Raw genomic sequence first — 41,465 nt, 5'->3', positions numbered from 1 at the left:
CGGGCGCCGTCGGCAGGGTAGCCGGCACACTCGGCAGCGACCTCGGTGCCTGGGCTGTACGAGGCTTGGCCGGCGCCAGTTCCGCCCTCAACCTCGTGCTGCTGGCATTCTGGCCACGGGATATCGGTGACTCAACGCTTTACACCCCGGAGCAGTTGGAGGGGATGCGTTTGGCCAGCACGCGAGTGCGTTTCCAGTTTCGCCAGGATGAGTCCGGTGAACTGCGTGTTTATGGCCTACATACCCAACCTGGCAGTGGCGCTGACCGTGTGCCGGTTGCACAAGCCCGGTGGAATGTGGACAAAAGCGCGATGGTGGCGGTGCTGGATGGCATCAGCATCACATGGACGCCGAACCATGGGCCGGTGGTCAACGCGCCGAGTCCGTATCCGGGTGCACAGGAACGTCTGGATAATTTGTTCGTTCATCCGATTGCAGTGGGGCAAGACTCGGCAATCAGCCACTACCCTGGCCGGGAAGCTAACGAAGTTACCTGGCAGGATACGATCATTTCGTTTCCTGCTGACTCGGGTATGCCGCCGTTGTATTTGGTGTTTGCCAAGCCAATGGTTCACCCACTGGAAGTTGGGCCATATGACGACTTGAGCAGTCGCAGCATCAAAGACGGCTATGACATCGATCATCTTTCGGCTCGTAAAGTGCTTGAAGCTGTTCTGCTAAAACTTGACGGAGAAATGGATCCACGGGAAATAAGGGATTACCTTCGGCGAGCCCCAAGCATCGCTATTCCTGCCCGAGTCCACCAAAAATATAGTGAGACCTACGGCGGGCGTAGTACCAAAGCAAAGCAGATGCAGGATGCCTCCGACCTGAGGGCCGCGGTGGACAGCAACTTCAATGCGATTAAACGCGGACTTCTGGAGGAAGGCTTCACCGAAGCAGACGTCGAAGTGGCTCGGGAGCAACTGCATAGGCTCAGTAAAGAACAGGGGTGGTATTGATGAGTGCGCAAACTATTAATGGCTGGATCAGAAATCTGGGCAAACGCTACGAAGATTTGATTACCGAAGGGCTGATACCGAACCAGCCATTACAAGAACTTTATGACGGGCGGGATCGCCTGCACTTAGAACCTGCATGGGGACTTTCCCTGAGTTTTTGGGCAGAAACCAAGCGATTGGAAGCGCTGTTCATCACTCTGATTAAAAGCACTCCGTCGACATTGGAATATAAGGGCGAGCTGCCCAAACCTCTCGCTTCTACGATGACGAAATCCGACATTCGGTCGCATTTCGGCGTCCCTGTAGAATCAGGTGTTCCTGTAAAAATGCCACAGCCCGGGGGTATGACTGGAGGGTGGGATGCCTATCATCTTGATCCAAGCACACATCCGAATACCAAGCTGGTTTGCAAGTACACCTCCACTTTTCAGGTAAAAGCGTTGGTGTTTACATTGATTGATAAGAACCACGACTGATCTGCGTTCTGTTCCCAACTGGTTCGCCCCGCGTGGGAACGAGCGTCAAAGACGTAGAGCGTTCAGATGCACCGCGTTGGATTCATCGCAGGCAAGCCAGCTCCCACAGTGACCGCGTTCCAACTTTGAAATACGGTCAACTGTGGGAGCTGGCTTGCCTGCGATAGCGGTGTAACAGGCAGCAGGTCTATCCCTGACTGAACTGCGAAGCCAATTCGCGCAACAGCACCTCGGCATCCAACACTTTACCCACCACATCCTCCGCCTTCTCGCGGCTCAAACCCAGGCGCTCAAGCAGTGCGTCCGGAATGGATTCATCCGGCCCGGAGCCAATCCCCCGGCTGCGCAACAGGCGCACCGCCAGGCACACCAGGTTCGGGTATTCGGCGTATTGCCCGTCATACGTGGGGTCGTGCTGGAAGCGCAGGGCGGTGCACAGTTCGTCCGGCATGTCCCAGTAACGCATCAACCAGGCGCCGATCTGTTCGCGGCTGATGCCCAGCAAGTGTTGCTCGACGTAGCTGTGGCACAGGTGCGGGTTGACCTCCAGGTGCCGGCAGATCAGCGAGAAGTGCGGCGGAAACACGTGGGCCAGCAGCAGGTAGCCGAAGTTGTGCAGCAAACCTGCCAGGTAGGTCAGGCCGGCCTCCGGGCGCTGGGCGCGGGGCATGGCGCGGGTCAGGCCCTCAATCACAGCGGCGGTGTAGATCGACTGGTGCCAGTACGGCGTGGACAGGTGCGGGCGGTCCTTGGGCAGGCTCAGGGTTTTGCCCAGGGCCAGGCCCAGGGCCAGGTTGATTACCAGATCAAAGCCCAATACGCGCACGATGGCGTCTTCGACTGAGCGGATCTTGCCCGGCGAGGCGTAGTAGGGCGACGCGGCCCAGCTGACGACCTGGGCGGCAAGGGCCGGGTCGGTTTCCACCACGCCAGTAATGTCGTCGATGGTGGCGTTGGGGTCGACACGCAGCTTGATGATCTTCTGTGCGGTGTCGGCCAGCGGCGGAATCTCGATGGTCGCTTCCAGGCGTTGCTGGATACGGCGCGCGGTGAAGGCTTGCATCGCCTGGGTGATTTCCTCGCGGTCATCATTGGGGCGGTCGAGGTTCGGGCGGATGTTGCTCAACGGTTCACCGAACTGCGCGGCGCTGGCCTTGGTGAGCAGGCTCTTGAAGGCGTCGGTGGGGATTTCCAGCAACAGCCCGGCTTCGCCCGAATGCACCAGCAGGCTCGGCTCATTGAGCATACGGCCTTCGTACAGGCATGGCGAACTGGTCAGTGGCGGCAAGCCTGGCAGCAGGCTCAGGTCATGCTTGCCCAGCATGCGCTCGACCCGCTCGGGGGCTACGGCCGTGAGGCGGCGACCGGTGAGTTCGGCGAGGCGGTTGAGGTCCAGCAACTGGCTTTGGGGGAACAGCACCATGAGCGCGCCAACCGCATCCTCAAGCAATACCGCCTGGACCTTTCGGGCAGGGTTCAGGCCAGGCTGTTCGAGGACTTCCGTGTAGGGGATGGCGAGCTTTGCGAGCAGCGCCCGAATGACCGGCGGGGCGGTCAGTGGGGCTGTGGCGAGGGCAACTTCTGACATGGCCTGATCCAATTTCTTACAGTCATTGGAGTATAACCAGCTTGATACGGGTGTTGGTCGGATAAGTGCGTCAGGCGTCACACTTGACCGTATTGCTGGCCGTGGCGCAGCCAGCGGTTGAGCAAGGGGCTGACGTGATCGGGCCAACGTTCGAGCAAGGCTTGCGCAGCATCGCGCACGGCGGGCAGCAGGTCGGCATCGCGCATCAGGTCGGCGACCTTGAATTGAAGCAGGCCGGTCTGGCGCGTGCCGAGCATTTCACCGGGGCCGCGCAGTTCGAGGTCTTTTTCGGCGATGACAAAACCGTCGTTGGTTTCGCGCATGATGCCCAGGCGCTGGCGACCGATCTGCGACAGTGGCGGGTGATAGAGCAACACGCAGTGGCTGGCGGCGCTGCCCCGGCCCACCCGCCCGCGCAGCTGGTGCAGTTGCGCCAGGCCCAGGCGCTCGGGGTTTTCGATGATCATCAGGCTGGCGTTGGGAACGTCCACGCCCACTTCAATCACGGTGGTGGCCACCAGTAATTGCAGGTTGCCGGCCTTGAACTCGGCCATCACCGCGGCTTTTTCCGCCGGCTTCATACGGCCATGGATCAACCCGACCTTGAGCTCACCCAAGGCGCTGGTGAGGTCTTCATAGGTAGTTTCGGCGGCCTGGCAGGTCAGTTCTTCGGACTCTTCGATCAGTGTGCACACCCAGTACGCCTGGCGGCCTTCGGCGCAGGCACCGCGCACGCGCTCGATCACTTCGACCCGCCGCGTGTCGGTGACCAGCACGGTGTTGACCGGCGTTCGCCCTGGCGGCAGTTCGTCGAGGATCGAGGTGTCGAGGTCGGCGTAGGCGCTCATGGCCAGGGTGCGTGGGATCGGCGTGGCGGTCATGATCAACTGGTGCGGGTTCATGCGCCCGCCCACGCCTTTCTGGCGCAGGGCCAGGCGCTGTTGCACGCCAAAGCGGTGCTGTTCGTCGATGATCACCAGCGCGAGGTTCTTGAACTGCACTTCGTCCTGGAACAGTGCATGGGTGCCCACCACCATCGGTGCGCCGGCGGCGATCTGTTCCAGGGCGGCCACGCGGTTCTTGCCTTTGAGCTTGCCAGCCAGCCACGCCACCTCCAGGCCCAGGGGTTCGAGCCAGCGCTTGAAGGTGATGAAGTGTTGTTCGGCGAGGATTTCCGTGGGTGCCATCAGCGCCACCTGATAGCCAGCTTCCAGGGCTTGCAGGGCGGCGAGGGCGGCCACCACGGTCTTGCCAGCGCCTACGTCACCCTGGATGAGCCGCAGCATCGGCTCTTGCTGGCTGAGGTCGTAGGCGATTTCATTGCCCACGCGCTGTTGCGCGCCGGTGGGTGCAAAGCCGAGGTTGGCCAGGTATTGCGCAGGCAGCCGCGTGGCCTTGGGCATCGCCGGGGCGCGCAGGGAACGCATGCTTTCGCGCAGGCGTTGCTGGGACAGCTGGTGCGTGAGCAGTTCTTCAAAGGCCAGGCGATGCTGGGCCCAATGATGGCCGAGGGCGAGTTCGTCCACATCGGCATCGGCGGGCGGGTGATGCAAATACCGAATCGCATCGGCCAGGGGCGCCAATTGATAGTCGCGGGCCAGCTCCAGGGGCAGCCAATCGGGCAGGCTTTGCGGGCCGAGCATGGTCAGGGTCTGCATGCACAACTGGCGCAGACGTTGCTGGGTCAGGCCCTCGGTCAGCGGGTAGATCGGCGTGAGCGTGGTGTCCACCGGTGGCGGCTCATCGCCGGTAATGGCGCGGTATTCCGGGTGGTAGATTTCCAGGCCAGAGGCGCCTGGGCGTGCCTCGCCGTAACAGCGCACGCGGGTGCCACGCTTGAGGCCTTCTTTCTGTGCGTTGCTGAAGTGGTAGAAGCGCAGGCTCAAGCCACCGGTACCATCCTGCAGACGCACCACCAGGCTGCGGCGCTTGCCCATCACCACGTCGGCGCCGCTTACGGTGCCTTCGATCACCGCGTCCTGCCCAGGGCGCAAATGACCGATGGGCACCACGCGGGTGCGGTCCTGGTAGCGCAGGGGCAGGTGGAAAAGCACGTCCTGAAGGTTCTCCAGGCCGACCTTGGCCAGCTTCTCGGCCATGGCCTCACCGACACCCTTGAGTGCCGTCACCGACACCTGCGACAGCTCAGTCATACCGTGGCTTAGCTCGCAACGGGCGGCTTGGCCACCGAACACAGGCGGATCGAGTCCGCGAGGATCTCAATCGCTTTGGGGCGCGGGAAGCTGGCGCGCCAGGCAATCGCCACGGTACGGAACGGCACGGGCGGCGTGAGTGGGCGCACTTCGATCACGCCCTGGGCGTAGTGATGGCTGTCTACCGCAGACAGCGGCAGGATCGAGATGCCCAGGCCGGACGCGACCATATGGCGAATGGTTTCCAGGGAGCTGGATTCCACCGTGGTGTGCTTGGCGCCGTCGTTGCCCTTGGTCAGGGTCGGGCAGGCTTCCAGCACCTGGTCGCGGAAGCAGTGACCTTCACCGAGCAGCAGCAGGCTCTTGTCATTGAGCAGGCCGGCGTCGATGGTGTCCTTCTTGGTCCACGGGTGGGAGGCCGGCATCAGCACGTAGAACGGCTCGTCGTAGAGCGGCAGGGTCAGCACGTCCGCCTCGTTGAAGGGCAGGGCGATGATGATCGCGTCCAGCTCGCCGTTGCGCAGTTTGTCGCGCAGCACGTGGGTGAAGTTTTCTTCGATATACAGCGGCATCTGCGGCGCGACGCGGTGCAGTTGCGGAATAAGGTGCGGGAACAGGTACGGGCCGACCGTGTAGATGGCGCCGACTTTGAGCGGTGCGGTCAGCTGGTTCTTGCCGGCCTGGGCCAGTTCGCGAATGCTTTGCGCCTGTTCCAGGACCTTCTGGGCCTGGGCAACGATGCCTTCGCCCACCGGGGTGAGACGCACGGCGCTCTTGCTGCGCTCGAAAATCAGCACACCGAGTTCGTCTTCAAGCTTTTTCACACCCACCGACAGCGTCGGCTGGCTGACGTGGCAACGTTCGGCTGCATGGCCGAAGTGCTGTTCTTGGGCGAGGGTCACGATGTAGCGTAATTCTGTAAGAGTCATAGCGGGCGTCCATGAGGTTGCGGGCCAAGCATACCGGCTGCAATCGATAGACGCACGTTATCAGAACTTTGCTGGGGATTGAGTGGGGAATGTCGGAATTTTGCTGAGGTAATAAAGCACATGCGGGAGGGAGCAAGTCCCTCCCACAGTACTCTGTCAGCGGCGACGCTTGTCGATGTTGTAAACGAACGGCGCGACCAGTTCGACGCTGCCGTTTTTCAACAGGTCCGCAGGCGGCTTGGGTAGCGGCTGAGCCTTGCGGATCATCTCAAGGGTTGCACGGTCCAGGTCGGCGTTGCCGGAGCGGCCTTCCAGTTCGTAAGACAGCACATTGCCTTCACCATCGACCACGAAGCGCAAGCGGTTCATACCTTCCTTGCCACTGCGTTGGGCGCCAGGCGGGTACTTCTTGTACTTCTGCAGATGCGCCAGCAATGTGCTTTGCCAGGAAGCCTGGGCGGCCAGCTGCTGTGCCGATGGGCCCGGCGTAGGCTGTGCGGACTTCTGCGCAGGTGCGTTGCTCGGCGGCGTTTCGCTCGGTGGCTCCTCGGAAGGTTTCTCCTTGGGCGGCTCGGGCTTCTTCTCCACCGGCTTTGGCGGTTGTGGCTTAGGCTTGGGCTTGACCGGCTTGGGCACCTGGATCGTTGGCTTGGGCGCCTCGGCCAGCTTCGGCAGGGGCAGCTCTTCGACCGGTGGTGGCGGCGGCGCAACGACCTTGGGCGGCGCTGGAGGCGGCGGCGGTGCTGGCAGCGGCGCCAGGTCGATGACCATGGCGGCGGGTGGCAGCTGGATCGCCTGCGGCGCGGACCATTGGAGCGCGATGATGATCGCGACGGCATGCACGCCCAGCACGACGGCGAGGCTGGTGCCATAACGCGTCAGTTTGTGGCGCGTCGTGATCATTTCTTGGCTGCCGTCTCAAGTCCGACCAGGCCTACCTTGAGGTAGCCGGCAGCCCGCAGGGCATCCATCACGCTCATCAGGTCGCCATAGTCCACGCCTTTGTCGGCCTGGAAGAAGATCGTCGTGTCTTTCTTGCCTTGGGTCTTGGCATCCAGCACCGGCCCCAGGGTTTCAGCCTTGACTTCTTCTTCGCCCAGGAACAGGCGTTGGTCCGCCTTGACGCTGAGGAAGATCGGTTTCTCTGGCCGCGGCGCCGGCTTGGCGCTGGACGCAGGCAGGTCCACCTTGATGTCCACGGTCGCCAGCGGAGCCGCCACCATGAAGATGATCAGCAGCACCAGCATCACGTCGATAAACGGCGTGACGTTGATTTCGTGGTTCTCGACGAGTTCGTCGTCGCCTTGATTCAAATGCAGGCCCATGGCCGATTACCCCACTTTCACCATGTGCGGTTGCGAGCTGCGCTCGGTAGGCAGGTGATCGAGGTCACGGCTGACCAGCAACAGGACTTCAGCCGATGCATCCGACACCTGGGCCTTGTAGCCGGCAATCGAACGGGCGAAGACGTTGTAGATGACCACCGCAGGAATCGCGGCAACCAGGCCCAGGGCGGTCGCCAGCAGGGCTTCGGCGATGCCGGGGGCAACGACGGCGAGGTTGGTGGTCTGGGTTTTGGCGATGCCGATGAAGCTGTTCATGATGCCCCACACGGTACCGAACAGGCCGACGAAGGGCGCGGTGGAACCGATGGTGGCGAGTACGCCGGTGCCGCTGCTCATGTTGCGGCCACAGGCGGCAACCAGGCGCTCCAGGCGGAAGCTGACGCGTTCCTTGATGCCTTCTTTTTCGCGAGTGTTGGCCGACAGGCGCATTTCTTCCAGCGCGTCGTGCACCAGCAGGTTGGCCAGGGTGCCCTTCTTGGTCGCGGTTTCGCTCGCTTCCTTGAGGGTGGTGGCTTTTTTCAGGTGGACGATTTCAGCACGCAGACGACGCTTGGCGCCCAACAGCTCGAAGCCTTTGGCAATCCAGATGGTCCAGGTGATGATCGAGGCGATGGCCAGGCCGATCATCACAGCCTTCACTACCACGTCGGCATTCTGGTACATGCCCCATGGCGACAGGTCGTGGGCCATGCCCAGGGTGTTGTCTTCTTCCAGCACCACGCCGGTTTCGTCGGCAGGTGCGGCAGCGCCGGCGGCCTGGGCCGGGTCGGTGGCCACTGGCGCGACGGCAGGCGCTGCCGGGGTCGCGGCATTTTGCTCGGCGGCTGCTGGAGCGGCGGGAGCGGTGGCGTCAGCGAATGCGGCGGTCGGTGCCAGCAGCACGCTGAACAGCATCGCAGCAATCGCACGCCAGGCGCGGGAGGGACTGTGAAGCTTGGTTGGCGAAGCGGGGTTTGTATGACGTGTCATGCTGGCCGGACCTGAGAGAAAAAATGGGTGATCGTCCTTCCAGACCATTTCGGGTCGAGGACAAATGGGCGGTTATTATTGCAAGTAATTCTTGTTAACTAAAGTGGCACTGTTACTTTATTTCGCTTTTTACTGGCCGTTGATCCACTCGCGCGGCTAATCTGCGCCTTTGAGAATGGAGTTTTGTGATGTCTGTGCCTTCTGTTGTGATTGCCGGTTGCGGTGATGTGGGTAGTCGGCTGGCTAGCCAATTGCTGGCCTCGGAATGGGAGGTTCACGGCCTGCGCCGCGATATTTCGCGCCTGCCCGACGGGGTGATCGGCATCGCCGGCGACCTGTTCAAAAAGGACTGCCCTGACACCTGGCCCATCGGCGGGGTGGATTACCTGGTGTACTGCGCCGCTGCCACTGACCACGACGAAGCCGGCTATCGCGCCGCCTACGTGCAAGGGTTGCTGCATGTGCTGGAGTGGCTGGAAGACTACGGCCAGACGCCCAAGCATTTGCTGTTTGTCTCCAGCAGCAGTGTGTATGGGCAGCAAAACGGCGAGTGGGTCGACGAAACGTCCGAGACGCAAGCGAAGGGCTATTCCGGGCAGGTGATGCTGGAGGCTGAACAGGTGGCGCTCAACAGCGGTATTCCAGCGACCATCGTGCGACTGACCGGGATTTACGGCCCGGGTCGTGAATGGCTGCTCACTCAGGTTCGCCAAGGCTATCGCGTAGCGGTTGACCCGCCGTTGTATGGCAACCGTATCCACGCCGATGACGCCGCGGGCCTGCTCGCCTTTTTGCTGCGGCATGTGGAAAAAGGCGGTTCGCTGGACAAGTTCTATATCGGCGTTGACGATGCGCCGGCACCACTGGCCGAGGTGGTGGCCTGGTTGCGCGAGTACCTGGGTGTGACCGAGTGGGCTGAAGATGCAAGTGTGCGCCGTGCTGGCAGCAAACAGTGCAGTAATGCGCGTATCAAGGCGCTTGGCTGGATGCCGACATACCCGACTTACCGGGAAGGCTATGCGGCGATTCTGAAAGGCTGAAGCGCGGCAAAAAATGTGGGAGCAGGCAAGCCAGCTCCCACATTTGGATTTGTGTGAGGCTTTTATTACTTTTCAAGCAGCCATTGGCGCGGGCCTGGCGTAAACGAAGGCACTTCATCGGCCTGCGCGGTATTGATCGCCTGGAAGATCTCCAGTTGCTCACCCTTGCGCGCGAAGATCCAAGGGTTGCCCTGGCCGTTCAGTTGCAGCCAGATGCTGTCATAGCCGCCGCTCATGGAGGCGCAGTCGCCTGCCAGGCAGAGTGAATAACGATCAACCCCCGGCAGGCCGGCGACCTTGCCGTCAGCCTGGAACTGCACCGTGGCGCCGCTGCCGGTGCCGTCGCTGATCTTCCAGTCGCCGCCCATGTAGGCCGCGTAAAGTGCGCGTTCGAAGTTGGCGCCCAGTGGCGCGCCTTCTGGGGCCGGGTCTTTGGCGCGGGCAAACAGCTGCTCGGGCTCATTGTCGTTGGCCACTTGCAGCAGTTGCTTGCCTTTGCGTTTGAGTTCGGTGGCAGAGCTGCCATAGAAGTCCACGTTCCACGCGCCGGGTTTTTCACCCGACAACTTGCCTTCCGCCACTTCAAAACCGTTGTAGTAGCGCGCCTGCAAGGCCTTGGTGTTGACCTCCCACTCAAGGTTGGGGCCATAGGATTGCAGGGCTTCACGCAAAGGGCCGCCCTTGGCTGCCGCGTCGATGGCGGCCTGGTTGATCCAGGTGCCGCTCACATCCAGGTCGGCGGGGTTGCTGGCGCAGCCGCCGAGCAACAGGGCGAGCAACGAGGAGGCTACAAGCGCTTTGCGCATTACGAAATCCTTCTGAAACGAAGTCGGCGCAGCCTGTTGGGGCTGCGCCGGGTGTTTTACTCGATGACCAGAATGGCGTCCATCTCAACCTGTGCGCCCTTTGGCAAGGCGGCAACGCCGATGGCGGCGCGGGCTGGGTAAGGTTGTTCGAAGTACTTGCCCATGATCTCGTTGACCTTGGCGAAGTGGCTGAGGTCAGTGAGGAAGATGTTCAGCTTGACGATGTCCTTGAACGAACCGCCGGCAGCTTCAGCCACGGACTTGAGGTTTTCAAAGACCTGTACGGTCTGGGCTTCGAAGCTTTCAACCAGTTCCATGGTCTTTGGGTCCAGCGGGATCTGGCCGGACATGTAGACGGTGTTGCCCGCCTTGATCGCCTGGGAATAAGTGCCGATGGCAGCTGGAGCTTTATCGCTGGTGATAACTGTCTTGGTCATGAATGACTCCTTGTAATGGATCGGTTATGCACGCATGCGGGTGATGCGGATCACACCGGTCAAGGCGCGCAACTTTTTGATCACGCGGGCCAGGTGCACGCGGTCGTGCACGCTGACCACCAGTTGGACCACGCTGATGCGACCATCGCGTTCGTCCATGCTGATTTTCTCGATATTACCGTCGGCGGCGTTGACGCTGCTGGCCAGCAGGGCGATCAGGCCGCGCTGGTGTTCCAGCTCCACCCGCAGCTCGACGTTGAATTCGCCGGTGACATCCTTGGCCCACGAGAGCTGGATGCATTTTTCCGGGTTGTGGCGGATTTCGGTGATGTTGCGGCAGTTGTCCAGGTGCACCACCATGCCTTTGCCTGCGGACAAGTGGCCGACAATCGGGTCGCCCGGGATCGGCGTGCAACATTTGGCGTAGCTGAGCACCAGGCCCTCGGTGCCGCGAATCGCCAGCGGGCCTTCCGGGCTCGGCAGCTGTTCGCCTTCGCCCAGCAGGCGGCGCGCAACCACGTAGGCCATGCGGTTGCCCAGGCCGATGTCTTCCAACAGGTCTTCGATGGTTTCCTGGCGGTACTCGTGGAGCATCGCTTGCACGCGCTCTTGCGGGATCTTGTCCAGGGCGCTGTCGAAGCCGTTGAGTACCTTGTTCAGCAGGCGTTCGCCCAGGCTGATGGACTCGGAGCGGCGCTGCAATTTCAGCGCGTGGCGAATATGCGTACGTGCCTTGCCGGTGACCACAAAGTTGAGCCAGGCCGGGTTCGGGCGAGCGCCCGGTGCGCTGACGATCTCCACCGTGGAACCGCTTTGCAGCGGTTCGGACAGCGGGGCCAGGCGCCGGTTGATGCGACAGGCGATGCAGCTGTTGCCGACATCGGTGTGCACTGCGTAGGCAAAGTCGACCGCCGTGGAGCCTTTAGGCAGCTCCATGATCCGACCTTTAGGCGTGAACACGTAGACCTCGTCCGGGAACAGGTCGATCTTCACGCTTTCGATAAATTCCAGGGAGTTGCCGGCACGTTGTTGCATTTCCAGCACGCCCTTGACCCATTGGCGCGCACGGGCATGGGTGCCTTTGGGCTGCTCGTCGCCGCTGGATTTGTACAGCCAATGGGCGGCGATGCCGTTGTTGGCCATCTCTTCCATTTCGCGGGTGCGGATCTGGATCTCGATCGGCACGCCGTGCATGCCAAACAGGGTGGTATGCAGCGACTGGTAGCCGTTGGCCTTGGGAATTGCGATGTAATCCTTGAAGCGGCCTGGCAGGGGCTTGTACAAATTGTGTACAGCGCCTAGTACGCGGTAGCAGGTATCGACCTTGTCGACGATGATCCGGAACGCATACACATCCATGATCTCGTTGAAGGCGCGACGCTTGCCGCGCATCTTCTTGTAGATGCCATAGATGTGCTTCTGCCGGCCGCTGACCTCGCCCTCGATCTCGTCGATCGCCAGGCAATGGCTCAGGGACTCTTCGATCTTGTTGACGATTTCCTTGCGGTTGCCCCGTGCGCGCTTGACCGCCTGGTAGATGCGCGCCGAGCGCATGGGGTGCATGGCTTTAAAGCCAAGGTCTTCGAATTCGATACGAATGGCGTGCATGCCCAGCCGGTTGGCGATGGGCGCATAGATTTCCAGGGTTTCCTTGGCGATGCGCCGGCGTTTTTCGCCGGACAGCACTTCCAGCGTGCGCATGTTGTGCAGCCGGTCGGCCAGCTTGACCAGGATCACCCGAATGTCTCGGGCCATGGCCATGGCCATTTTCTGGAAGTTTTCCGCCTGGGCTTCGGCCTTGGTCTCGAAGTTCATCTGGGTCAGCTTGCTGACCCCGTCGACCAGTTCGGCCACGGTTTCGCCAAATTGCGCACTGAGCGCTTCCTTGGCAATGCCGGTGTCTTCGATCACGTCATGCAGCATCGCGGCCATCAGGCTCTGATGATCCATGTGCATGTCGGCAAGAATATTGGCCACCGCAAGAGGATGGGTGACATACGCCTCGCCGCTACGGCGGCGTTGGCCGTCGTGGGCTTGTTCGGCGTAGAAATACGCTCGGCGAACCAGGTTGACCTGGTCGGCGCCGAGGTAGGCCGATAAGCGATCGGCGAGGGCGTCTATGCTCGGCAAAGTGTGAACTCCTGCCGATGGCTGTGACCCCGCGCCGTGCTACGTCGACCAGGCATAGGCTTAGACGTCCTCGTTGGACTCGCCTTCGAACGCTGCAAACAGCGGTTCGTCTTCAACGATTTCGGCGTTGGCGATGAACTCGTAGCTCATCAGGCCTTCAGCGATTTCACGCAGGGCTACAACGGTAGGCTTGTCGTTTTCCCACTGGACCAGGGGCTCTTTGCCGCCAGTGGCCAGTTGACGGGCACGCTTGGTAGAGAGCATGACCAGCTCAAAGCGGTTATCCACGTGTTCTAGGCAGTCTTCAACGGTTACGCGGGCCATGGTATTCCTCGGAGCGAATGCAAGATGCGCGCTGCCCGGTTGGGCGAGCGGACTGAGCAGTTTAAAAAATCACCAGCGTTTAGGGAAGCGCTGATTTTTGGCAGGCCTTCGCAAAACCGCTACAAGTGCCAATGTAAGGCCCTTGCAGCTGTTTTGGGAAGAGCCAATCAGCCGAGCAATTCGGCGAGTAATTTGCCGAAACGTTGCTGTTGGCGCTTTTGCTGCAGTTGGTTGGCGCGGAAAATCGCCTTCAAATCGTCCAGTGCGTGGGCAAAGTCATCATTGATGATCAGGTAGTCGTAGTCGACGTAGTGGCTCATTTCGCTGACGGCCTCACGCATGCGCCCCTCGATGATCTCGTCGCTGTCCTGGCCGCGGTTGGTCAGGCGCTGGTGCAGGGCTTGGAGCGAGGGCGGCAGGATGAAGATGGAGCGCGCCTTGGGCATCAGTTGGCGCACTTGTTCGGCGCCCTGCCAGTCGATTTCCAGGATCAGGTCGTGGCCTTCGTCCAGGGTCTGCTGCAGGTGGCTTTGCGAGGTGCCATAGAGATTGCCGAACACTTCGGCGCGCTCGAGAAAGTCACCGTGTTCGATCATCTTGACGAACTCGGTACGCTCGACGAAGTGATAGTGCACGCCGTCTACCTCGCCCGGGCGCATGGCGCGGGTGGTGTGGGAGACCGAAATGCGGATCTGCTCGTCGGCGTCGGTCAAGGCCTTGACCAGGCTGCTCTTGCCCGCGCCCGAAGGGGCGGAAATGATGTAAAGGGTGCCGGTGCTGTGGGTCATGGAGGGTGCCTTACTCAATATTCTGTACTTGTTCGCGCATTTGCTCGATCAACACTTTGAGGTTGACCGCCGCCGTGGTGCTGCGCGGGTCGAACGCCTTGGAGCCCAGTGTATTGGCTTCGCGGTTGAGTTCCTGCATCAGGAAGTCCAGGCGCCGACCGGCGGCACCGCCCGACTTGAGTACGCGGCGCACTTCAAGGATATGGGTGCTCAGGCGGTCGAGTTCTTCGGCCACGTCGCTCTTCTGCGCGAGCAGGACCATTTCCTGTTCCAGGCGCGTCGGGTCGAGGTCGGCTTTCATGTCGGTAAAGCGGTCGAGGACCTTCTGGCGCTGGGTGGCGAGCATCTGCGGTACCAGTTCGCGCAGGGTCACCACGTCGGCTTCGATCGACGTCAGCCGCTCGTTGATCAGGCGCGCCAGCTCGGCGCCTTCGCGCTCGCGGCCGGCCTTGAGTTCCTTCAGGCCCTGGTTGAACAGGGCGAGGGCTTCGGCATTCAGGGCCTGCGGGTCGGCCGCGTCGGCCACCAGCACGCCGGGCCAGGCCAATACTTCCAGAGGGTTCAATGCGGCCGGCTGCTTGATCAGTCCAGCGATGGTTTCGGCCGCGGCCACCAGTTGGGCGGCGCGGTCGCGGTCAACCTGCAGCGGCTTGCCGGTGGTTTCTTCGGTAAAGCGCAAGGTGCATTCCAGCTTGCCACGGGAGATCCCCTGGCGCAGCGCTTCACGCACCGCTCCTTCGAGGTCGCGGAACGACTCTGGCAGGCGCAGGTGCGGCTCCAGGTAACGGCTGTTGACCGAGCGCAGTTCCCAGCTGAGGGTGCCTTGGGCCCCGGCTTTTTCGACACGGGCGAAGGCGGTCATGCTGTGCACCATGGAGGTACCTCGCGTTGGATAAATAGAAATTGACCAGGCCGACCTGTAGGAGCGAGCTGGCTGGCGAAGAACGCAAGGGCACCGCGTTGAATCAGGAAGGCCCCGTAATCGTTGACGTTTTTCGCGAGCAAGCTCGCTCCTACCGTCTGGAGGCGCAGGATTGTAGCGCAGTGGGAGGGGGCACCCAAACACGGGCATTAGTAACCGGATTTTTTAGAAGTGCCTCGAACCGGCTTGCGGCTCTATAATGCTCGGCAGTTTTTCGTCCTCAGTACAGGTATCCCCTATGAAACGTCCAAGTGGTCGCGCTGCCGATCAGCTCCGCTCGATCCGCATCACCCGCAACTACACCAAACACGCCGAGGGATCTGTACTGGTCGAGTTTGGCGATACCAAGGTCATCTGCACTGTCAGCGTCGAAAACGGCGTGCCGCGCTTCCTCAAGGGCCAGGGCCAGGGTTGGTTGACCGCTGAATACGGCATGCTGCCGCGCGCCACTGGCGAGCGTAACCAGCGTGAAGCCAGCCGTGGCAAGCAAGGCGGGCGCACCCTGGAAATCCAGCGCTTGATCGGTCGTTCCCTGCGTGCCGCTTTGGATATGTCCAAGCTGGGTGACGTCACCCTCTATGTTGACTGCGACGTGATCCAGGCTGACGGCGGTACCCGCACGGCATCCATTACCGGCGCCATGGTGGCCCTGGTTGACGCTTTGAAAGTGATCAAGAAGCGTGGCGGCCTGAAAGCGGGTGACCCGCTCAAGCAGATGATCGCCGCTGTGTCGGTTGGCATGTACCAGGGCGAGCCTGTGCTGGACCTGGACTACCTGGAAGACTCGGCCGCCGAGACCGACCTCAACGTGGTCATGACCAGCACCGGTGGTTTCATTGAAGTGCAGGGCACTGCCGAAGGCGCGCCATTCCAGCCGGCTGAGCTGAACGCCATGCTGGCCTTGGCCCAGAAGGGCATGACCGAAATTTTTGAATTGCAGAACGCCGCGCTGGCTGACTGAGCCGGCCCCAAGGAGAAGCGCCATGAATGACAGCCAGTTGCCGGTTCCGGCACCGTCCAAGGAAGTACGCCAGTGGGCAATGTTGTGTCATTTCGCGGCATTCCTGGGGTTGGTATTCCCCTTCGGCAGCTTGCTGGGGCCGTTGATCCTGTGGCAGTTCAAGAAGGACATGGACCCGCTCGTCGATGACCAGGGCAAGGAGGCGCTGAATTTCCAGATCACCGTGGCGATCGCCTGGCTGGTGTGCCTGCTGCTGGGCTTCGTGGTGGTCGGCTTCTTGCTGATGACCGTGCTGGTGATCGGGGCGTTGATACTCACGATCATCGCCGGTATCAAGGCCAACAAAGGCATTGCCTACCGGTATCCGTGGACCTGGCGCCTGGTCAAGTAACCGAGCGGCCACAAAAAAACCGACATCACTGTCGGTTTTTTTGTGCCTGGAGAATGACCTCAGATGGTCAATGTCCAGTCGTAGTCCACGATCAGCGGCGCGTGCTGCGAGAAGCGCGGCTGGCGCGGCAGGCGTGCACTGCGCACGAACCGGCGCAGGCCCGGGGTCAGCAGCTGGTAGTCGAAACGCCAGCCCAGGTTGAGCATCTCAGCCTGTTCGTTATCCGGCCACCAGCTGTACTGGTCGCCTTCGCGGCTGACTTCGCGCAGGGCATCGACATAGCCCATGTTCCCGACAATCTCGTCCATCCAGGCGCGTTCCGGCGCCAGGAAACCTGGGGATTGCTGGCTGTCGCGCCAGTTCTTGATATCCAGCTTCTGTTGCGCCACGTACAGCGAGCCACAATAAATGTACTCGCGACGTTTGCGTCGCTGTTTATCCAAGTAACGGGCGAAATCGTCCATTAGCTTGAATTTCTGGTTCAAGTCTTCATCGCCGTTCTGCCCGGAAGGAAGCAGCAAGGTCGCGATGCTGACCTTGTCGAAATCGGCTTGCAGGTAACGCCCGTAGCGGTCGGCTGTCTCGAAGCCGAGGCCGCTGATGACCGCCTTGGGTTGCAACCGCGAGTACAAAGCCACGCCACCTTGGGTGGGCACTTCGGCATCGCAGGCATAAAGGAAGTAGCCATCCAGTTGGAAGGCTGGGTCGTCCAGTTCAAAGGCGGAGGCACGGGTGTCCTGCAGGCAGATGACGTCGGCATTCTGTGCTTGCAGCCAACTGAGCAAACCACGCTCGACTGCAGCCTGAATACCATTAACGTTCACACTGATGATCCGCATAAATGGCCCCAAAAATCGCGTGCGTGTATGATACACGCCGTCCACCCAATTAGCTAAATCCGTGGTATCTGAGGCTTTTTTCATGCAGGCGTATCAGCGCGATTTCATTCGTTTTGCCATCGATCGCGGCGTTTTACGCTTCGGTGAGTTCACCCTCAAGTCCGGGCGCACCAGCCCGTACTTCTTCAATGCGGGCCTGTTCAACTCAGGTTCGGCCCTGGCTCAGCTAGGCCGTTTCTATGCGGCAGCCATCGTTGAGAGCGGTATTTCCTTCGACGTACTCTTTGGCCCGGCCTACAAGGGTATTCCCCTGGCTGCGGCGACGGCGGTCGCCCTGGCGGAGCATCACGGGCAGGACTTGCCGTGGTGTTTCAACCGTAAGGAAGCCAAGGCCCATGGTGAAGGCGGGAGCCTGGTCGGCGCGCCATTGACCGGCGATGTGCTGATCATCGATGACGTGATCACCGCGGGCACTGCGATCCGTGAAGTGATGCAGATCATCGCATCCCAGGACGGCGCCAAGGCTGCTGGCGTGCTGATCGCCTTGAACCGCCAGGAGCGCGGCAACGGTGAATTGTCGGCGATCCAGGAAGTGGAGCGTGATTTCGGCATTCCGGTGGTGAGCATCGTGTCGTTGAACCAGGTGTTGCAGTTCCTGGAAGATGACCCGCAGCTCAAGCAGCATTTGCCAGCTGTGCGTGCATACCGCGAGCAGTTCGGCGTCTGACACTGACCCCTGTGAGAGCAGGCTTGCCCGCGATAGCGGTGTGTCAGGCGGTGCATTTTTGAATGTACTGCCGTCATCGCAGGCAAGCGAGCTCCCACATTTGAACTGTGTACAAACAAAAGGCCCCGCTCAATTCAATTGAGCGGGGCCTTTTGCTTTGCGGCGATTAAGAACGCTTGCGGTTACTGATCAGCGTGCCCATACCGGTATCCGTGAAGATTTCCAGCAGCACCGCATTCGGCACGCGGCCATCAATGATCAGCGAGCTGCCGACGCCGCCTTGCACCGCTTCCAGCGCGCAGCGGATCTTGGGCAGCATGCCGCCGTAGATGGTGCCGTCGGCAATCAGGTCGTCCACCTGTTGGGTGGTCAAGCCGGTCAGTACCTTGCCTTCCTTGTCCATCAGGCCGGCGATGTTGGTCAGCAGCATCAGCTTTTCAGCCTTCAACGCTTCTGCCACTTTGCCCGCCACCAGGTCGGCGTTGATGTTGTACGACTCGCCATTGGCGCCCACGCCGATCGGCGCGATCACCGGGATGAAGTCACCCTTGACCAGCAGGTTGAGCAGGTCGGTGTTCACGCCCACCACTTCACCCACCTGGCCGATGTCGATGATTTCCGGCTGGGTCATTTCAGGTGTCTTGCGGGTAACGGTGAGCTTTTTCGCACGGATCAGCTCCGCATCCTTGCCGGTCAGGCCGATGGCGCTGCCGCCGTGGCGGTTGATCAGGTTGACGATGTCTTTGTTGACCTGGCCGCCGAGGACCATTTCCACCACGTCCATGGTTTGCGCGTCAGTGACACGCATGCCATCGATGAAGTGACTCTCGATCGACAAGCGCTTGAGCAGGTCGCCGATTTGCGGGCCGCCGCCGTGAACGACCACCGGGTTGATCCCTACGGCCTTCATCAGCACGATGTCGCGAGCAAAGCCGGTTTTCAGCTCGTCGCTTTCCATGGCATTGCCGCCGTACTTGATCACCAGCGTCTTGCCGACGTAGCGTCGAATATAAGGCAACGCTTCGGACAGGACCTTGGCGGTGTTGGCAGCGGCTTCGCGTTCGAGGGTCATTCAGGGCTCCGGGCAAAAAATCAGAACGGTAATTGGAGATCAGGGGCAACACGTTTCAACTGGGCGTGGAACACGTCCTTGATGCGCTGCAACTCCGCTTCGGTATCCGCCTCGAAACGCAGGACCAGCACCGGTGTGGTGTTGGACGCGCGAACCAGGCCCCAGCCTTTGGCGTAATCGACTCGCACACCATCAATGGTGGTCAGGTTGGCGCCTTCACCCCATTGCGCATCGTGCAATGCGTCAATGATGCTGAATTTGCTCTCCTCGGTCACATGGATATTGATCTCAGGCGTAGAAATATCATTCGGGAAGGTCTGAAACAGCTCTTGCGCCGTGGATTTCTCCTTGCTGAGGATCTCCAGCAGACGAGCGGCGCTGTAAATACCATCGTCAAACCCGAACCAGCGCTCCTTGAAGAACACGTGGCCGCTCATTTCGCCGGCCAACAGCGCGCCGGTTTCCTTCATTTTCTTTTTGATCAACGAGTGACCGGTCTTCCACATTAGCGGGCGACCGCCGTATTCCTTGATCAATGGCGTGAGGCGGCGAGTGCATTTCACGTCGAAGATGATCTCGGCGTTGGGGTTGCGCGCCACTACGTCACGGGCAAACAGCATCAGCAGGCGGTCCGGAAACACGATCTCGCCGGTTTCGGTCACCACGCCTACACGGTCGCCGTCGCCATCGAAGGCCAGGCCGACGTCGGCGCCCACTTCCTTGACCTTGGCGATCAGGTCCACCAGGTTTTCCGGCTTGCCTGGGTCTGGGTGATGGTTGGGGAAGTTGCCGTCCACTTCGCAGAACAGTGGGATCACTTCGCAGTTCAGGGCTTCGAGCAGTTGCGGGGCAATCACGCCCGCTGCGCCGTTGCCGCAGTCCACCACGACTTTCAGGCGGCGGGCGAGCTTGACGTCGCGGGTGATTTCATCGGAGTAGCGCTGGAGGATATCGACCTTGGTGATGCTGCCGGTGCCGCTGGTCAAGTCGTTGGTCTTCAGGCGGGTGTGCAGGGCCTGGATCTGTTCATTGGCCAGGGTGTCGCCAGCGATGACGATCTTGAAGCCGTTGTAGTCCGACGGATTGTGGCTGCCGGTAAGCATGACCCCGGATTTGCCCGCCAGTACGTTGGCGGCGTAGTACAGCGCGGGGGTTGGTACCAGACCGACGTCGCTGACGTGGCAGCCGCTGTCAGCCAGGCCCTGGATCAGTTGCTCGACCAACTCCGGGCCGGACAAGCGGCCGTCACGGCCTACCGAAACGTTGGGTTCGCCTTGGGCCAGGCTCTGGGAGCCGATGGCGCGGCCGATCCAGTAGGCGGTTTCGGCGGTCAGGGTCTTGGGGACCACGCCACGGATGTCATAGGCGCGAAAAATGCTGTCGGGAAAGGTCGGGGCTACGCGGGCTGCGGTACTCATCGCGGGGGAAACTCCATCTGAAAGGGGGCAAGGCTGGCCTGATGTGGCTGGCCGGCAGGCTCAAACTGAAGGGTATGACGGCGTTTTCGGCAGAGAGTTCGTGGTGTAAAAATGCCATCGGCGCTCTGGCTTTAGCATTGTTTTTACGTAGTCCTTTGATTTCATTAGAGAAATCTCGATGATTATTTCCGCGCATTCTTCATCCTGAAAAGCCGGGCGGTGGCGCGGGGGCGGACGATGGCGTCCGGCCACGTTCAGCTTAGTCAGTGACTGCCGGAATGCCCAAAACCGCCTGCGCCGCGTTGGGTTTCGTCAAATTCCTGCACCAATTCAAAATGCGCCTGCACCACCGGCACCAGTACCAACTGGGCGATGCGCTCGCCGATGGCGATGTTGAAAGCAGTCTGGCCACGGTTCCAGCACGACACCATCAACTCGCCCTGGTAGTCCGAATCGATCAGGCCGACCAGGTTGCCGAGCACGATGCCATGTTTGTGACCCAGGCCGGAGCGCGGCAGGATCAGCGCCGCCAAGCCAGGATCGCCGACATAGATCGACAGGCCGGTGGGAATCAGGATGGTCTGGCCCGGCTCAAGGACGGTGTCCTCCTTGAGCATGGCGCGCAGGTCCAGGCCGGCGGAGCCCGGCGTGGCGTAGGCCGGCAGGGGGAACTCGTTGCCGAGGCGTGGATCGAGGATCTTGGCTTGCAAAGCGTGCATGGAGATTAAACCTGGTTCAGCCGTTGGGCGATAAAAGAGATCAGTTGGCGGGCAATCTTGCCCTTGCTGGTCTGGGCGAAAAGGGTGGCGTGCAGTTCGCGGTCGATCACGCTGCACGCATTTTCCTCGCTGTTGAAGCCGATGCTCGGGTTGGCGACATCATTGGCAACGATCAGGTCGAGGTTTTTGTCTTTCAGTTTGCGTGCGGCGTAGTCCAGCAGGTGCTCGGTCTCGGCAGCGAAGCCGACGCTGAACGGGCGGTCTGGACGGGTAGCGATGGTGGCCAGGATGTCTGGGTTACGCACCATTTGCAGGAGCAGGCCGTCGCCGCTCGTAGGGTCTTTCTTGAGCTTCTGCGGGGCGACGACCTCCGGGCGGTAATCCGCAACCGCTGCCGAGGCGATAAACAGGTCGCAGGGGATGGCGGCTTCGCAGGCCGCCAACATGTCCCGAGCGCTGACTACGTCGATTCGCGTGACGCGATCAGGGGTGGGCAGATGCACGGGACCGGTGATCAGTGTGACGCGTGCGCCTGCTTCGACCGCAGCTTCTGCCAACGCGAAGCCCATTTTTCCTGAGCTATGGTTGGTGATGTAGCGCACCGGGTCGATGTTTTCCTGGGTTGGGCCGGCGGTGATCAGCACGTGCTTGCCGGTCAGGGCCAGGTGCTGGAAGCACTCGGCGGCGCACTGCGCGAGGTCCGTGGCTTCGAGCATGCGGCCCAGGCCGACGTCGCCGCAGGCCTGGCTGCCGGACGCCGGGCCGAACACCTTGAGGCCACGGGTTTGCAGGAGTTGGGTATTGGCCTGGGTGGCCGGGTCGCGCCACATGGCCTGGTTCATGGCCGGTGCGATAGCGACGGTGGCGTCGGTGGCCAATACCAGGGTGGTGAGCAGGTCATCGGCAATGCCCTGGGCCAGACGGGCGATCAGGTCGGCGGTGGCCGGGGCGATCAGCACCAGGTCGGCCCATTTGGCCAGTTCGATATGGCCCATGGCGGCTTCTGCTGCCGGGTCCAGCAGGTCGAGGTGAACCGGGTGGCCGGACAGGGCCTGCATGGTCAGCGGGGTGATGAACTCGCTACCACCACGGGTCATGACCACGCGCACTTCGGCGCCCTGGTCCAGGAGCCTGCGAACCAACTCTGCGCTCTTGTAGGCGGCAATGCCGCCGCCGACGCCGAGAACGATGCGTTTCCGATACAGACGCTGCATTGGTTTGCCTTTCCAGTTCAGTGATGCCAGTTCAGTGACGCCTGCGATGACCCCTCCCCAGGTGAAATCGCCGGCAAAAAAGAGGGCCCTACGATAACACAGCGCCCGCCGGGCAACAGCGGAGCAGATACAGGGAGGTGGGATGAGTATTCGTGATTGGCCCGTGGCGGAGCGTCCGCGGGAGAAGCTGTTGGAAGGCGGCGCGGCAAGCCTGTCCGATGCCGAACTGTTGGCGATCTTTTTGCGTACGGGGGTTGCCGGCCGAAGTGCGGTCGACCTGGCGCGCCATCTGTTGGCGCAATTCGGTGGCCTGCGCCCGTTACTGGAGGCCAGCCAGACGCTGTTTAGCCAGCATCTGGGGCTGGGCCCGGCGAAGTTCGCTCAACTGCAGGCGGTGCTGGAAATGTCCCGGCGCCACCTGGCAGAGCGCTTGCGGGCTGACTCGGTGCTGGAAAGCCCGCTGGCCGTGCGCGAGTACCTCAAGGCACTGCTGCGCCATGAGCCCCATGAGATCTTCGGTTGCCTGTTCCTGGATTCCAAGCATCGGGTGCTGGGGTTCGAGGCCATGTTCCAAGGCACCATCGACGCTGCGATTGTCTATCCGCGACAAGTGGTCAAGCGCGCCTTGGCGTACAACGCGGCGGCGTTGATCCTGTGTCACAACCACCCGTCGGGGAGCGCGGAGCCCAGCGCGGCTGATCGAAAATTGACCAAATTGCTGCAAAAGGCGCTGGATGTGGTGGATGTGCGTGTGCTGGACCACATCATCGTGGGCGATGGTGATCCGTTGTCGATGGCTGAATACGGTTGGCTGTAATAACCCCGCCTCTGTCTGTAGGAGCGAGCTTGCTCGCGAAAAACCTGAGAACCCCGCGGGGCGTCAGGCTTGCCGCGTCATCGTTGTCGATTTTCGCGAGCGAGCTCGCTCCTACAGGTGGGAGTGTTCCTTAGGGTTTGAGGCTGACCTTCGAGTAATCCTGGCGCCCGAAAGGGCTTACTTGGTACCCCTCGATGTTCTTGCGGGTCAAGGCAAACGCCGTCGGATGCGCCAACGGCAACCACAGCGCCTGTTGCTGGATCTGCGCCTGAGCCTGCTGATACAGCTTGCTGCGCACGCCTTGCTCGCTGGTGGTTTTGCCGGCACTGATCAACTTATCCAGAGTGGGGTCGCAATAGCGGGCGAAGTTGGTGCCGGACTTTACCGCGGCACAGGAGAACTGCGGCGTCAGGAAGTTATCCGGGTCGCCGTTGTCGCCGGCCCAGCCCATGAACAGCAAGTCGTGCTCGCCGGCCTTGGCGCGGCGGATCAACTCGCCCCATTCGATCACGCGAATCTCGGCCTGGATGCCAACCTTGGCCAGGTCAGCCTGCAACAGTTGGGCGCCGAGGTTCGGGTTGGGGTTGAGCAGGCTGCCGGTAGGGCGGGTCCATATCGTGGTCTTGAAGCCGTCCTTGAGCCCGGCGCGGCCCAGCAGCGCCTTGGCTTTGGCGAGGTCCTGCGGGTAGCCTGGCAACTCTTTGGCATAGCTCCAGGTATTCGGCGGGTAGACACCGTTGGCCGCTTCGACGGTGCCTTCGAACACGGCCTTGAGGTAGCTGCCCTTATCAAAGGCCAGGTTGATTGCCTGGCGTACTTCGGGCTTGTCCAGCGGCGGGTGCTGGCTGTTGATGGCGACGAATGCGGTCATGAACGCAGCGGTTTTCTCGACTTTGAGTGCTGGGTCCTTTTCGGCTTCGCCCACATCCAGAGGCTTGGGCGACAGGGCGATCTGGCATTCATCGCGGTGCAGCTTCTGCAGGCGTACGTTGGCGTCCGGGGTGATGGCGAAAATCAGGTTATCCACCGCCGGTTTGCCGGCGAAGTAGTCCGGGTTGGCCTTGTAGCGCACCACGGCGTCTTTCTGGAAACGCACGAACACAAACGGGCCGGTGCCGATGGGCTGGCTGTTGAGCTTTTCGGGTGTACCGGCCTTGAGCAGTTTGTCGGCATATTCGGCCGGGTAGATCGAGGCAAAACCCATGCTCAGCGCCGGTAGGAAGGTGGAGTCGGCGTGGTCGAGGGTAAAGCGCACGGTCAGCGGGTCAAGGGCGTCGATTTTCTTGACCAGTGTAGGCAATTGCAGGGATTGGGCGTGAGGAAAGCCGCTCTGGGCGATCTTGTGCCACGGGTTGGCCGGGTCGAGCATGCGCTCGAAGCTGAAGCGCACGTCTTCGGCGGTCAGGGTGCGGCTTGGGCTGAAATAGCTGGTGCGATGGAATTTCACATCGGGATGCAGCTTGAAGGTGTACGTGAGCCCATCGGGCGACACTTCCCAACTGTCTGCAAGGCTGGGTACCAACTTGCCACTGGCCGCGTCGAATTCCACCAGGCGGTTCATCAGCACATCGGCCGAGGCGTTGGTGGTGGTCAGCGAATTGTACTGCACCACATCGAACCCTTCGGGGCTGGCCTCGGTGCAAACGCTCAAATTGGTGGCCGCAACGGCCATCGGCGCAATAAAGAGAGGGGCAAGCAATAGCGGTAGGGCAGCGAGGCGCATATTCGGTTTCCTGTGCAGATCGAAGGCCCATCTGCGAGTGCAGTCTGGAAAAAGCCTACCGTAGAGGTCTGATTGATAAATGACTAGCCCATTTTTGCCTGTGCTTTTGGCGCAAATGCTGTTTTGATGGCGCCTGCGCGTGTTGCGCCGTGCACTTCCCTGTGACCGCAGGCGTTGTAAATCATTCTGTGCGACGAGCGGTCGGCTGTTACAGCGGCCCCTCCTGGCAGCGGTTCAGGCACTTGTGGCCAAGATTTACGCTGCTAAAAATACACAGGTTGTTGTTGCACTGGGGTCTTTCTGGTATAAAGCAGCGCTCTTTTCTAGGGGCCCGGTTCCTTCACTGTAGGTGTAGCCGGTAAGACCCTAAAGAAACGCGGCGCCTGGCGCCAAATGACTGAGAGATTAAGCGGCCAACCCATGCCGGGTTGGGCATGTGGTTTTAGAGGGCTGAGGCATGTCGAGAGTCTGTCAAGTTACCGGTAAGGGTCCGGTGACTGGGAATAACATTTCCCACGCAAATAACAAAACCCGTCGTCGTTTCCTGCCGAACCTGCAGCATCACCGCTTCTGGGTTGAAGAAGAGAAACGTTTTGTTCGCCTGCGTGTATCTGCTAAAGGCATGCGTATTATCGACAAGCGTGGCATCACTGTCGTGCTGGCCGAAATCCGTGCCGCTGGCAAGATCTAAGGAGCTCTATCATGCGTGAATTGATTCGAATGATCTCTAGCGCCGGTACTGGTCACTTCTACACTACCGACAAGAACAAGCGTACTACCCCGGACAAGCTCGAAAAGAAAATGTTCGACCCGCGCGTTCGCAAGCACGTGATCTACAAAGAAGGCAAAATCAAGTAATTGATTTTCTTCCTTGTGAAAAAAAGCCCGTATCTCACGATGCGGGCTTTTTTTTGCCTGGGATGATCGTTCCCACGCTCTGCTGATCGTTCCCACGCTCTGCGTGGGAATGCCGTCTCGGACGCTCAGCGTCCCGTTGTCGATCAATCAATGATCAGGCTTTCTCTTCGAACACCACGTAGATCTTGCGGCACGCTTCCAGCACTTCCCAGGTACCGCTGAAGCCGGCAGGGATCACAAAGCGGTCGCCGGCCCGCAGGGTCTTGGCATTTCCCTCGGTATCGCGCAACACCGACACGCCTTGCACGATCTCGCAGTATTCATGCTCGGTGTAGTTGACCTTCCACTGGCCCACTTCACCTTCCCAGACGCCGGCGTTCATCTGGCCGCATGGGCTGTTGTAGTGGTTGTAGAGTGTCTGCTCGGGATCGCCCTTGAGGATTTTCTCGGCGGCAGGGCGGTAACGTTCGGGGGCGGTGTTGGCTTGGCTGAAATCGACGATGTCCTGGATGCTCATGTGCATTTCCCGTCTGGCCTGCGGTTGGAGAGCCCAAAGTCTATGTTTATTAAAATGAACATCGCAAGGGCGTTTGCCGCCGTTATGTCAAATATATTGAAACATCCCCAGCCGCTGGTTTAGGGTGGCAGCTGCCTTGAGCCGAACAGCAGGCTGGTCGGGCAAGCATTTGTGATGGCGCCGGGATAAACCTCCCAGGCCCTTGTATTCAATAAGAGGAGGACACTCGCATGACCACCCTGACCCGTGCCGACTGGGAACAACGCGCCAAGGCTCTGAAGATCGAAGGCCGCGCCTATATCAATGGCGAGTACACCGCCGCCGTTTCCGGCGACACCTTCGAATGCATCAGCCCGGTGGATGGGCGCTTGCTGGCCACTGTCGCTAGCTGTGATGCCAGCGACGCCCAGCGCGCCGTGGAAAATGCGCGTGCCACTTTCAATTCCGGCGTGTGGTCGCGCCTGGCGCCGGCCAAGCGCAAGTCCGTCATGATCCGTTTCGCCGCGCTGCTCAAGGCCAATGCCGAAGAGCTGGCGCTGCTCGAAACCCTGGACATGGGCAAGCCCATCAGCGATTCCCTGAACATCGACGTCCCCGGCGCGGCGCAAGCCCTGAGCTGGAGCGGCGAGGCGATCGACAAGATCTACGACGAAGTCGCCGCCACGCCCCACGATCAACTGGGCCTGGTGACCCGCGAGCCCGTGGGTGTCGTTGGCGCCATCGTGCCGTGGAACTTCCCGCTGATGATGGCCTGCTGGAAACTCGGCCCGGCGCTGTCCACCGGTAACTCTGTCATCCTGAAGCCGTCCGAAAAATCCCCGCTGACTGCCATCCGCATTGCCGCGCTGGCCGTAGAGGCCGGTATTCCTAAAGGCGTGTTCAACGTGCTGCCTGGCTATGGCCACACCGTGGGTAACGCCCTGGCGGTGCATATGGATGTTGATACCCTGGTGTTCACGGGCTCCACCAAGATCGCCAAGCAACTGTTGATCCGCTCCGGTGAGTCGAACATGAAGCGTGTCTGGCTGGAAGCCGGTGGCAAAAGCCCGAACATCGTGTTTGCCGATGCGCCGAACCTGCAAGCGGCCGCCGAATCCGCCGCCAGTGCCATTGCCTTCAACCAGGGCGAAGTCTGCACCGCCGGTTCGCGCCTGCTGGTCGAGCGTTCGATCAAGGACACCTTCCTGCCGCTGGTGATCGAAGCCCTCAAGGGTTGGAAACCCGGCAATCCACTGGACCCAGCCACCACTGTGGGTGCCTTGGTGGATACGCAGCAGATGAATACCGTGCTTTCGTACATTGAAGCCGGCCACGCCGACGGCGCCAAGCTGGTCGCAGGTGGCAAGCGCACCCTGGAAGAGTCCGGCGGCACCTACGTCGAGCCGACGATTTTCGACGGCGTGACCAATGCCATGAAGATCGCCCAGGAAGAGATCTTTGGCCCAGTCCTGTCGGTGATCACCTTCGACAGCGCTGAAGAAGCCATCGCCATCGCCAACGACACCCAATACGGCCTGGCCGCAGCGGTGTGGACGGCGGATATCTCCAAGGCGCACCTGACGGCCAAGGCTCTGCGTGCCGGCAGCGTGTGGGTTAACCAGTACGACGGCGGCGACATGACCGCACCGTTCGGTGGTTTCAAGCAGTCGGGTAATGGCCGCGACAAGTCACTGCATGCATTCGATAAGTACACCGAGCTGAAAGCGACCTGGATCAAGCTCTAAGCAACACTGCTGATCCTCCTGTAGGAGCGAGCTTGTGTGGGAGCTGGCTTGCCTGCGATAGCATCTCCGAGGTGTGGCTGACACACCGAGGCGTCTGCATCGCAGGCAAGCCAGCCCCCACACAGGTCCGCTCCTACAGTTCGTTTTGCAAACCAGAATTATCCACAGGAGCGTGGCAATGCGTTGGGCGACTTATTTCGCCGTGCTGGCCTCGGTACTCAGCGTTGGCCTGGCCCTGGGTGTCAGCATGCCGTTGGTGTCCCTGCGTCTTGAAGGCTGGGGGTATGGCAGTTTCGCCATTGGCGTGATGGCGGCGATGCCGGCGTTCGGCGTGCTGCTGGGGGCCAAGGTCTCCAGCCGTATGGCGTCCTGGCTCGGCACTGCCAACCTGATGCGCCTGTGCCTGTGGGCCGGTGCGGTGTCCATCGGCTTGCTGGCGATCCTGCCCAGTTACCCGGTGTGGCTGGTGCTCAGGCTGATGATCGGGGTGATCCTGACCATCGTCTTCATCCTTGGCGAAAGCTGGATCAACCAATTGGTGGTCGAGCAATGGCGTGGCCGCCTGGTGGCGCTGTATGGCTGCAGCTATGCCTTGAGCCAGCTCTCGGGGCCGTTGCTGCTGGGCCTGATTGGCACCGACCATGACTACGGTTTCTGGGTCGGCGCGGGCCTTTTGGTGGTGGCGCCGCTGCTGTTGCTGGGACGTACCGGGGCACCGACGGCGGATTCGTTCAGCGTGACGTTTGGCGACCTGTGGCGCTTTTGCCTGGGCCTGCCGGCGATTGCCTGGGCCGTGGCGTTGTTCGCAGCCTTCGAAGCGATGATCCTGACGTTGTTGCCGGTGTACTGCCTGCAACAGGGTTTTACCGCCGAGATCGCCTTGGCGATGGTCAGTACGGTGGTGGTGGGCGATGCGTTGCTGCAATTGCCTATTGGCGCGTTGGCCGACTACCTGCCGCGACGGACCTTGTTCCTGGCCTGTGCGCTGCTGTTGCTGGCGTCGAGCCTGGCGGTGCCGTTATTGATGCACACGTTGCTGATCTGGCCGGTGTGGGTGCTGTTCGGCGCCAGTGCCGGCGGTTTGTTTACCTTGTCGCTGATTTTGATTGGCGAGCGCTACCGCGACGATGCGTTGGTGCGTGCCAACGCTCACGTGGCGCAGCTGTGGGGCATTGGCTGCCTGATCGGGCCGCTGGTGGCAGGAGCGGGCAGCCAGTGGATCAGCGGGCATGCGCTGCCGCTGCTGATGGCGGCCGGGGCGTTGGGGTTGGTAGTGCTGTTGCTGCGCCAGGGGGCATTCGGCGCCGCGCAGCCGGCCTGATCTCGAAATGCAACCCATTGTAGGAGCGAGCTTGCTCGCGAAAAACCGGAGGGCGCCGCGTTAAACCAGATGCGCTGCGTTATCGTTGGCGTTTTTCGCGAGCAAGCGCGCTCCTACAGGGGTTTTAGAGCATGCGTTCCAGGCCAACACTGGTGGCGAACCAGGCGTTGAACCGCCGCCACCAACTGCCCGGTTCGCGGGTCAAGGTGTGCATCTGGCCGTTGTCTTCTGTCACCCACACCACCTGGCCGTCTTGCAATTTGGCCTCATAGCTCAACGCTGGCGCCATACCTTCCAGCGCCAGGTTGCGTACGTGTTCGGCCAGTTCGGGGCTGTCCACCAGTACGCCGACTTCGGTGTTCCACAGCACTGAGCGCGGGTCGAAATTGAATGAGCCGATGAACGACTTTTCTCGATCAAAAATCATCGCCTTGCTGTGCAGGCTCGAGTCCGAGCCGCGCCAGCTGCCATGCTGAAACAGATGCGGGCCGCTGCTTGCGCTGGGGTCGCCGGGTTGCCTGCGCAGTTCATAGAGCTTCACCCCGTGCTCCAGCAACGCTTTGCGATACGGTGCGTAACCGCCATGCACAGCCGGCACGTCTGTGGCTTCGAGGGCGTTGGTCAGCAGGCGCACCGAAACACCCGCATCGGCGCGCCCTGTGAGGTAGACCAGCCCAGGTTGGCCCGGCACGAAGTAAGCCGAAATCATGATCAGCTCATGGCTGACCCCCGCCAGCTCTGGCGCCAGCTGAGTGGTCAGCAGCAGTCGTGGGTCGGGGTCGGCCTTGGCCAGTACCTTGCTCGGTGCGTCCCACAGCGCCTGGTTCCAGGCCCAGATCAACTCGCGGCGCCAGATGTCCATGCGGGGCTGGGTCTGGTACGTGCGCAGGCGGTTATACAGCGCGTGGTTCTGCTGGCGGGACTGGGCCAGTGAGGCCTCAAGGCGCCCACGGGCGACGGCGAGGTCGACTTTGGAGGGTTTGTTCGAGACGAAGTCATCGATTGGCTTGCTCAGGGCGCTGTTCCAGTACTGGTCGAAGCTGTGACCCAATTGCTCGGCCACCGGCCCCACGCTGAGCATGTCGATGTCGGTGAAATTCAGGCTCGGTTCGGCGTCGAAATACTCGTCGCCCAGGTTGCGCCCGCCCACGATGGCCACGCTGTTATCGGCCAGCCACAGTTTGTTATGCATGCGCCGGTGTTGCAGTGACAGGTTGAATACCCGGCCCATGGCGCGCGTAACGCCGGTGCTGCGCCCCAGGTGCAAGGGGTTGAACAGGCGTATCTGCACCTTGGGATGGGCGGCGAGGGTGGCGATGATCTGGTCGAGGCCATCGCTAGTGGTGTCGTCCAGCAGAATGCGCACGCGCACCCCGCGGTCGGCGGCCTTGAGCAGTTCGTCCACAAGCATGCGTGTGCTGATGCCGTCGTGCACGATGTAGTACTGCAAGTCGAGGCTGGTCTGGGCGTTGCGGATCAACTCGGCGCGCGCCATGAAGGCTTCACTGCTGTTGGGCAGCAACCGGAAGCCCGAGCGCCCTTGGTAGGGGGCGGCCTGGGCCTGGATCGAGCGACCGAACGAGGAGTCCTTCGCCGGCAGGGCATCGCTGGGGATGCGCGGGGTGTCGACCGTGGCACAGCCGCCCAGGGCCAGGGCGCCTAGCAGGCAAAACGGTAAAAGCCGTCGAATCATCAAGGAAGCTGCTTCCAGGTCAGGGCGGTTGTGGCATATGACGGCAATTGCTCGGGAAAGGTCAGTCCGCCGTCTCTTCCAGCATCTTGCCTGCGGCCGCCCCCACCTTGCGCACGGCCTCTTCAATCTGCGCCGTTGGCTTGGCAGCGTAGTTCATGCGTAAGCAATTACGGTATTTGCCGGAGGCAGAAAAAATACTGCCTACCGCCACCTGTACGCCTTGTTCTACCAGCACGCGGTTGAGCTTCAAGGTGTCGAACCCTTCAGGCAGTTCGATCCACAGCATGAAGCTGCCCTGGGGCCGGCTGGCGCGCGTGCCAGCGGGGAAATAGCGGCTGACCCAATCAAGCATCAAGTCGCGATTACGTTGGTATTGGGTGCGCATCCTGCGTAAATGCGGCTCGAAATGCCCGCCTTTGAGGAATTCGGCAATGGCGATCTGCGGCTGTGTGGCCGTAGAGCCGGTGCTGATGTATTTCATGTGCAGCACCCGTTCCAGGTAGCGTCCCGGTGCGACCCAACCAATGCGCAGGCCGGGCGCCAGGGTTTTGGAGAACGAGCTGCACAGCAGCACACGGCCGTCTTCATCGAAGGATTTGATGGTGCGCGGGCGTGGGTAGCTGTAGGCCAGTTCGCCATACACATCGTCTTCGATAATCGCCACGTCAAAGCGCTGGGCCAGGGTCAGCAAGGCGCGTTTGCGCGCTTCCGGCATGATGTAGCCCAAGGGGTTGTTGCAGTTTGGGGTGAGCTGGATGACTTTGATCGGCCACTGTTCCAGCGCCAGTTCCAGGGCTTCGAGGCTGATGCCAGTGAGCGGGTCGGTGGGGATTTCCAGGGCTTTCATGCCCAGGCCCTTGAGGGTCTGCATGGCGCCGTGGAAGCTGGGCGAATCCACCGCAACGATATCGCCGGGCTCACAGATGGCGTGAATGCTGGCGGAGAGGGCTTCGTGGCAACCGGTGGTGATCACGATGTCTTCGGCGCTCAGTTGGCAACCGGAGTCCAATGACAGCCGGGCGATTTGCTCACGCAACTCCATACAGCCAAGGATATTGTCGTAATACAGCCCCGGCAGGTCTTGGCGGCGGCTGACACGGGCGAGGCTACGCAGCAACGGCTTCAAGGTGGGCGACAATACATCCGGCATGCCGCGGCCCATCTGTATGACGTCTTTGCGCGGCACCGCACGAATCAGTTCCAGCACCAGGTCCCACTGGGAGATTTCCACTGGGCGTTGGGCCGGGCGGCCTATCTCGGGCAGCGCCGGCAGTTCACGGCCCACCGGAACAAAATAGCCTGACTTGGGCTTGGGCATCGCCAGGCCGTTGTCTTCGAGCAACCGATATGCCTGCTGCACGGTGCTCAGGCTTACCCCATGTTCCACACTCAAGGCCCGCACCGAGGGCAGTCGATCGCCCGGACGATAAAAGCCCTGTTCAATGCGGGTGCCGAGCAATTCGGCGAGGTTGACGTAAAGGGTCATGGTGCTCGCTCCCGAGGGACCAGTACAGATAGAGGGAAAATACAGGATTCAGCCACGCAGCGGCAGTCTCTGTATGGGTTTAATAAAAGTTGGCTGAATCTGTCATGGTTCTGGCCGCCCACGCATGCTGATCACTCAAGGCAACGGGCCAATGAGGGGCAGTCAAATGAGCGGCATGAGCGATGTACGGCTGGCGTTACGCAGTCAGGAACTGGAAGCGGGGCAGGAGCCGGTGCTCACTGCCCAGGCGCCTGGCCGCTGGAGTCTGTTCTGGCGCCGTCGTCATACGCGCAAGGCCCTGCTGTACCTGAGCCGCGAGCAGTTACGCGACATCGGGCTGACCGCCGAGCAGGCGCGCCGTGAGGGTTTGAAACCCTTCTGGCGCGATTGATCAGAGCAGTTCTTTGAGGCGGTGCCACAGCATTCCCAGGGCCAGCAGCGGCGAACGCAGGTGTTTGCCGCCGGGGAAGGTGATGTGTGGCACTTGGGCGAACAGATCGAAGCGCCCCTGTTGCTGGCCGCTGATGGCCTCGGCCAACAGCTTGCCCGCCAGGTGCGTGGCGTTGAGGCCATGGCCGGCATAGGCCTGGGCGTAATACACGTTGGGTTGATCGGCCAGGCGGCCAATCTGCGGCAGGCGGTTGGCGCCGATGCCGATCATGCCGCCCCACTGGTAGTCGATCTTCACGTCGGCCAGTTGCGGGAATACCTGCAACATTTTCGGTCGCATATAGGCGCCGATATCCTTGGGGTCGCGTCCGGAATAGTGGCAGGCGCCGCCGAACAACAGGCGATGGTCGGCGGACAGGCGGAAGTAATCCACCGTCACGCGTTGGTCACACACGGCCATGTTCTGCGGCAACAGGCTGGTGGCTTGTGCTTCGCTCAAGGGCTCCGTGGCAATGATGTAGCTGCCGGCGGGCAGCACCTTGCCGCTCAGTTGCGGGTTGAGTCCGTTCAGGTAGGCGTTGCAGGCCAGTACCAGGGTCTTGGCGCGCACTGTGCCTTGGGCGGTATGCACCTTGACCTCAGGGCCGTAGTCGATGCGGGTCACTTGGGATTGCTCGTACAGCGCCACGCCCAACTGCTGGGCAACGGCGGCCTCACCCAGTGCCAGGTTCAGCGGGTGCAGGTGGCCGGAACCCATGTCGATCATGCCGCCTACGTAGCGATCGGAGCCGATGACCGTGCCCATCTCGCTGGCTTGCAACAGGCGCACTTCGTGGCGGTAACCCAGGCTGTGCAGCTCTTCGGCATCCTCGGCCAGGCCCTGCAGGTCGCGGGGTTTGTTGGCCAGGTCGCAGTAGCCCCAGGTCAGGTCACAGGGGATCTGGAAGCGCTCCACACGCTCGCGCACGATCTCCACGGCTTCCAGGCCCATCAGCTTCATCTGGCGCACGCCGTCGCTGCCGATCACCTGGGTGAACTGATCCAGCCCGTGGCCGACCCCGCGAATCAACTGGCCGCCATTGCGCCCGCTGGCACCCCAGCCGATCTTGCGCGCTTCCAGCAACACCACGCGAAAGCCGCGCTCGGCCAATTCCAGGGCGGTGTTAAGACCGGAGAAACCCCCGCCGATCACACAGACATCGGCGTTTACCTCACCCGTCAACGTCGGGTAATCCGGTTGCGGCACGCTGCTGGCGGCGTAGTAGGAAGCGGTGTGCCGGGCGCTGGCGGTCATGGGGAACCTCCCTGTCTGGAAAATTTGACGCAGGATACAGTGGTCGCACGACGCTGTCTGCGCGGGGCGTTTTGCGTCAGAATCCACGTCTATTTGCCGTTCGGTATGGGTTTCGATGAGTTGCAACAGTCAGAAAATCAGCGCGCTGCGTCGCCAGATTCCATCGTTTGAGTGCGTCCCCGGTTGCCACGACTGCTGCGGGCCGGTGACCACTTCACCCGAAGAAATGTCGCGCCTGCCGCGCAAGACCGCCGCCGAGCAAGAGGCGGCGATGGACGAGCTGAACTGCGTGCACCTGGGACCCAAGGGCTGCACGGTGTATGACGAGCGGCCGCTGATCTGTCGCCTGTTCGGCACCACCAAGACCTTGCCGTGCCCTAATGGTCGCCGGCCGGTCGAGCTGATTCATCCGCGGGTGGAGAAGCAGATTCATGAGTACATGGCGAGCACCCGGCAGGTGTTGGTCTAGCGGATGTACTCGGTTAAAACTGTGGGAGCTGGCTTGCCTGCGATAGCGGTGGGTCAGCTAGCACCTATGCCTCTGAGCCGACGCTATCGCAGGCAAGCCAGCTCCCACAGTTGACCGTGTTGTGTCAGTGAGTCAGTCCGGGATCGGCAGGTTCAGGCTCTCCTTCACCTCTTCCATCACGATATAGCTCTTGGACTCGCGCACATGGGGGAGTTTGAGCAGGATATCGCCCAGCAATTTGCGATACGACGCCATCTCGGAAATCCGCGCTTTCACCAGGTAGTCGAAATCCCCCGACACCAGATGGCACTCCAGCACATGGGGCAGTTTCAGCACGGCCCGGCGAAATTCTTCAAAGGTGTCACCCGACTTGTAATCCAGGCTGATCTCGACAAATACCAGCAAACTTCCCTTCAAATGCTGGGGATTGAGCCGTGCGTTGTAGCCCATGATGATCCCTTCGCGCTCCAGGCGCCGCACGCGCTCGGTGCAGGGCGTGGTGGACAGCCCGACCTTTTCCCCCAGCTCCGTGAACGAGATGCGCCCGTCGGTTTGCAGGATGCGCAGGATATTGCGGTCGATCTTGTCCAGCTCCCGCTTGGTCTGGGTGTTGGTACGCATAGGGGATACGCCTCTGTCAAAAGGGTTTTTGCCAAGAATTGTCGCCAAATATAGGCATTTATATAGTGAAATGCACTGCCGATTGTTTTTTACACTGCGCTCATCATTGCTCGAATAACACACGTCAGCGGCCAAGCCCGCGATGAGGATATAAAAATGCGCGTTCTGGTCTTTGGTAGCGGCGTCATTGGGGTGACCAGCGCCTACTATTTGGCGCGGGCCGGTTTCGACGTCGTGGTGGTCGATCGTCAGCCTGCCGCTGCCATGGAAACCAGTTTCGCCAACGCCGGTCAGGTGTCCCCAGGCTACGCTTCGCCATGGGCCGCGCCGGGTGTGCCACTCAAAGCGATCAAGTGGCTGCTGCAACGCCACGCGCCGCTGGCGATCAAGGCTACCGCCGATATCGATCAATACCTGTGGATGGCGCAGATGCTGCGCAACTGCACGGCCAGCCGCTATGCGGTGAACAAGGAACGCATGGTGCGCCTGTCCGAGTACAGCCGCGACTGCCTCGACGAATTGCGCGCCGAGACCGGCATTGCCTACGAAGGCCGCAGCCTCGGGACGACCCAACTGTTCCGCACCCAGGCCCAGCTCGATGGCGCCGCCAAGGACATCGCCGTGCTGAAAGAGTCCGGTGTGCCGTTCGAATTGCTCGACCGCGCCGGCATTGCCCGGGTTGAACCAGCCCTGGCCAGCGTCACCGATATCCTCGCCGGGGCCCTGCGCCTGCCCAACGACCAGACGGGCGATTGCCAGATGTTCACCACGCGCCTGGTCGACATGTGCAAACAACTGGGCGTGGAATTTCGCTTCGAACAAGACATCCAGCGCCTGGACTACGCAGGCGACCGCATCAACGGCGTGTTGATCGACGGCAAGCTGGAAACTGCCGACCGCTATGTCCTGGCCCTCGGCAGTTACTCGCCCAAGCTGCTCAAGCCGTTGGGGATCAAGGCGCCGGTGTACCCGCTCAAGGGTTATTCGCTGACTGTGCCGATCACCAACCCGGCAATGGCGCCGACCTCGACCATTCTCGATGAGACCTACAAAGTCGCGATCACCCGTTTCGACAACCGTATTCGCGTCGGTGGCATGGCTGAAATAGCCGGTTTTGACCTGTCGCTGAACCCGCGGCGACGTGAAACCCTGGAGATGATCGTCAACGACCTTTATCCTCAGGGCGGCGATCTGGCCCAAGCCAGTTTCTGGACCGGCCTGCGCCCGACCACCCCAGACGGCACACCGATTGTGGGTGCCACGCCGTTCAAGAACCTGTTCCTGAACACAGGCCACGGTACCCTCGGTTGGACCATGGCCTGTGGTTCCGGTCGCTTGCTGGCCGACCTGATGGCGAAAAAAACGCCACAGATCAGCGCCGCAGGCCTCGATATTTCCCGTTATGGCAACCACCAGGAGTCCGCACAACATGTCAATCCAGCGCCAGCTCACCAATGAGCGCATGAGCCAGATCGTTGTCCACAGCGGTACCGTGTACCTGGCAGGGCAGGTCGGCGACGACATGAGCGCCGGGATTGAGCAGCAGACCCGTGAAACCCTGGTCAATATCGAGCGCTTGCTGGACCTTGCCGGGACCGACAAGTCCAGGTTGTTGTCGGTAACGATCTACCTGAAGGACATCGACGCCGACTTCGCTTTGATGAACGCGGTATGGGACAAGTGGCTGCCTAAAGGCGTCGCCCCGGCCCGCGCCACGGTGCAAGCCAAGCTGTGCGAACCCGAGATTCTGGTAGAACTGTCTGTCGTGGCTGCGCTGCCTTAACAACCATCCCTCTCCCGGTGCCGACGTTGTTGGTCGGCACCGGTTTTTTATTGACTTTGCTGCCTAGAAGCCTGCCGCCATGCGTCCAGCCCGTGCCCTGATCGACCTCCAAGCCCTGCGCCATAACTACCAATTGGCCCGAGAAGTCACCGGGGCCAAGGCCCTCGCCGTGATCAAGGCCGATGCCTACGGCCATGGTGCGGTGCCCGTGGCCCAGGCGCTGGAGGCGCAAGCCGACGGGTTTGCCGTGGCGTGCATCGAGGAAGCGCTGGAACTGCGCGCCGCCGGCATTCGTGCGCCGGTGTTGCTGCTCGAAGGTTTTTTCGAAGCCGACGAGTTGCCGCTGATCATCGAGCAGGATTTGTGGTGCGTGGTGCATTCGTTGTGGCAGTTGGAAGCCATCGAGAAAGCTCATTTGAGCAAGCCGCTGACAGTGTGGCTGAAGCTGGACTCGGGCATGCACCGTGTGGGCCTGCACCCCAAGGATTACCAGGAGGCGTATCAGCGCCTGCTGGCCAGCGGCAAAGTGGCGAAGATCGTATTGATGAGCCATTTTGCCCGCGCCGATGAGCTCGATTGCGTCAGCAGCAACGAACAGGTAACGGTGTTTGAGGCGGCGCGCCAGGGGTTGGCGGCTGAGGTCAGCCTGCGCAACTCACCATCTGTATTGGGCTGGCCGAGCGTGTCCAGCGACTGGGTGCGCCCCGGTATCATGCTTTACGGCGCAACGCCCTTTGGCGAAGACCAGGCCATTGCGGCGCGCTTGCAGCCGGTGATGACCCTGGAGTCCAAAGTGATCTGCGTGCGTGAATTGCCGGCCGGTGAGCCGGTGGGCTATGGCGCCAGGTTCGTCACCCCCAAGCCGATGCGCATCGGCGTGGTTGCCATGGGCTATGCCGACGGTTACCCGCGCCATGCGCCCACCGGCACACCGGTGCTGGTCGCTGGCCAGCGCAGCCGGCTGCTGGGCCGCGTTTCCATGGACATGCTGTGTGTCGACCTCACCGACTTGCCCCAGGCGGGCCTTGGTTCCACTGTGGAACTGTGGGGCAAGCACATCCTCGCCAGTGATGTTGCTGTGGCCGCTGAGACCATTCCCTATCAGATTTTCTGCAATCTACGCCGAGTGCCAAGGCTCTATAGCGGCGCTTAGCCGCCAGCAACGAACCGAGCAGGCCGGGATTTAGGCCCAAGTGTTGTAAATACTGAACGCTGTCGCCATGATAACGCTCAATTACAACAAAGCCTGAATCCTAGGAGGCTCCTGCATTGGACGTCGGCGAACGACTGCAATCCATCCGTAAACTCAAAGGTCTTTCCCAGCGTGAGCTCGCCAAGCGTGCGGGCGTCACCAACAGCACCATTTCGATGATCGAGAAAAACAGCGTCAGCCCCTCGATCAGCTCCCTGCGCAAGGTGCTGGGCGGTATCCCCATGTCCATGGTCGAGTTCTTCTCCGAGGAAGTCCTCCAGGAAATACCGACGCAGATCGTCTATAAAGCCAATGAGCTGATCGACATCTCCGACGGTGCCGTCACCATGAAACTGGTGGGGCGGTCGCGCCCGAGCCGGGCCATCGCTTTTCTCACCGAGATCTACCCGCCAGGTGCCGACACGGGCGAAGAAATGCTCACCCATGAAGGCGAGGAAACCGGGATTCTGGTGGAAGGTCGCCTGGAGTTGGTGGTCGGCCTTGAAACTTTTGTGCTCGAGGCTGGCGATAGCTACTACTTTGAAAGTACCAGGCCCCATCGTTTTCGCAATCCGTTCGACGTGCCGGCGCGACTAATCAGCGCAGCCACCCCCGCGAACTTTTAAGAATAGAGGCGCCCTGCCAGCGTTGCAGAGGTTCCCGCAGCTGTACACCGTGAAGCCGAATCTCCCTTTATTTAATAGGGTTGTTTCGGCCGGGCGGGCTAACCGTTATACTTTCGCCGCCTGCGAAACCGTGGCCGCAGGCGTGAATAGCCACCATTGAGGGTGAACGCGTGAACCTAATTATGAAAATGCTGGCTGCACCAGCAACCGTACTGGCCCTATGGGCTGTCAGCGCTCAAGCTGCGACCAATGATGACATTGCCAAGCGCCTGGAGCCTGTGGGTCAGGTTTGCGTCCAGGGCCAGGAATGCAAGGGCATGGAAGTGGCCGTGGCAGCGGGCGGCGGCGGCGCGAAAACCCCGGATGAGATCATCGCCAAGCACTGTAATGCCTGCCACAGCACGGGCCTGTTGGGTGCGCCGAAAATTGGCGACACCGCCGCATGGAAAGAACGCGCCGACCATCAAGGCGGCCTCGATGGCATCCTGGCCAAGGCCATCACCGGTATCAACGCCATGCCGCCCAAAGGCACTTGCGCTGATTGCTCGGACGACGACCTCAAGGGTGCGATCAAGAAGATGTCCGGGCTGTAACCGATCGATCTTCGCCAAAAATGCCGCTTACGAGCGGCTTTTTTGTGCCTGCGAATTATGTATTGAGGCTGTTCATTGCAGCAAAGACCCGGCAAGCTCGGTCCAACTCCAATTCATGGAATGTTCGGGAGCAGTCGGATGGTGCAGTTGTGTTCAATCGAGCAAGCAGTTGACGACGTACTGGCGCGGTTGCCGGCGCATATCCACATGGGCATGCCCTTGGGCCTGGGCAAGCCCAATTTGTTCGTCAACGCGCTGTACCGGCGCATCGCCAAGTTGCCGGAGCGGGCGCTGACTATCTACACCGCGTTGAGCCTGGGTCGCCCGACGATGGGGGATGGCTTGCAGAAACGCTTTCTCGAACCCTTTATCGAACGGGTGTTTGGCGACTACCCCGAACTAGACTTTCTCGCCGACCTGCACAAGGGCAGCCTGCCGAAGAATATCCGTGTGCAGCAATTCTTCATGCAGCCTGGCAGCCTGCTCCACAGCGCCGCGGCGCAGCAGGATTACGTCAGCAGCAACTACAGCCATGCGGCGCGCGACATCAATGCCGCCGGCCTGAACCTGGTGGCGCAACTGGTTGCCAGTAGCAGCGAGCATCCCGACCGCCTGAGCCTGAGCTGCAACCCGGATATCACCCTCGACCTGATGCCCATGATCGCCAAGCGCCGCGCGACCGGGGAGACCATCCTGGTCGTTGGCCAGGTCCATAGCGACTTGCCCTACATGCCCGGTGATGCCGAGCTGGGCATGGATGAGTTCGACTACCTGCTGGATGAAAAAGACAGCACCACGTTGTTCTCCACGCCGAATATGCCGGTGGGCTTTCAGGACCATTTTATCGGCCTGCATGCCAGTACCCTGGTGCGTGATGGCGGTACGTTGCAGATTGGTATCGGCTCCATGGGCGATGCGCTGACCGCTGCCTTGCTGGCGCGCCAGGCCGACAACGAGGCCTATCGCCTGTTGCTCACCGACCTGGATGTGTACCAGTGGGCGCCGTTGATCAGCCGCGAAGGCGGCGTTGAGCCGTTTGCCCGTGGCCTTTACGGTTGCAGCGAGATGTTCGTCAACGGCCTGCTGGTATTGGCCGATGCCGGGATTGTGCGGCGCAAGGTCTACCCGGATGTGGCGACCCAGATGCAGGCCAACGCGGGCACCCTGGACGACGCGGCGCAACCCGACGGCGTGTCGATCCATGGCGGTTTCTTCCTGGGACCGCGCAGTTTTTACCAGCGCCTGCAGGAAATGACCCACGCCAAGCGCCAGGCATTCAACATGACCCGCATCAGCTACATCAACGAGCTGTACGGGCAGGAAGAACTCAAGCGCCTGCAGCGCCTGGATGCGCGGTTTATCAACAGCGCGATCATGGTCACCTTGCTCGGCGCTGGCGTGGCCGATCAGTTGGAAGACGGTCGCGTGCTCAGTGGCGTGGGCGGGCAATACAATTTCGTGGCCCAGGGGCATGCGCTGGAAGGTGCACGCTCAATCCTGATTTTGCGCAGCTGGCGTGAGTCGGCGGGGGAGGTCAGTTCCAATATCGTCTGGGAGTACGGCCACTGCACCATTCCCCGGCACCTGCGGGATATTGTCATTACCGAATACGGCATTGCCGACTTGCGCGGTCAGACGGATGCCAAGGTGATCGAAGCGCTGCTGAACATCGCCGACTCCAGGTTCCAGCACGACTTGATTGAACAAGCGCAAAAGGCCGGCAAACTGCCCAAGGATTTCCAGTTGGATCCGCGTTTTGCCGACAACACGCCAGAGCGGCTTCAGGCGATTCAGGCCAGGCATCGTCGCCTGTTCCCGGAATACCCCCTGGGCAGCGACTTCACGGATGAAGAGCGGGATTTGTTACGAGCGCTGAACTGGCTCAAGAGCAAATTCAAGCTCACGGAAATTCTGGAGTTGGGCAAGGCGGCACTCGACGCGCCGGAGCCGGAGGCATTTCCCAAGCATTTGCAGCGCATGTGCCTGGATAAGCCGGAGGGCATCAAGGAAGACCTGTATCAACGATTGCTGCTTGCCGGCCTGCAGGCCACCGCCCACTGACAGCCCAACGCAAAACCCCATGTGGGAGCTGGCTTGCCTGCGATGAGGGCCTTTCAGTCGACATCTCTGTCGACTGACACTCCGCT

41 protein-coding genes and 2 pseudogenes are annotated in these 41,465 nt (G+C 61.1%); 19 read left to right on the top strand and 24 right to left on the bottom strand.

Annotated elements, in window-relative coordinates; translation table 11 throughout:
* Nucleotides 1-962: S-type pyocin domain-containing protein (locus tag E1K68_RS27135; RefSeq protein WP_212614861.1), on the top strand; the 962-nt coding region annotated here is incomplete at its 5' end.
* On the top strand, nucleotides 962-1,438 hold the full coding sequence (locus E1K68_RS27130; protein WP_034134061.1) for a DUF6392 family protein: 477 nt from the start codon (nucleotides 962-964) through the stop codon (nucleotides 1,436-1,438). The genes E1K68_RS27135 and E1K68_RS27130, both read left to right, overlap by 1 nt.
* A 187-nt stretch (nucleotides 1,439-1,625) precedes the next feature.
* Here E1K68_RS27130 and E1K68_RS27125 read toward each other — a convergent pair whose 3' ends face one another.
* From E1K68_RS27125 to exbB, 6 genes are all read right to left on the bottom strand, one after another.
* Nucleotides 1,626-3,026: an aminoacyl-tRNA deacylase and HDOD domain-containing protein gene (locus E1K68_RS27125; protein WP_003195528.1), complete on the bottom strand. Its 1,401-nt coding sequence runs from the start codon at nucleotides 3,024-3,026 to the stop codon at nucleotides 1,626-1,628.
* Nucleotides 3,027-3,103: 77 nt separating this feature from the next.
* Entirely contained in the window at nucleotides 3,104-5,179 is a 2,076-nt protein-coding gene (gene recG, locus E1K68_RS27120) for an ATP-dependent DNA helicase RecG (RefSeq protein ID WP_003195525.1), read from the bottom strand.
* A gap of 8 nt (nucleotides 5,180-5,187) precedes the next feature.
* A complete protein-coding gene (locus E1K68_RS27115; protein WP_003195523.1) occupies nucleotides 5,188-6,108 on the bottom strand; it encodes a hydrogen peroxide-inducible genes activator in 921 nt (306 codons plus the stop codon).
* A gap of 156 nt (nucleotides 6,109-6,264) precedes the next feature.
* Nucleotides 6,265-7,011 (bottom strand): energy transducer TonB, encoded by a 747-nt coding sequence (locus E1K68_RS27110; protein ID WP_003195521.1) that lies wholly within the window; start codon nucleotides 7,009-7,011, stop codon nucleotides 6,265-6,267.
* Nucleotides 7,008-7,433 (bottom strand): TonB system transport protein ExbD, encoded by a 426-nt coding sequence (gene exbD / locus E1K68_RS27105; RefSeq protein WP_003195519.1) that lies wholly within the window; start codon nucleotides 7,431-7,433, stop codon nucleotides 7,008-7,010. The genes E1K68_RS27110 and exbD overlap by 4 nt, the downstream gene beginning before the upstream one ends.
* Nucleotides 7,434-7,439: 6 nt before the next feature.
* Nucleotides 7,440-8,423: a tonB-system energizer ExbB gene (gene exbB, locus E1K68_RS27100; protein WP_003195517.1), complete on the bottom strand. Its 984-nt coding sequence runs from the start codon at nucleotides 8,421-8,423 to the stop codon at nucleotides 7,440-7,442.
* A 188-nt stretch (nucleotides 8,424-8,611) separates the two neighbouring features.
* Here exbB and E1K68_RS27095 point away from each other — a divergent pair, with 188 nt between their 5' ends.
* Nucleotides 8,612-9,463, top strand: coding sequence for an SDR family oxidoreductase (locus tag E1K68_RS27095; protein WP_212614860.1), 852 nt, complete (start codon nucleotides 8,612-8,614; stop codon nucleotides 9,461-9,463).
* Nucleotides 9,464-9,528: 65 nt separating this feature from the next.
* Here E1K68_RS27095 and E1K68_RS27090 read toward each other — a convergent pair whose 3' ends face one another.
* From E1K68_RS27090 to E1K68_RS27065, 6 genes are all read right to left on the bottom strand, one after another.
* A complete protein-coding gene (locus E1K68_RS27090) occupies nucleotides 9,529-10,269 on the bottom strand; it encodes a hypothetical protein (protein WP_003195513.1) in 741 nt (246 codons plus the stop codon).
* A 56-nt stretch (nucleotides 10,270-10,325) separates the two neighbouring features.
* The gene (locus E1K68_RS27085; RefSeq protein ID WP_212614859.1) at nucleotides 10,326-10,706 is read right to left on the bottom strand and encodes a RidA family protein; all 381 of its coding nucleotides are present in this window, start codon (nucleotides 10,704-10,706) and stop codon (nucleotides 10,326-10,328) included.
* A gap of 24 nt (nucleotides 10,707-10,730) precedes the next feature.
* A complete protein-coding gene (gene spoT / locus E1K68_RS27080; protein ID WP_003195510.1) occupies nucleotides 10,731-12,836 on the bottom strand; it encodes a bifunctional GTP diphosphokinase/guanosine-3',5'-bis pyrophosphate 3'-pyrophosphohydrolase in 2,106 nt (701 codons plus the stop codon).
* Between the two features lie 60 nt (nucleotides 12,837-12,896).
* Nucleotides 12,897-13,160 carry a DNA-directed RNA polymerase subunit omega gene (gene rpoZ / locus E1K68_RS27075; protein ID WP_003195508.1) on the bottom strand — a complete coding sequence of 88 codons (264 nt, stop codon included), beginning with the start codon at nucleotides 13,158-13,160 and terminating at the stop codon, nucleotides 12,897-12,899.
* A gap of 167 nt (nucleotides 13,161-13,327) precedes the next feature.
* Entirely contained in the window at nucleotides 13,328-13,948 is a 621-nt protein-coding gene (gene gmk, locus E1K68_RS27070; RefSeq protein ID WP_003195506.1) for a guanylate kinase, read from the bottom strand.
* Between the two features lie 10 nt (nucleotides 13,949-13,958).
* Nucleotides 13,959-14,822, bottom strand: coding sequence for a YicC/YloC family endoribonuclease (locus E1K68_RS27065; protein ID WP_003195504.1), 864 nt, complete (start codon nucleotides 14,820-14,822; stop codon nucleotides 13,959-13,961).
* Nucleotides 14,823-15,108: 286 nt separating this feature from the next.
* Here E1K68_RS27065 and rph point away from each other — a divergent pair, with 286 nt between their 5' ends.
* Together rph and E1K68_RS27055 are read left to right on the top strand one after the other, a co-directional pair.
* On the top strand, nucleotides 15,109-15,831 hold the full coding sequence (gene rph / locus E1K68_RS27060; protein WP_003195497.1) for a ribonuclease PH: 723 nt from the start codon (nucleotides 15,109-15,111) through the stop codon (nucleotides 15,829-15,831).
* A 22-nt stretch (nucleotides 15,832-15,853) separates the two neighbouring features.
* Nucleotides 15,854-16,222, top strand: a complete 369-nt coding sequence (locus tag E1K68_RS27055; RefSeq protein ID WP_032894534.1) for a DUF4870 domain-containing protein — start codon at nucleotides 15,854-15,856, stop codon at nucleotides 16,220-16,222.
* 59 nt (nucleotides 16,223-16,281) lie between these two features.
* On the opposite strand, the gene E1K68_RS27050 is transcribed toward E1K68_RS27055, so the two are convergent.
* Complete coding sequence (locus tag E1K68_RS27050) at nucleotides 16,282-17,061, bottom strand: exodeoxyribonuclease III (protein ID WP_003195493.1); 780 nt, start codon at nucleotides 17,059-17,061, stop codon at nucleotides 16,282-16,284.
* Between the two features lie 82 nt (nucleotides 17,062-17,143).
* On the opposite strand from E1K68_RS27050, the gene pyrE reads away from it, so the two are divergent.
* The gene (pyrE, locus tag E1K68_RS27045; protein WP_003195489.1) at nucleotides 17,144-17,788 is read left to right on the top strand and encodes an orotate phosphoribosyltransferase; all 645 of its coding nucleotides are present in this window, start codon (nucleotides 17,144-17,146) and stop codon (nucleotides 17,786-17,788) included.
* A 166-nt stretch (nucleotides 17,789-17,954) separates the two neighbouring features.
* On the opposite strand, the gene argB is transcribed toward pyrE, so the two are convergent.
* From argB to coaBC, 4 genes and pseudogenes are all read right to left on the bottom strand, one after another.
* Nucleotides 17,955-18,860 carry an acetylglutamate kinase gene (gene argB / locus E1K68_RS27040; protein WP_003195487.1) on the bottom strand — a complete coding sequence of 302 codons (906 nt, stop codon included), beginning with the start codon at nucleotides 18,858-18,860 and terminating at the stop codon, nucleotides 17,955-17,957.
* Nucleotides 18,861-18,880: 20 nt separating this feature from the next.
* Nucleotides 18,881-20,293 (bottom strand): annotated as a pseudogene (locus tag E1K68_RS27035) (phosphomannomutase/phosphoglucomutase); the annotation flags it as partial.
* A 248-nt stretch (nucleotides 20,294-20,541) separates the two neighbouring features.
* Nucleotides 20,542-20,997: a dUTP diphosphatase gene (dut, locus tag E1K68_RS27030; RefSeq protein ID WP_003195482.1), complete on the bottom strand. Its 456-nt coding sequence runs from the start codon at nucleotides 20,995-20,997 to the stop codon at nucleotides 20,542-20,544.
* Between the two features lie 5 nt (nucleotides 20,998-21,002).
* The gene (coaBC, locus tag E1K68_RS27025; protein ID WP_003195481.1) at nucleotides 21,003-22,211 is read right to left on the bottom strand and encodes a bifunctional phosphopantothenoylcysteine decarboxylase/phosphopantothenate--cysteine ligase CoaBC; all 1,209 of its coding nucleotides are present in this window, start codon (nucleotides 22,209-22,211) and stop codon (nucleotides 21,003-21,005) included.
* Nucleotides 22,212-22,353: 142 nt separating this feature from the next.
* Between coaBC and radC the strand changes: the two genes are divergently transcribed.
* Nucleotides 22,354-23,028 (top strand): DNA repair protein RadC, encoded by a 675-nt coding sequence (gene radC, locus E1K68_RS27020; protein WP_003195479.1) that lies wholly within the window; start codon nucleotides 22,354-22,356, stop codon nucleotides 23,026-23,028.
* Nucleotides 23,029-23,044: 16 nt separating this feature from the next.
* Here the strand turns inward: radC and E1K68_RS28015 are convergent.
* Both E1K68_RS28015 and E1K68_RS27015 read right to left on the bottom strand, forming a co-directional pair.
* Nucleotides 23,045-23,119: pseudogene (locus tag E1K68_RS28015) on the bottom strand (outer membrane lipoprotein carrier protein LolA); the annotation flags it as partial.
* Between the two features lie 39 nt (nucleotides 23,120-23,158).
* Nucleotides 23,159-24,751 carry an ABC transporter substrate-binding protein gene (locus E1K68_RS27015; RefSeq protein WP_212614858.1) on the bottom strand — a complete coding sequence of 531 codons (1,593 nt, stop codon included), beginning with the start codon at nucleotides 24,749-24,751 and terminating at the stop codon, nucleotides 23,159-23,161.
* 457 nt (nucleotides 24,752-25,208) lie between these two features.
* On the opposite strand from E1K68_RS27015, the gene rpmB reads away from it, so the two are divergent.
* Entirely contained in the window at nucleotides 25,209-25,442 is a 234-nt protein-coding gene (gene rpmB, locus E1K68_RS27010) for a 50S ribosomal protein L28 (RefSeq protein ID WP_003176907.1), read from the top strand.
* Between the two features lie 11 nt (nucleotides 25,443-25,453).
* Nucleotides 25,454-25,609, top strand: a complete 156-nt coding sequence (rpmG, locus tag E1K68_RS27005; protein ID WP_003176906.1) for a 50S ribosomal protein L33 — start codon at nucleotides 25,454-25,456, stop codon at nucleotides 25,607-25,609.
* A gap of 154 nt (nucleotides 25,610-25,763) precedes the next feature.
* Here rpmG and E1K68_RS27000 read toward each other — a convergent pair whose 3' ends face one another.
* Nucleotides 25,764-26,126: a cupin domain-containing protein gene (locus E1K68_RS27000; protein WP_003195474.1), complete on the bottom strand. Its 363-nt coding sequence runs from the start codon at nucleotides 26,124-26,126 to the stop codon at nucleotides 25,764-25,766.
* 230 nt (nucleotides 26,127-26,356) lie between these two features.
* On the opposite strand from E1K68_RS27000, the gene E1K68_RS26995 reads away from it, so the two are divergent.
* Both E1K68_RS26995 and E1K68_RS26990 read left to right on the top strand, forming a co-directional pair.
* Entirely contained in the window at nucleotides 26,357-27,850 is a 1,494-nt protein-coding gene (locus E1K68_RS26995) for an aldehyde dehydrogenase (protein WP_003195472.1), read from the top strand.
* Nucleotides 27,851-28,028: 178 nt separating this feature from the next.
* Nucleotides 28,029-29,171 (top strand): MFS transporter, encoded by a 1,143-nt coding sequence (locus E1K68_RS26990; protein WP_034134058.1) that lies wholly within the window; start codon nucleotides 28,029-28,031, stop codon nucleotides 29,169-29,171.
* 124 nt (nucleotides 29,172-29,295) lie between these two features.
* Here E1K68_RS26990 and E1K68_RS26985 read toward each other — a convergent pair whose 3' ends face one another.
* Nucleotides 29,296-30,864 carry a phospholipase D family protein gene (locus E1K68_RS26985; protein WP_094774738.1) on the bottom strand — a complete coding sequence of 523 codons (1,569 nt, stop codon included), beginning with the start codon at nucleotides 30,862-30,864 and terminating at the stop codon, nucleotides 29,296-29,298.
* A 61-nt stretch (nucleotides 30,865-30,925) separates the two neighbouring features.
* Nucleotides 30,926-32,350: a PLP-dependent aminotransferase family protein gene (locus E1K68_RS26980; RefSeq protein WP_003195467.1), complete on the bottom strand. Its 1,425-nt coding sequence runs from the start codon at nucleotides 32,348-32,350 to the stop codon at nucleotides 30,926-30,928.
* 166 nt (nucleotides 32,351-32,516) lie between these two features.
* Between E1K68_RS26980 and E1K68_RS26975 the strand changes: the two genes are divergently transcribed.
* Entirely contained in the window at nucleotides 32,517-32,741 is a 225-nt protein-coding gene (locus E1K68_RS26975) for a DUF1127 domain-containing protein (RefSeq protein ID WP_212614933.1), read from the top strand.
* Here E1K68_RS26975 and E1K68_RS26970 read toward each other — a convergent pair whose 3' ends face one another.
* On the bottom strand, nucleotides 32,742-34,034 hold the full coding sequence (locus E1K68_RS26970) for an FAD-binding oxidoreductase (protein WP_003195463.1): 1,293 nt from the start codon (nucleotides 34,032-34,034) through the stop codon (nucleotides 32,742-32,744).
* A gap of 115 nt (nucleotides 34,035-34,149) precedes the next feature.
* Here E1K68_RS26970 and E1K68_RS26965 point away from each other — a divergent pair, with 115 nt between their 5' ends.
* Entirely contained in the window at nucleotides 34,150-34,503 is a 354-nt protein-coding gene (locus tag E1K68_RS26965) for a YkgJ family cysteine cluster protein (RefSeq protein ID WP_003195461.1), read from the top strand.
* 132 nt (nucleotides 34,504-34,635) lie between these two features.
* Here the strand turns inward: E1K68_RS26965 and E1K68_RS26960 are convergent, their stop codons facing one another.
* Nucleotides 34,636-35,124, bottom strand: a complete 489-nt coding sequence (locus E1K68_RS26960; protein ID WP_003176896.1) for an Lrp/AsnC ligand binding domain-containing protein — start codon at nucleotides 35,122-35,124, stop codon at nucleotides 34,636-34,638.
* A 156-nt stretch (nucleotides 35,125-35,280) separates the two neighbouring features.
* Here E1K68_RS26960 and dadA point away from each other — a divergent pair, with 156 nt between their 5' ends.
* From dadA to E1K68_RS26930, 6 genes are all read left to right on the top strand, one after another.
* Nucleotides 35,281-36,582: a D-amino acid dehydrogenase gene (gene dadA, locus E1K68_RS26955; protein ID WP_212614857.1), complete on the top strand. Its 1,302-nt coding sequence runs from the start codon at nucleotides 35,281-35,283 to the stop codon at nucleotides 36,580-36,582.
* Nucleotides 36,554-36,907 carry a RidA family protein gene (locus tag E1K68_RS26950; RefSeq protein ID WP_003195456.1) on the top strand — a complete coding sequence of 118 codons (354 nt, stop codon included), beginning with the start codon at nucleotides 36,554-36,556 and terminating at the stop codon, nucleotides 36,905-36,907. Before dadA ends, E1K68_RS26950 begins: the two co-directional genes overlap by 29 nt.
* 79 nt (nucleotides 36,908-36,986) lie before the next feature.
* Nucleotides 36,987-38,060: an alanine racemase gene (alr, locus tag E1K68_RS26945; RefSeq protein ID WP_003195454.1), complete on the top strand. Its 1,074-nt coding sequence runs from the start codon at nucleotides 36,987-36,989 to the stop codon at nucleotides 38,058-38,060.
* A gap of 116 nt (nucleotides 38,061-38,176) precedes the next feature.
* Nucleotides 38,177-38,725: a cupin domain-containing protein gene (locus E1K68_RS26940; protein ID WP_003195453.1), complete on the top strand. Its 549-nt coding sequence runs from the start codon at nucleotides 38,177-38,179 to the stop codon at nucleotides 38,723-38,725.
* A 182-nt stretch (nucleotides 38,726-38,907) separates the two neighbouring features.
* The gene (locus E1K68_RS26935) at nucleotides 38,908-39,318 is read left to right on the top strand and encodes a c-type cytochrome (RefSeq protein ID WP_003195451.1); all 411 of its coding nucleotides are present in this window, start codon (nucleotides 38,908-38,910) and stop codon (nucleotides 39,316-39,318) included.
* 138 nt (nucleotides 39,319-39,456) lie between these two features.
* Entirely contained in the window at nucleotides 39,457-41,379 is a 1,923-nt protein-coding gene (locus tag E1K68_RS26930; protein ID WP_003195450.1) for an acetyl-CoA hydrolase/transferase C-terminal domain-containing protein, read from the top strand.
* Nucleotides 41,380-41,465 lie beyond the last annotated feature (86 nt).

Source organism: Pseudomonas sp. B2021 (assembly GCF_018135665.1).
GTDB classification, from domain to species: domain Bacteria; phylum Pseudomonadota; class Gammaproteobacteria; order Pseudomonadales; family Pseudomonadaceae; genus Aquipseudomonas; species Aquipseudomonas lactis.
Note: the sequence above shows the minus strand (reverse complement) of the source record. Positions and strands in the feature narration are given on the sequence as shown.

Bases quoted from the DNA above. Each gene is read 5' to 3' on its own strand.
- E1K68_RS27130 (WP_034134061.1), top strand. From the start codon at position 962: ATGAGTGCGCAAACTATTAATGGCTGGATCAGAAATCTGGGCAAACGC.
- E1K68_RS27125 (WP_003195528.1), bottom strand. From the start codon at position 3,026: ATGTCAGAAGTTGCCCTCGCCACAGCCCCACTGACCGCCCCGCCGGTC.
- recG (WP_003195525.1), bottom strand. From the start codon at position 5,179: ATGACTGAGCTGTCGCAGGTGTCGGTGACGGCACTCAAGGGTGTCGGT.
- E1K68_RS27115 (WP_003195523.1), bottom strand. From the start codon at position 6,108: ATGACTCTTACAGAATTACGCTACATCGTGACCCTCGCCCAAGAACAG.
- E1K68_RS27110 (WP_003195521.1), bottom strand. From the start codon at position 7,011: ATGATCACGACGCGCCACAAACTGACGCGTTATGGCACCAGCCTCGCC.
- exbD (WP_003195519.1), bottom strand. From the start codon at position 7,433: ATGGGCCTGCATTTGAATCAAGGCGACGACGAACTCGTCGAGAACCAC.
- exbB (WP_003195517.1), bottom strand. From the start codon at position 8,423: ATGACACGTCATACAAACCCCGCTTCGCCAACCAAGCTTCACAGTCCC.
- E1K68_RS27095 (WP_212614860.1), top strand. From the start codon at position 8,612: ATGTCTGTGCCTTCTGTTGTGATTGCCGGTTGCGGTGATGTGGGTAGT.
- E1K68_RS27090 (WP_003195513.1), bottom strand. From the start codon at position 10,269: ATGCGCAAAGCGCTTGTAGCCTCCTCGTTGCTCGCCCTGTTGCTCGGC.
- E1K68_RS27085 (WP_212614859.1), bottom strand. From the start codon at position 10,706: ATGACCAAGACAGTTATCACCAGCGATAAAGCTCCAGCTGCCATCGGC.
- rpoZ (WP_003195508.1), bottom strand. From the start codon at position 13,160: ATGGCCCGCGTAACCGTTGAAGACTGCCTAGAACACGTGGATAACCGC.
- gmk (WP_003195506.1), bottom strand. From the start codon at position 13,948: ATGACCCACAGCACCGGCACCCTTTACATCATTTCCGCCCCTTCGGGC.
- E1K68_RS27065 (WP_003195504.1), bottom strand. From the start codon at position 14,822: ATGGTGCACAGCATGACCGCCTTCGCCCGTGTCGAAAAAGCCGGGGCC.
- rph (WP_003195497.1), top strand. From the start codon at position 15,109: ATGAAACGTCCAAGTGGTCGCGCTGCCGATCAGCTCCGCTCGATCCGC.
- E1K68_RS27055 (WP_032894534.1), top strand. From the start codon at position 15,854: ATGAATGACAGCCAGTTGCCGGTTCCGGCACCGTCCAAGGAAGTACGC.
- E1K68_RS27050 (WP_003195493.1), bottom strand. From the start codon at position 17,061: ATGCGGATCATCAGTGTGAACGTTAATGGTATTCAGGCTGCAGTCGAG.
- pyrE (WP_003195489.1), top strand. From the start codon at position 17,144: ATGCAGGCGTATCAGCGCGATTTCATTCGTTTTGCCATCGATCGCGGC.
- argB (WP_003195487.1), bottom strand. From the start codon at position 18,860: ATGACCCTCGAACGCGAAGCCGCTGCCAACACCGCCAAGGTCCTGTCC.
- dut (WP_003195482.1), bottom strand. From the start codon at position 20,997: ATGCACGCTTTGCAAGCCAAGATCCTCGATCCACGCCTCGGCAACGAG.
- coaBC (WP_003195481.1), bottom strand. From the start codon at position 22,211: ATGCAGCGTCTGTATCGGAAACGCATCGTTCTCGGCGTCGGCGGCGGC.
- radC (WP_003195479.1), top strand. From the start codon at position 22,354: ATGAGTATTCGTGATTGGCCCGTGGCGGAGCGTCCGCGGGAGAAGCTG.
- E1K68_RS27015 (WP_212614858.1), bottom strand. From the start codon at position 24,751: ATGCGCCTCGCTGCCCTACCGCTATTGCTTGCCCCTCTCTTTATTGCG.
- rpmB (WP_003176907.1), top strand. From the start codon at position 25,209: ATGTCGAGAGTCTGTCAAGTTACCGGTAAGGGTCCGGTGACTGGGAAT.
- rpmG (WP_003176906.1), top strand. From the start codon at position 25,454: ATGCGTGAATTGATTCGAATGATCTCTAGCGCCGGTACTGGTCACTTC.
- E1K68_RS27000 (WP_003195474.1), bottom strand. From the start codon at position 26,126: ATGAGCATCCAGGACATCGTCGATTTCAGCCAAGCCAACACCGCCCCC.
- E1K68_RS26995 (WP_003195472.1), top strand. From the start codon at position 26,357: ATGACCACCCTGACCCGTGCCGACTGGGAACAACGCGCCAAGGCTCTG.
- E1K68_RS26990 (WP_034134058.1), top strand. From the start codon at position 28,029: ATGCGTTGGGCGACTTATTTCGCCGTGCTGGCCTCGGTACTCAGCGTT.
- E1K68_RS26985 (WP_094774738.1), bottom strand. From the start codon at position 30,864: ATGATTCGACGGCTTTTACCGTTTTGCCTGCTAGGCGCCCTGGCCCTG.
- E1K68_RS26980 (WP_003195467.1), bottom strand. From the start codon at position 32,350: ATGACCCTTTACGTCAACCTCGCCGAATTGCTCGGCACCCGCATTGAA.
- E1K68_RS26975 (WP_212614933.1), top strand. From the start codon at position 32,517: ATGAGCGGCATGAGCGATGTACGGCTGGCGTTACGCAGTCAGGAACTG.
- E1K68_RS26970 (WP_003195463.1), bottom strand. From the start codon at position 34,034: ATGACCGCCAGCGCCCGGCACACCGCTTCCTACTACGCCGCCAGCAGC.
- E1K68_RS26965 (WP_003195461.1), top strand. From the start codon at position 34,150: ATGAGTTGCAACAGTCAGAAAATCAGCGCGCTGCGTCGCCAGATTCCA.
- E1K68_RS26960 (WP_003176896.1), bottom strand. From the start codon at position 35,124: ATGCGTACCAACACCCAGACCAAGCGGGAGCTGGACAAGATCGACCGC.
- dadA (WP_212614857.1), top strand. From the start codon at position 35,281: ATGCGCGTTCTGGTCTTTGGTAGCGGCGTCATTGGGGTGACCAGCGCC.
- E1K68_RS26950 (WP_003195456.1), top strand. From the start codon at position 36,554: ATGTCAATCCAGCGCCAGCTCACCAATGAGCGCATGAGCCAGATCGTT.
- alr (WP_003195454.1), top strand. From the start codon at position 36,987: ATGCGTCCAGCCCGTGCCCTGATCGACCTCCAAGCCCTGCGCCATAAC.
- E1K68_RS26935 (WP_003195451.1), top strand. From the start codon at position 38,908: ATGAAAATGCTGGCTGCACCAGCAACCGTACTGGCCCTATGGGCTGTC.
- E1K68_RS26930 (WP_003195450.1), top strand. From the start codon at position 39,457: ATGGTGCAGTTGTGTTCAATCGAGCAAGCAGTTGACGACGTACTGGCG.